This window comes from Fictibacillus phosphorivorans (genome assembly GCF_023715845.1).
GTDB classification, from domain to species: domain Bacteria; phylum Bacillota; class Bacilli; order Bacillales; family Fictibacillaceae; genus Fictibacillus; species Fictibacillus phosphorivorans_D.
The window spans coordinates 173015-230685 of sequence record NZ_JAMBOR010000001.1 but is presented as its reverse complement, the minus strand read 5'-3'; the positions used below and the strand labels follow the sequence as shown (position 1 = coordinate 230685).

The 57671-nt window shown below is 38.3% G+C and carries 62 protein-coding genes, 6 tRNA genes and 1 pseudogene (2 of these 69 running past the window's edge); 10 read left to right on the top strand and 59 right to left on the bottom strand.

Annotation, left to right across the window (positions count from 1 at the left end; translation table 11 throughout):
* Positions 1–2416: the 5' portion of a 1,4-alpha-glucan branching protein domain-containing protein gene (locus M3206_RS01165; protein ID WP_251310663.1), read on the bottom strand. The gene continues 383 nt to the left of window position 1, outside the view; 2416 of the gene's 2799 nt are visible here — the first part of the coding sequence; its start codon is at positions 2414–2416; its stop codon lies beyond the left edge, outside the window.
* A gap of 15 nt (positions 2417–2431) precedes the next feature.
* The gene (locus tag M3206_RS01160; protein ID WP_251310662.1) at positions 2432–3091 is read right to left on the bottom strand and encodes a DUF4912 domain-containing protein; all 660 of its coding nucleotides are present in this window, start codon (positions 3089–3091) and stop codon (positions 2432–2434) included.
* A 376-nt stretch (positions 3092–3467) separates the two neighbouring features.
* Here M3206_RS01160 and M3206_RS01155 point away from each other — a divergent pair, with 376 nt between their 5' ends.
* Positions 3468–3659, top strand: coding sequence for a hypothetical protein (locus tag M3206_RS01155; RefSeq protein WP_251310661.1), 192 nt, complete (start codon positions 3468–3470; stop codon positions 3657–3659).
* A 20-nt stretch (positions 3660–3679) separates the two neighbouring features.
* Positions 3680–4150: a hypothetical protein gene (locus M3206_RS01150; RefSeq protein WP_251310660.1), complete on the top strand. Its 471-nt coding sequence runs from the start codon at positions 3680–3682 to the stop codon at positions 4148–4150.
* Between the two features lie 45 nt (positions 4151–4195).
* Here the strand turns inward: M3206_RS01150 and phoU are convergent, their stop codons facing one another.
* From phoU to M3206_RS01115, 7 genes are all read right to left on the bottom strand, one after another.
* The gene (gene phoU / locus M3206_RS01145; protein ID WP_251310659.1) at positions 4196–4855 is read right to left on the bottom strand and encodes a phosphate signaling complex protein PhoU; all 660 of its coding nucleotides are present in this window, start codon (positions 4853–4855) and stop codon (positions 4196–4198) included.
* Between the two features lie 24 nt (positions 4856–4879).
* A complete protein-coding gene (gene pstB, locus M3206_RS01140; RefSeq protein WP_251310761.1) occupies positions 4880–5665 on the bottom strand; it encodes a phosphate ABC transporter ATP-binding protein PstB in 786 nt (261 codons plus the stop codon).
* 50 nt (positions 5666–5715) lie between these two features.
* Entirely contained in the window at positions 5716–6594 is an 879-nt protein-coding gene (gene pstA, locus M3206_RS01135; RefSeq protein WP_251310658.1) for a phosphate ABC transporter permease PstA, read from the bottom strand.
* Positions 6594–7508 (bottom strand): phosphate ABC transporter permease subunit PstC, encoded by a 915-nt coding sequence (gene pstC, locus M3206_RS01130; RefSeq protein ID WP_251310760.1) that lies wholly within the window; start codon positions 7506–7508, stop codon positions 6594–6596. Before pstC ends, pstA begins: the two co-directional genes overlap by 1 nt.
* A gap of 142 nt (positions 7509–7650) precedes the next feature.
* Entirely contained in the window at positions 7651–8607 is a 957-nt protein-coding gene (locus M3206_RS01125; RefSeq protein WP_425590690.1) for a PstS family phosphate ABC transporter substrate-binding protein, read from the bottom strand.
* Between the two features lie 209 nt (positions 8608–8816).
* Positions 8817–10871: a penicillin-binding transpeptidase domain-containing protein gene (locus M3206_RS01120; protein WP_251310657.1), complete on the bottom strand. Its 2055-nt coding sequence runs from the start codon at positions 10869–10871 to the stop codon at positions 8817–8819.
* A 121-nt stretch (positions 10872–10992) separates the two neighbouring features.
* Positions 10993–12270, bottom strand: a complete 1278-nt coding sequence (locus tag M3206_RS01115; RefSeq protein ID WP_251310656.1) for an MFS transporter — start codon at positions 12268–12270, stop codon at positions 10993–10995.
* A gap of 100 nt (positions 12271–12370) precedes the next feature.
* Between M3206_RS01115 and M3206_RS01110 the strand changes: the two genes are divergently transcribed.
* Positions 12371–12616, top strand: a complete 246-nt coding sequence (locus M3206_RS01110; protein ID WP_251310655.1) for a hypothetical protein — start codon at positions 12371–12373, stop codon at positions 12614–12616.
* A 17-nt stretch (positions 12617–12633) separates the two neighbouring features.
* On the opposite strand, the gene M3206_RS01105 is transcribed toward M3206_RS01110, so the two are convergent.
* The 9 genes and pseudogenes from M3206_RS01105 to M3206_RS01065 all read right to left on the bottom strand — a co-directional run bounded on the left by M3206_RS01105 (position 12634) and on the right by M3206_RS01065 (position 16384).
* The gene (locus tag M3206_RS01105) at positions 12634–13245 is read right to left on the bottom strand and encodes a superoxide dismutase (protein ID WP_251310654.1); all 612 of its coding nucleotides are present in this window, start codon (positions 13243–13245) and stop codon (positions 12634–12636) included.
* A 213-nt stretch (positions 13246–13458) separates the two neighbouring features.
* Positions 13459–13534: transfer RNA gene (locus tag M3206_RS01100), tRNA-Phe, on the bottom strand.
* 9 nt (positions 13535–13543) lie between these two features.
* Positions 13544–13636, bottom strand: a tRNA-Ser gene (locus tag M3206_RS01095).
* A gap of 8 nt (positions 13637–13644) precedes the next feature.
* Positions 13645–13721, bottom strand: a tRNA-Ile gene (locus tag M3206_RS01090).
* Between the two features lie 32 nt (positions 13722–13753).
* Positions 13754–13829: transfer RNA gene (locus tag M3206_RS01085), tRNA-His, on the bottom strand.
* Between the two features lie 23 nt (positions 13830–13852).
* A tRNA-Met gene (locus M3206_RS01080) sits at positions 13853–13929 on the bottom strand.
* A gap of 4 nt (positions 13930–13933) precedes the next feature.
* A tRNA-Asn gene (locus M3206_RS01075) sits at positions 13934–14008 on the bottom strand.
* Positions 14009–14159: 151 nt separating this feature from the next.
* Positions 14160–14643 (bottom strand): annotated as a pseudogene (locus tag M3206_RS01070) (DUF456 domain-containing protein).
* Positions 14644–14779: 136 nt separating this feature from the next.
* Entirely contained in the window at positions 14780–16384 is a 1605-nt protein-coding gene (locus M3206_RS01065; RefSeq protein WP_251310758.1) for a Na/Pi cotransporter family protein, read from the bottom strand.
* 190 nt (positions 16385–16574) lie between these two features.
* Between M3206_RS01065 and M3206_RS01060 the strand changes: the two genes are divergently transcribed.
* Positions 16575–17129, top strand: a complete 555-nt coding sequence (locus tag M3206_RS01060; RefSeq protein WP_251310653.1) for a DUF1189 family protein — start codon at positions 16575–16577, stop codon at positions 17127–17129.
* Positions 17130–17148: 19 nt separating this feature from the next.
* Here the strand turns inward: M3206_RS01060 and M3206_RS01055 are convergent, their stop codons facing one another.
* Positions 17149–18024 (bottom strand): DUF1002 domain-containing protein, encoded by an 876-nt coding sequence (locus M3206_RS01055; protein WP_251310652.1) that lies wholly within the window; start codon positions 18022–18024, stop codon positions 17149–17151.
* A gap of 168 nt (positions 18025–18192) precedes the next feature.
* Here M3206_RS01055 and M3206_RS01050 point away from each other — a divergent pair, with 168 nt between their 5' ends.
* Together M3206_RS01050 and ispG are read left to right on the top strand one after the other, a co-directional pair.
* Positions 18193–18513: a hypothetical protein gene (locus tag M3206_RS01050; RefSeq protein WP_251310651.1), complete on the top strand. Its 321-nt coding sequence runs from the start codon at positions 18193–18195 to the stop codon at positions 18511–18513.
* Between the two features lie 96 nt (positions 18514–18609).
* Positions 18610–19710: a flavodoxin-dependent (E)-4-hydroxy-3-methylbut-2-enyl-diphosphate synthase gene (ispG, locus tag M3206_RS01045; RefSeq protein ID WP_251310650.1), complete on the top strand. Its 1101-nt coding sequence runs from the start codon at positions 18610–18612 to the stop codon at positions 19708–19710.
* A gap of 128 nt (positions 19711–19838) precedes the next feature.
* Here the strand turns inward: ispG and M3206_RS01040 are convergent, their stop codons facing one another.
* The 9 genes from M3206_RS01040 to M3206_RS01000 all read right to left on the bottom strand — a co-directional run bounded on the left by M3206_RS01040 (position 19839) and on the right by M3206_RS01000 (position 26132).
* Positions 19839–20201, bottom strand: coding sequence for a DUF308 domain-containing protein (locus tag M3206_RS01040; RefSeq protein WP_251310649.1), 363 nt, complete (start codon positions 20199–20201; stop codon positions 19839–19841).
* 122 nt (positions 20202–20323) lie between these two features.
* Complete coding sequence (locus tag M3206_RS01035; protein ID WP_251310648.1) at positions 20324–20536, bottom strand: DUF1540 domain-containing protein; 213 nt, start codon at positions 20534–20536, stop codon at positions 20324–20326.
* 60 nt (positions 20537–20596) lie between these two features.
* Positions 20597–20998 carry a Fur family transcriptional regulator gene (locus M3206_RS01030; protein WP_285876648.1) on the bottom strand — a complete coding sequence of 134 codons (402 nt, stop codon included), beginning with the start codon at positions 20996–20998 and terminating at the stop codon, positions 20597–20599.
* 32 nt (positions 20999–21030) lie between these two features.
* Complete coding sequence (locus M3206_RS01025; RefSeq protein WP_251310647.1) at positions 21031–21873, bottom strand: metal ABC transporter permease; 843 nt, start codon at positions 21871–21873, stop codon at positions 21031–21033.
* Between the two features lie 12 nt (positions 21874–21885).
* On the bottom strand, positions 21886–22662 hold the full coding sequence (locus M3206_RS01020; RefSeq protein WP_251310646.1) for a metal ABC transporter ATP-binding protein: 777 nt from the start codon (positions 22660–22662) through the stop codon (positions 21886–21888).
* A 132-nt stretch (positions 22663–22794) separates the two neighbouring features.
* Entirely contained in the window at positions 22795–23439 is a 645-nt protein-coding gene (locus M3206_RS01015) for an HAD family hydrolase (RefSeq protein WP_251310645.1), read from the bottom strand.
* Between the two features lie 131 nt (positions 23440–23570).
* Positions 23571–24491: a metal ABC transporter substrate-binding protein gene (locus M3206_RS01010; RefSeq protein WP_251310644.1), complete on the bottom strand. Its 921-nt coding sequence runs from the start codon at positions 24489–24491 to the stop codon at positions 23571–23573.
* 19 nt (positions 24492–24510) lie between these two features.
* The gene (locus M3206_RS01005; RefSeq protein WP_251310756.1) at positions 24511–25380 is read right to left on the bottom strand and encodes a metal ABC transporter permease; all 870 of its coding nucleotides are present in this window, start codon (positions 25378–25380) and stop codon (positions 24511–24513) included.
* A 2-nt stretch (positions 25381–25382) separates the two neighbouring features.
* A complete protein-coding gene (locus M3206_RS01000; RefSeq protein ID WP_251310643.1) occupies positions 25383–26132 on the bottom strand; it encodes a metal ABC transporter ATP-binding protein in 750 nt (249 codons plus the stop codon).
* A gap of 290 nt (positions 26133–26422) precedes the next feature.
* On the opposite strand from M3206_RS01000, the gene M3206_RS00995 reads away from it, so the two are divergent.
* Together M3206_RS00995 and M3206_RS00990 are read left to right on the top strand one after the other, a co-directional pair.
* On the top strand, positions 26423–27682 hold the full coding sequence (locus M3206_RS00995; RefSeq protein ID WP_251310642.1) for an NCS2 family permease: 1260 nt from the start codon (positions 26423–26425) through the stop codon (positions 27680–27682).
* A 96-nt stretch (positions 27683–27778) separates the two neighbouring features.
* Positions 27779–28039 carry a DUF2624 family protein gene (locus M3206_RS00990; protein WP_251310641.1) on the top strand — a complete coding sequence of 87 codons (261 nt, stop codon included), beginning with the start codon at positions 27779–27781 and terminating at the stop codon, positions 28037–28039.
* Positions 28040–28092: 53 nt separating this feature from the next.
* Here M3206_RS00990 and M3206_RS00985 read toward each other — a convergent pair whose 3' ends face one another.
* The gene (locus M3206_RS00985) at positions 28093–28986 is read right to left on the bottom strand and encodes a deoxyribonuclease IV (RefSeq protein ID WP_251310640.1); all 894 of its coding nucleotides are present in this window, start codon (positions 28984–28986) and stop codon (positions 28093–28095) included.
* A 33-nt stretch (positions 28987–29019) separates the two neighbouring features.
* Positions 29020–30303: a DEAD/DEAH box helicase gene (locus tag M3206_RS00980; protein WP_251310639.1), complete on the bottom strand. Its 1284-nt coding sequence runs from the start codon at positions 30301–30303 to the stop codon at positions 29020–29022.
* Positions 30304–30447: 144 nt separating this feature from the next.
* On the opposite strand from M3206_RS00980, the gene vrrA reads away from it, so the two are divergent.
* Both vrrA and M3206_RS00970 read left to right on the top strand, forming a co-directional pair.
* On the top strand, positions 30448–31146 hold the full coding sequence (gene vrrA, locus M3206_RS00975; RefSeq protein ID WP_349773985.1) for a VrrA/YqfQ family protein: 699 nt from the start codon (positions 30448–30450) through the stop codon (positions 31144–31146).
* Between the two features lie 116 nt (positions 31147–31262).
* Entirely contained in the window at positions 31263–32207 is a 945-nt protein-coding gene (locus tag M3206_RS00970; protein WP_251310637.1) for a 4-hydroxy-3-methylbut-2-enyl diphosphate reductase, read from the top strand.
* 65 nt (positions 32208–32272) lie between these two features.
* On the opposite strand, the gene M3206_RS00965 is transcribed toward M3206_RS00970, so the two are convergent.
* The 29 genes from M3206_RS00965 to prmA all read right to left on the bottom strand — a co-directional run.
* A complete protein-coding gene (locus M3206_RS00965) occupies positions 32273–33394 on the bottom strand; it encodes a Nif3-like dinuclear metal center hexameric protein (RefSeq protein ID WP_251310636.1) in 1122 nt (373 codons plus the stop codon).
* Positions 33391–34092 (bottom strand): tRNA (adenine(22)-N(1))-methyltransferase, encoded by a 702-nt coding sequence (locus M3206_RS00960; RefSeq protein ID WP_251310635.1) that lies wholly within the window; start codon positions 34090–34092, stop codon positions 33391–33393. The genes M3206_RS00965 and M3206_RS00960 overlap by 4 nt, the downstream gene beginning before the upstream one ends.
* A gap of 111 nt (positions 34093–34203) precedes the next feature.
* Positions 34204–34548 carry a cytochrome c550 gene (gene cccA / locus M3206_RS00955; protein ID WP_251310634.1) on the bottom strand — a complete coding sequence of 115 codons (345 nt, stop codon included), beginning with the start codon at positions 34546–34548 and terminating at the stop codon, positions 34204–34206.
* A 235-nt stretch (positions 34549–34783) separates the two neighbouring features.
* Positions 34784–36400, bottom strand: coding sequence for an AMP-binding protein (locus M3206_RS00950; RefSeq protein ID WP_251310633.1), 1617 nt, complete (start codon positions 36398–36400; stop codon positions 34784–34786).
* A gap of 32 nt (positions 36401–36432) precedes the next feature.
* On the bottom strand, positions 36433–37572 hold the full coding sequence (locus tag M3206_RS00945) for an acyl-CoA dehydrogenase family protein (protein ID WP_251310632.1): 1140 nt from the start codon (positions 37570–37572) through the stop codon (positions 36433–36435).
* Positions 37573–37825: 253 nt separating this feature from the next.
* Positions 37826–38956, bottom strand: a complete 1131-nt coding sequence (gene rpoD / locus M3206_RS00940; protein WP_251310631.1) for an RNA polymerase sigma factor RpoD — start codon at positions 38954–38956, stop codon at positions 37826–37828.
* A 42-nt stretch (positions 38957–38998) separates the two neighbouring features.
* The gene (gene dnaG / locus M3206_RS00935) at positions 38999–40807 is read right to left on the bottom strand and encodes a DNA primase (RefSeq protein WP_251310630.1); all 1809 of its coding nucleotides are present in this window, start codon (positions 40805–40807) and stop codon (positions 38999–39001) included.
* A gap of 57 nt (positions 40808–40864) precedes the next feature.
* A complete protein-coding gene (locus M3206_RS00930) occupies positions 40865–41332 on the bottom strand; it encodes a YaiI/YqxD family protein (protein WP_251310629.1) in 468 nt (155 codons plus the stop codon).
* Positions 41333–41517: 185 nt separating this feature from the next.
* Entirely contained in the window at positions 41518–42333 is an 816-nt protein-coding gene (locus M3206_RS00925) for a pyruvate, water dikinase regulatory protein (RefSeq protein WP_251310628.1), read from the bottom strand.
* A 17-nt stretch (positions 42334–42350) separates the two neighbouring features.
* Positions 42351–43034 carry a helix-turn-helix transcriptional regulator gene (locus M3206_RS00920; RefSeq protein WP_285876625.1) on the bottom strand — a complete coding sequence of 228 codons (684 nt, stop codon included), beginning with the start codon at positions 43032–43034 and terminating at the stop codon, positions 42351–42353.
* Between the two features lie 61 nt (positions 43035–43095).
* Positions 43096–43839 (bottom strand): DNA repair protein RecO, encoded by a 744-nt coding sequence (recO, locus tag M3206_RS00915; protein WP_251310627.1) that lies wholly within the window; start codon positions 43837–43839, stop codon positions 43096–43098.
* A 40-nt stretch (positions 43840–43879) separates the two neighbouring features.
* Positions 43880–44023 carry a YqzL family protein gene (locus M3206_RS00910; protein ID WP_251310626.1) on the bottom strand — a complete coding sequence of 48 codons (144 nt, stop codon included), beginning with the start codon at positions 44021–44023 and terminating at the stop codon, positions 43880–43882.
* Between the two features lie 98 nt (positions 44024–44121).
* Positions 44122–45030, bottom strand: coding sequence for a GTPase Era (gene era / locus M3206_RS00905; protein WP_251310625.1), 909 nt, complete (start codon positions 45028–45030; stop codon positions 44122–44124).
* The gene (locus M3206_RS00900; protein WP_251310624.1) at positions 45023–45421 is read right to left on the bottom strand and encodes a cytidine deaminase; all 399 of its coding nucleotides are present in this window, start codon (positions 45419–45421) and stop codon (positions 45023–45025) included. The genes era and M3206_RS00900 overlap by 8 nt, the downstream gene beginning before the upstream one ends.
* Before the next feature lie 18 nt (positions 45422–45439).
* Positions 45440–45811: a diacylglycerol kinase family protein gene (locus M3206_RS00895; RefSeq protein WP_285876624.1), complete on the bottom strand. Its 372-nt coding sequence runs from the start codon at positions 45809–45811 to the stop codon at positions 45440–45442.
* On the bottom strand, positions 45808–46275 hold the full coding sequence (ybeY, locus tag M3206_RS00890; RefSeq protein WP_251310623.1) for an rRNA maturation RNase YbeY: 468 nt from the start codon (positions 46273–46275) through the stop codon (positions 45808–45810). The genes M3206_RS00895 and ybeY overlap by 4 nt, the downstream gene beginning before the upstream one ends.
* Before the next feature lie 2 nt (positions 46276–46277).
* Positions 46278–48392 (bottom strand): HD family phosphohydrolase, encoded by a 2115-nt coding sequence (locus M3206_RS00885; protein ID WP_251310622.1) that lies wholly within the window; start codon positions 48390–48392, stop codon positions 46278–46280.
* A gap of 104 nt (positions 48393–48496) precedes the next feature.
* The gene (locus M3206_RS00880; protein ID WP_251310621.1) at positions 48497–49459 is read right to left on the bottom strand and encodes a PhoH family protein; all 963 of its coding nucleotides are present in this window, start codon (positions 49457–49459) and stop codon (positions 48497–48499) included.
* Between the two features lie 5 nt (positions 49460–49464).
* Positions 49465–50658, bottom strand: a complete 1194-nt coding sequence (yqfD, locus tag M3206_RS00875; RefSeq protein ID WP_251310620.1) for a sporulation protein YqfD — start codon at positions 50656–50658, stop codon at positions 49465–49467.
* A gap of 26 nt (positions 50659–50684) precedes the next feature.
* Positions 50685–50966 carry a sporulation protein YqfC gene (yqfC, locus tag M3206_RS00870; RefSeq protein WP_251310619.1) on the bottom strand — a complete coding sequence of 94 codons (282 nt, stop codon included), beginning with the start codon at positions 50964–50966 and terminating at the stop codon, positions 50685–50687.
* 76 nt (positions 50967–51042) lie between these two features.
* Complete coding sequence (locus tag M3206_RS00865; protein ID WP_251310618.1) at positions 51043–51459, bottom strand: hypothetical protein; 417 nt, start codon at positions 51457–51459, stop codon at positions 51043–51045.
* A 2-nt stretch (positions 51460–51461) separates the two neighbouring features.
* Positions 51462–52469 carry a flotillin-like protein FloA gene (gene floA / locus M3206_RS00860; protein WP_251310617.1) on the bottom strand — a complete coding sequence of 336 codons (1008 nt, stop codon included), beginning with the start codon at positions 52467–52469 and terminating at the stop codon, positions 51462–51464.
* Between the two features lie 14 nt (positions 52470–52483).
* Positions 52484–53806, bottom strand: coding sequence for an NfeD family protein (locus M3206_RS00855; RefSeq protein ID WP_251310616.1), 1323 nt, complete (start codon positions 53804–53806; stop codon positions 52484–52486).
* Positions 53807–53937: 131 nt separating this feature from the next.
* Positions 53938–54381, bottom strand: coding sequence for a GatB/YqeY domain-containing protein (locus M3206_RS00850; protein WP_251310615.1), 444 nt, complete (start codon positions 54379–54381; stop codon positions 53938–53940).
* A 14-nt stretch (positions 54382–54395) separates the two neighbouring features.
* Positions 54396–54569, bottom strand: coding sequence for a 30S ribosomal protein S21 (gene rpsU, locus M3206_RS00845; RefSeq protein ID WP_007202240.1), 174 nt, complete (start codon positions 54567–54569; stop codon positions 54396–54398).
* 150 nt (positions 54570–54719) lie between these two features.
* On the bottom strand, positions 54720–55394 hold the full coding sequence (deoC, locus tag M3206_RS00840) for a deoxyribose-phosphate aldolase (RefSeq protein WP_251310614.1): 675 nt from the start codon (positions 55392–55394) through the stop codon (positions 54720–54722).
* Positions 55395–55518: 124 nt separating this feature from the next.
* Complete coding sequence (gene mtaB, locus M3206_RS00835; protein ID WP_251310613.1) at positions 55519–56871, bottom strand: tRNA (N(6)-L-threonylcarbamoyladenosine(37)-C(2))-methylthiotransferase MtaB; 1353 nt, start codon at positions 56869–56871, stop codon at positions 55519–55521.
* Between the two features lie 5 nt (positions 56872–56876).
* Positions 56877–57629 carry a 16S rRNA (uracil(1498)-N(3))-methyltransferase gene (locus M3206_RS00830; protein WP_251310612.1) on the bottom strand — a complete coding sequence of 251 codons (753 nt, stop codon included), beginning with the start codon at positions 57627–57629 and terminating at the stop codon, positions 56877–56879.
* Between the two features lie 17 nt (positions 57630–57646).
* A protein-coding gene (gene prmA / locus M3206_RS00825) for a 50S ribosomal protein L11 methyltransferase (protein WP_251310611.1) crosses the window boundary here: on the bottom strand, positions 57647–57671 show its final stretch. 917 nt of this gene lie beyond the right edge of the window; the window shows 25 of its 942 coding nt (coding positions 918–942); its start codon lies off the right edge, out of view; the stop codon is at positions 57647–57649.

The window sequence follows — 57671 nt, the reverse complement described above, 5'->3', positions numbered from 1 at the left end:
CTAAGTGAACAAAGTTTTCTAATTGTTTTTGCCTTATCATTGCATTTAGTTCTTCAAATAACGGTCCCTTTCCAGCAATTACAAACCTTACTTTAAGGCTTTTATGTCTAATAATATCTGCAGCTTCTACAATCGTTTGGAAGCCTTTTTCTTTAACGAGCCTCCCTACAGAAAATAGCAACAGTTCATCATCCGGACGATTGATTTCATCACCTTTTTCATTTGGTTCAGCTAATATTTGCTGTGGATCTATCCCATTAGGTAAGATCGATATTTTATTCTCAGGAATTCGAAAAACATCCGTAAGTTCTTTTTTCATGTAAGTGCTGCAGACAATGAGACGATCCGAACCATCCATCAGCTCCCATTCTTTTTGATTGATTTCATACTGAAGAGGTGAAGTAATTCCATTGTTTCTGCCATGTTCGGTAGCATGGATGGTCGTAAGTAAAGGAAGTTTCAATTCTTTTTTTATAGCTAGTGCTGAAACAGATACGAGCCAATCGTGAGCATGAATACAATCAAACTTAATTTTCTTGGAAAGTTCAACAGCATAATCAGCCATTGCTATATTCAAGCTGCCAGTCCAATGAAAGAAAGATTCAAAAGATGGCTGGTTACCTTTAATTCTGTACACATGAACTCCATTGTTTATCTCATAGTCTGGATAACCTTCTACTGCCGAAGTAAGCACGTACACTTCATGTCCGAGCTCAGTTAGTTTTCTTGATAGATCAAAAACATGTCTCGACAGCCCACCGACTACCATAGGCGGAAATTCCCATGAAAGCATCAGTATTTTTTTGCCTTTATGATTTTTCTTCTCATACTGCGTGTTCACATATAAGTCATGCTGATTTTTGAAGTAATGCCATAAATCCAGCATGATAAACGGATACTCATTTTCATATTCTGATATTTCGTTAACGTTATAGCTTTCATCTTGAACCGCTTCGTACAATGTATGGAACCTTTCAATATGCTCTTGAAATCTTTCTTTTGCATATTGAACAGCGCTGTTTCCTTCAACGATAAAAGCCCAATCAGAACTTGCAGCAAGCATCCATTCTCTTACCATTTGATTCGCATATCGATCGATCACGATATTCACTTTTTCTTTTGAGAGTTTAGCTGCGAGTTCAACTAATTTCCTCTCACAATGATGAAGATGACGATACATCCATGCATTTTCTTGATTCAGCCAAACTTCACCAGTCCCATTTCTTCCCCATGTTGAAAAACTAGGTCTGACCGTTTCAAGGTCTCGATAATGTCTGTGCAAGAATTCCTGTGGTGTGATCCATTCCGTATTTTGTTCATTTGAAACATTCATAGATTCTAATAAAAATTCTGGTCCTTCAAACCACCAATGTCCAAAAAGTTCTGCGTCAAATGGTGCCGTGATAAGTGTAGGAGGAAATGTTTGTTTGTTGTTATGTAGGTAGTCCTTGATACGATTGTTAAAATCAGTAGAGTGCTGCTTTACTTTTTCATTAGCATAAGACCTGTTGTACCAGTCCTTATGCTCAGTTTCACCTGTAATTCGCCAATATTTAAGAGAAGTATCTACTCTGATGCCATCAGGATGAATAAATCCTTTTATATAATCAAAGTCGCGTTCATAAGCGACGTCGCGATAAAACTCCCTGTAATCAAAATCTCCTGGATACCCTACAGAAGAATTCCAAATCGTTTCAGAAATAAACTGATTTCTAGGGAATAAGGCTACTCCATGAGGAGAATAAACCGGCGCTTCAATTCCTTTACTTGGAACGGGCTTACTCTTAAGAAGGGTTTGTTCATCAACAAATGTGTAACGAATACCCGCATCAGCTAACAGTTTATCGACTCCGGGTGAATAAGCACATTCCGGTAGCCAAAACCCTGTTGGTTTACTTCCGAAGTATTTCTCGAACGTACGTATACCAGCAGCAATTTGTGCATGAACTCCTTGCTCTGTCTGCACATACGGCAAGAAGGCATGAGTGGCAGCGGATGTAATGCATGAGATTTTTCCTTCATCCATATAAGTTTTAAACGCTTGAATAATCTTACAGTCATGAGATTGATACGTATCCATAATCTTTTTAAAGCGTTTTTCGTAAAAGCTAATGATTTCTTTTTCTTGTTTGTCTTTTGAGAAGTTCTTTTCTTTTTTAATGAGTTTTAATGTGGAATCGATATGTTCTAGGTATCGTTTTTGAATAACTGGATCATTCAATAGTTCTAGTAAAGGAGGGGAAAACGATAAGGTCCAAGAGATAGATTCAGGCTGCTCTTCTAGAACCCATAATAACGGGATATAAGACTCAGTAAGTGCCTCAAATACCCATCTTTCCTCTAATCTATTTGCTTCTTTATGTCTCACGTAAGGAAGGTGAGCGTGCAAAATTAATGCGAAATACCCGTTAGACATTATATACTCTCTCTCCTATCTGATTTTTTGATAGTATGAATAAGTAGAAAAATTCTCAAGCCATTCAGGCTGTGTGATATCCTGATGCTTCCATCGTTCTATCTTTTCATCGTAAGAACTGTTTGTTTCTGCTGAACCCGTTTCAGCTGGATTCGAGCGCAATAATGTAAAGAAGCTGCCATCAAATGTACGGGTGCCAATATCTACAATGTATGTGCGGTCAGGTTCTAACGAGTTCAGGAACCAGTTGTTCGTCATAGGAGGAAGATCGATTTCGAATGTTCGATGTGCGTTATGTCCGTAAAAGATAATATCCGTGACATCATAAACTTTTAATACGCCTGGCAGGTCCTCCCACTTAGTGCGGAAATGATGTTCAGCCATATTCTTGATCGATTCTGAAAAGCTCCAATAGACATATAAACTCTCAGGAGTATGCGGCATAAGACATGCACTTGCCTCTTTATACTCAAACGGCATCGACCATTTTTCCTTTTTTGTTTCTTTTGGCTGAGCAGGAATCTCTTTTGTAGCAGAAACCTCTTTTGATGTTACTTGTTGCTGGCGGTACTTGTTCCAGCGATATTGAACCTTTCCTAAAGACATATTCATCTTTTCTGCGATCTCTTGCAAAGTAAGTCCTCTTTTCTTTAGTTTTACAATATCTTCGATCAAGTTCATCACCTCATCTTATTCAATTATTCTAGTAAACTTATATTTATTCTTAAGATTTTAAATAATCGTATCATTAGATATTTTTATGTACAATGTGTCAAAAAAGTCGAAAAATGGCGGTTCTTTATCCCGCGTGAGGTTACAGTTTATGTAAAGATTTTGTAACCGGTTGCTTGATCAGATTATTCTGACATTAAGACAAATATGTACAAAAACATGGTATTAATTATAATTTATGGGATTATTGACGGTGGAATAACTCGAAAATAGTCGAAAGGTAGTATTTTGTGTAAACTTTTGTGAAAAAAACTATACCGTAAATAGATACTATGTTATAAAAGTAAAGGGTATAGCTTTATAATTAGGGAGGATATTTATGGAGTTTGCAATTTTTGGATTATTGCTAGTCGGTATTATTCTTTTGATTCTTTCCTTTCGGAAAAATCGTGAAAATTCAGTAGAAACACAGCTTGAAAATTTCACGATTCAATTAATGAAAGAAATTTATCAAATTAAAAAGAAGTTAAAAGTTCTTGAAGATGAAATGATGGTAGACGATAAGAACTAAGTTTGTGAGGGGAAATTAGGATGACGAGCAAAAACCTTCGGGGATTTTCAGCTGGTATTATAATTTCTACTGGAATATTAGCTGGTGTATACTACACAGCGGATACAGAAAACCGTGCTGAATTAACGGATGCTGCAGTGGAACAATATCTTTCTGAAAAAGGTGAGTTGGCAATTACAAAAGAAGAGTATACTTCTTTAACAGAAACTGAGAGTGTAGCCGCTGCTCCTTCTACTTCAAATGAAGAAGCCAAGACTGAGCCAGAAAAGGAAGAAGAGAAAGTCTATCAAATGACTTTAACGATCACGCAGGGAATGAGTACTGGCGAGGTTTGTGACCTTCTTCAAAAAGGAAACATCATTAAGGATAGTAAAGAGTTCTTAAAATATTTAAGGTCCAATAACTTAGAAGGTGCTGTTAGAGCTGAATCTCATCAGGTAAACAGCAAAATGAGCTTTGATGAACTGGCTAAAGAAATTACAAGTTCATAATTGACTACATAGAGAGAGCAGGTGCATCACACCTGCTCTCTTTTTTTAATCATTTAACCCATGCCTCTTCCCGTTAACTAAGAAAATAATATGTTCGGCAATGTTCGTGGCATGGTCTGCCGTACGTTCTATATATCTGCACACAAAAAGCAGTTGGTTGATCTGTGATAGATGGTCCGGATTTTTGGCCATTAGTTCTAAAAGTTCTTTAATTATTTTTCCGTATGTCTCATCCACATCATCATCCATATCAGCTAATTCTTTTGCTCGTCCTACCTCTTCTTCCTCATATGCTTTCGTAGCAGCTGTCAGCATCTCAATGGCGAGATAGGCCATTTTAGGAAGTTCTTCTAGAGGTTTTACAAATTCCTGTTTACCGATTCGAATCGTAGACTTTGCGATGTTTACTGCAAAGTCAGCCATTCTTTCCATATCAGATGAGATCTTAATCGCTGCGATTACTCGTCTCAAATCCGATGCTACAGGAGCTTGTTTTGCGATTAAGAGGATAGCCATATCATTGATCTCATCTTCTAATGCATTGATCCTGCTATCATTTTCAATGACTTCTAATGCTTTATCAAGATCTTGGTTCTTTAGAGCTTCTACCGATTGTAGCAAAGCTTCTTCCGTTAACTTTGAAATTCCAATAACAGCTTTCTTCATTTCTTCAAGTTGAAGCTGAAAACTTTCACGAACAACCATTAATCTCACTCCAATTCTTGTTGATTATCCAAAACGTCCAGTAATATAATCTTCTGTCCGTTTATCAGAAGGATGAGAGAACAATTTGCTAGTATTTGTGTATTCTATAACTTCTCCATTTAGAAAGAATGCTGTACAGTCAGAAATCCGTGCTGCTTGCTGCATGTTATGTGTAACAATAACAATGCTATACTCTTTTTTCAACTCTTGAATAAGCTCTTCCACTTTTAATGTAGATACAGGATCCAGAGCAGATGTTGGTTCATCCATCAATATGACGTCTGGTTCGATAGCAAGGCAGCGTGCAATACATAGACGTTGCTGCTGGCCGCCTGAGAGGCCGTAAGCATTTTCATTTAATCTGTCTTTCACTTCGTCCCAGATTGCAGCACCCCTTAAACTTTTTTCCACAACTTGATCTAAAACCTTTTTATTTTTTATGCCATGGATTCGAGGGCCATAAGCGATATTCTCATAGATTGATTTAGGAAACGGATTTGGCTTTTGAAATACCATGCCAACTAGTGTACGAAGTTCTTCTACTCTGTACTTCGGATCGAAGATATTTTTTTCTCGATATTTAATCTCACCTGATATCCGAACACCTTGGACCATTTCTACCATTCTGTTCAGAGTTTTGATAAAAGTAGATTTACCGCATCCTGATGGCCCAATGATTGCAGTCACTTGTTTTTCAGGTATATCAAATTTTAAATCTTTTAAAGCATGATCTTGTCCATACCAGAGATTTAAATGATTTACCGTGAAAACCGGTTTAAGCTGTTCTGATGGGGTTTGATACTTCTCCACTACTTGTCTATTAATCGTAAGCTCCACAGATTTTGTCCTCCTTTTTCCTTTTAAGAACGTTTGTGAAATTTATTTCTTATGAAAACAGCGATTGAATTCATAATAAGCAAGATGACCATCAAGATGATAATGCCACTTGCAGCAAGCATATGGAATTCTTCTTGCGGTCTGCTCGTCCAGTTATAAAGCTGAATCGGCAGCACGGTAAACTGCGAAAATAAATTTTCGGGCACAAACGCTACATAAGCCAATGCCCCCAGTACCAATAATGGAGCTGTCTCCCCAACAGCTCGTGATAATGCCAAGATGGTACCTGTAAGGATTCCAGGGAGTGCAGCGGGAAATACAATTCTTCTAATGGTTTGCCATTTAGTTGCTCCCATTCCGAATGAAGCTTCCCTGATTTCTCTTGGTACCGTTCGGATTGCCTCTTGTGATGCAACCACGATGACTGGAAGGATTAATAAACTCATGGTCAATCCACCTGCAAGTACACTTGAACCCAAACCTGCTAACCTGACGAAAATGGTTAGTCCCAACAGTCCAAAAACAATGGATGGCACGCCTGCTAAGTTTGCTATATTAATCTGGATAAATTTTGTAAACGCATTTTTTTTGGCATATTCTTCGAGATATATAGCCGTACCGACTCCGAGAATAAAAGAAACAGGTGCCGTAACAGCCATGATCCATAACGTACCTAATAGAGCCGCCCATATACCAGCCCTTTCAGGTATTCTTGAAGCAAAATTAGTAATGAATTCGAAACTTAAATAGTGTAAACCTTCTACTAATATCCTATAGATCAATACACCTAAAACCATTAAAGAAAAACTTGTTGCTAGTATAAAACCGAACTTGGCAAACCTGTTAGCAGTCATTCTCTTAATCAATCTTTTATGAACAATCTCTTTATTTATTAAACTCATTAATATTCCTCCCTAAACTTTCGGGAAATAAACTGAGCAAGTAAATTCATCATTAAAGTGAACAAAAACAATGTCATCCCTACCGCATAAATACTGTAATAAATCGTCGTACCATACCCTGTATCACCTTGACTAACTTGGACAATATATGCGGTCATGGTTTGAATAGATTCCGTAACATTAATATCTGTTGTAGGTCTAGATCCTCCGGCAATCGTAACAATCATTGTTTCACCAATGGCGCGGGAAATCCCTAATACGAATGATGCGATTACACCAGAAAGTGCAGCTGGCAGTACGACTGTCACAGCAACTTCGAAACGTGTTGCCCCTAGTGCTAGAGCAGCTTCTCGCATTGAATTCGGAACAGCATTCATTGCATCTTCTGATAAAGAAGCAATCATAGGGATAATCATGATCCCTACAACGATTCCAGGACTTAAGGCATTAAAAGTAGATATACCACCTGGAATGATTTTGTCTAACAATGGTGTGACAAACGTGAGAGCAAAGAATCCGTAAACGATGGTAGGAACCCCAGCTAAGACTTCTAAAATAGGTTTAATAAACTTTCTTGTCTTCGCTGATGCATATTCACTTAAATATATGGCTGCAGCAAGACCAACAGGAATCGCAACTACCATAGCGATGGCAGTTATCGTCAGGGTACCCATCACCAATGCAAGGATTCCGTAGTCTGCATTTTTATCAGATGTAAACGGAAACCATCGCGTATTAGTAAGAAATTCAACGATAGAAACTCTATTAAAAAAAGTGAATGTTTCTGTTAATAAAGTAAAAATAATACCTAATGTAGTAAAAATAGAAATTACTGCACAGATTAAAAATATCTTTGGAGCTAATTTTTCCATAACCGCCGATTGACTTCTTGCATATTTCTTCTCTTGAATCATAGAGCGGATCGATTTATCGTTGATAGGATCTTTTGACACCAACAGCCCTCCTATAATTCGACTTTCACTAAACAGGTAAAGGTGAGGAGCAGTATTTCTCCTCACCTTTTATCATTTTGTTAAGTTATTCCATATTCAATTCTTATTTACCTGCAAGCTCATCGAGCTTTTTCATCTGCTCTTCATATTTTTCTTTTGGAAGAGAGACATATCCGATCATATCAGATGACGCAAGTTCACCTGCGTTTTCTAAAGTAAATTTCATGTATTCATAAACCGCTTCGTTCTCTTTTAACGATTTATTATTTACATATGTGAATAAGGGGCGAGAGAGTGGAGCGTATTCCCCTGATTCAATGGTTTTAGGATTCGGCTCAACCGGCCCATTGCCTCCATCAATCGGAACAGCTTTTAATTTATCTTTGTTGGCTTGATAATAAGCATACCCGAAGAATCCAATGGCATGTTTCGAACCAGATACACCTTGTACCAGAACGTTATCATCTTCAGAAAGCTGAGCATCACGACGCATGGGCTTTTTCTCTAGGATGACCTCATCAAAATAATCAAACGTTCCAGAATCTGTTCCTGGAGAGAACACATCAATTTTTTTCTTAGGCCATCCTTCACGAACATCATCCCACCTTTTTGCTGTATCTTTTTCTAAGTAAATCTTTTTGAGTTCTTCAACTGTTAAGTGATCGATAAAATCGTTTTCTTTACTTACTACGATAGATATTCCGTCTTTTGCAAGTTCAAATTCTGTATAATCAATTCCTTTTGCTTTTGCGGCTGTTTTCTCTTCTTCCTTAATGGGTCGTGATGCATTTGCAAGATCTAATTCACCGCGTGTAAATTTTTCAAACCCACCGCCAGAACCCGATACTCCAACGGGAGCTTGTACATTTGGATTAGAAGCTTGGAACTCTTCAGAGACAGCTTCCATGATCGGAAATACGGTGGAAGATCCATCAATTTTAATCTTTCCACTCAGATGGCCACCGCCAGGTACTCCTTCTCCACTCTTTCCACAGGCTGCTGCGAAAATTAAAATCAGTGATAACATAAGGAATAGGTACACAGACTTCATTTTTTTCACTTCGTTTGCCCCCTAAATGTCATTTTAAAGACGTTTCATGTTTGAGCATCACTCCGGTCATGAACCCGTAATCCCTTACTTACACGTCTAACAATAAACTTGGATTATTAATGACGTATTAACGAATCGTAAAAGGATTGTAAAAGCTTACTACTTTTCTTATTGTCTTACTCATTCATTAAAAACATACAAAAAAAGAACCGCACTCCTTAGCGCGATTCTTTCTTCTCATTCTTTTGTTGCGACTCAGCTTCAGTTGGAATTCCTTCTTTTTTCATTGAAAAATATGCGTCGAGCACACCTTCAGCAATTTCATTGTTCGTAGACCCTTCTCGAATATCCGGCACTACTACTGCAAACGCAACTTCCGGATTTTCATAAGGAGCATAGCCGATCAGTGTTTTATTCACTAAACCTGTTTCTTTATCGACTTCTGCCGTTCCGGTCTTTCCTGCAGGATTATAATCTTTGTTCTTAAAGATCCAAGCAGCTGTCCCTTGGGATCCATGCATAACTTCATAAAATCCTTTTTGAACAACTTCAATATCACGTGGACTCATTTCAATCTTATTCATAACGTTCGGTTCAAAGCGATAAAGAAGTTTGCCAAGTTTATTTGGATCTGCGGATGGTTCTCTGATCTCTTTTAGTAAATGAGGTTGCATTCTTAAACCACCATTGGCGATTGTTGAAACATATTGTGCCAGCTGCATTGGTGTATAGGTGTCAAATTGCCCAATCGCAAAAAACATAGCTTGGAACAATTCATTACTCATTCCTGTATTATAGCCTGTAGCCTCAGAAGGCAAGTCGATACCAGTAGGCACGCCAAGACCAAATTCACTGTATGAATTCCTTAGAATTTCAAATGCTTCTTTCACCTTATGATCATTAAATCGTTTGTTAGCATAATCATAGCCAGCAAGACGCATCGCAATGTGCCACATATAAACATTCGAAGAACCTTCAAGTGCATCTACTGCATCAACAGGTCCCATATTGGAATGTGACTTCAATTTTCTGCCGTCACCAAATGTTAGAGGAGCATCAAGAATGAGTGTATTTCGGTCGATTACCCCTTCATGTAATCCAGTTAAAACCGTTGCTCCTTTTACCGTTGATCCCATCGCATACGAATGATAAATGTTACCAAATGGCATATCCTTAAATTTGCCTGTTTGGCGATTGTATTCTTTTCCAGCCATGGATATGACCTCACCTGTATTCGGATCCATCATGACCACATAAGCCTTGCTTAATTCTTTATTATCATAGGCATTTTTACCTCTGATGGCGTCTGTTAATTTTTCTTCAATAACCTTTTCTACTTTTTGCTGCAATTCCATGTCTACAGTTAGTACAAGGTCACTACCTCTAGAACCATCTTCTTCAACAGGATCACCCACCGGATTTCCTACTTTATCAGTAACATATTTAATTTTTGTTTTCTTTCCACGAAGAACCGCTTCGTATTGTTCTTCTAAGAAGCTTGTTCCGACCAAATCATTTCGATCATTACCTCTCGATGTGTAATAATCCATTCTTGATTTCGGTATTTGTTTTACTTGACCGAATATGTCTCTAAAAGATTCTTTAAAAGGATATGATCGCTCAGCATCAGGCTTTATATCGATTCCCTCTAGCTCAGGAAGGTGCTCACTGATTAAAGCCATTTCTTCCTTGGTTGCCCCAATCTTAATTCTCTGCGGGGAAAGTGTATACCCTCGATCCATCTCACTCTTAATCGCCAGCACTTCAAGCTGCTGTTCCGTTAATGATTCAATGTCTTTTTGAGTCACTTTTTCGAGCATTACATCATAGAGCTCTTCTGGAGGAGTGTTTTTCTTTTCAGCTGCGGATAATCTGCTTTTCACTTCTTTTTCATTTAGAAATATAAAATAATCCTTTTTATCCCGTTCTGCCAGTTCTTCTGTGTCCTTATCGATTAGTTCAGCCAACTTAATAGCGATGTTGTGTCTTTTTTCAGCATCCGCTTCCCGTGTTCTTGTGTAAGTAATTGAAAACACTGGCTCATTATCTACCACTACTCGATAATTTGAATCAAACATCTTCCCTCTTGGTGCATCTAGTTTAGTCGTAACATTTTCCGTCAGATAAGCAGTCCGTTTGTACTCTTCACCCTTAACAATTTGTATGTAACCTAATCTTAAGACAAGCACTGAAAAGAGAAAAAATACCGATAAAAACAAAGCATTCATTCGAATCGGTACATGGTTTCTCTTTTTATTTGATTTTGTTTTCATAATATTGTAAATCTCCCTTAAAAAACAGCAGAGACACCTTTGTTAAGGTGTCTTTAGCGCCAACCGGTATTATCTTCACATAACAATAGTATCCTTACTCTAGGAGTATGTCAAAAGTTTATTATTGTTTATTTGGATTATTGCCATCATGCTGAGTTTCAACAAGTTCGATCGTTGGATCAATCGTATTAGATGGTACTACTACATTTCTTAAGCAAAAATAGATAATGAAATGTCCCGCACCCAATATTGGCAATAAAAGCGGTATCCCCTTATCTTCTGGAAGAACATGGATCACCAGCAGAAAGATAAGGATTGAAACGATTCTTCCTATATTAAGGAAAAATTCGCGAACAATGATATATTCAATTCTTTTTTCGTAAATTCCTCGACACTTACCAATAATGTCATACGTTAATGACACGAAAGGAACAAGAAGAAGCGGATACGCTATAGATACAGATATTCCATATATAATCAACAATGTGAATGTCACAGGTATAAGAAGAATAAATGGAGAGATAAACAATAATAAACCTCCAGCAAAGATTCCTTTTTTCCTATGCCACGGCTTTAGATAATGAGAAACAACGTAGTAACCAATAAAAGATACAAGGGATTGAACAAATCCGAACGTACCAAGAGCAAATTCACTTTGTGAAGTTGTATAAACCCAGATAACAATTAAGAAAACAAAGGTCCCTTCCCTCAAACCTTGAAAGAAATGCGCGTTTAATAATTGAAACCAAGCTTTGTTTTCCCTTCTTTCTTGAAAAACTTCTTTTAAACCAAAATACCCGTCTGCTTTTCTTCTTTTTAAAAAGAAGCTGATCACGACAGCAACCACGAATAAAACCATCGAAATCGTAAAAATGGTTTCATATCCTAAATGTTTGTCCATCCTTGTAATAATAAATCCGGCACTTAAAGGACCGATCATACCAGATAACGAATTCAATACACCTAGGTAGCCATTAAAAAAATCTCTCGTCTCAGGTTCCGTTACTTCCAACGTCAGAACATTAAAGGCTAGCCAATAAAATCCCAGACCGAGTCCTAACATTGCCCCTAACGCAAACAAAAAATGACTCGCAAGGGAACCCATTAATAAAACACCTATATAAAACAACGCTAAGATGACAACACCAATCCTTAACACAATAACCCGGTCTACTTTTTTAGCCAACCAGCCTGCTAAATAAAAGGCAACTGGCTGCATGACGACAATCGAAAGATTATAATAAGCGATATCTGTCAGTTCACCTGATTGCTTCCACAAAAAAATGTTAACAAATGTGTTTGATAATGCTGTGCTTAAGGTAAATAAACCGCCTACAAAAAGAAGTAAAAAAAGATCTCTAGGGTATTGGTCGTCCTCCATGAATTTTTTCCATATCATGTTATTCGCCCCTTTACATATCGTGGTTAGTGTCTTTCAGAAGTAAAAGGGCTATTCATCATTTACTTAATTGGATTTTATTGTATAAGGAGACAGAAATATGTTTGAATATTGGATTTTCCATGATCAAAACTTAGAAATACATGAGGATCATGATTTGAGGGAAATGGCAGAATCTACAAAGGAAAATGGAGATCGAATATGGCTTTTCCATGCAAAAAACCTATTGGTGATTCAATCAAATGCTCCTTTTGGGGATGGAAACTTAATCCTTGATGATTTGCTAATAAAATTAGCAAAGAGGTTTGAAATACATGATAAAGGCATAATAAAAAGCTGCTGGTAACCAGCAGCTTTCATCACTTATTTTGCTTCGTTATAACGCTTTTCAACTTCATCCCAGTTTACTACGTTCCAGAACGCAGCAATGTAATCAGGACGTTTGTTTTGATACTTCAAATAATAAGCATGCTCCCAAACATCTAGACCAAGGATAGGTGTCTTACCTTCCATAACCGGGTTATCTTGGTTTGGAGTGCTTGTTACTTCAAGCTCGCCATTGTTTACAACTAACCAAGCCCAGCCAGAACCAAATCTTGTTTTACCAGCGTTTGCAAACTCTTCTTTAAACGCTTCGAAGCTTCCGAACTTACTGTTGATTTTGTCAGCAAGCTCTCCAGATGGTGCGTTCGCTCCGCCTGGAGCGATAACTTCCCAGAAAAGGCTGTGGTTTGCATGTCCACCACCATTGTTTCTTACGGCAGTTTGAATGTTTTGTGGAAGAGCATCAAGATTTGAAAGAAGATCATTAAGAGACTTACTTTCAAATTCAGTTTGACCTTCAAGAGCAGCGTTTAAGTTATCAACATATGTTTTGTGGTGGCGACCGTGGTGGATCTCCATTGTTTCTTTGTCAATATGTGGTTCAAGTGCGCTTGTTTCATAAGGTAATGCAGGCAGTTCAAATTTAGCCATGTTCATTTCCTCCTTATAATATGTAGTGTTTTTTATTTTCATTTTCAAGGATAATCTTGAAAAGTGAAACCATTTACTCAACTTACTTGTTTAAAAAGTGATTTAACAATTTTACCTTAACAAATTTAATCTAAACTTTCAATTCTTAAACACTGTACCTTTTATAAAATAAAAAAACCTCACGATATCGTAAGGTTTTAGTATGTATGTATATGGTGGCTCGAGACGGAATCGAACCGCCGACACGAGGATTTTCAGTCCTCTGCTCTACCGACTGAGCTATCGAGCCACAATTTTATGGAGGAGGTAGAGGGATTCGAACCCCCGCGGGCTGTTACACCCCTGTCGGTTTTCAAGACCGATCCCTTCAGCCGGACTTGGGTATACCTCCTCGACTTTTGGTGGACCCTGTAGGACTCGAACCTACGACCAATCGGTTATGAGCCGACCGCTCTGACCAACTGAGCTAAGGGTCCATGTGATAAATATAGGTTATGTAAATGAGAAATGGGGCGGACGAGGGGAATCGAACCCCCGAATGTCGGAACCACAATCCGATGCGTTAACCACTTCGCCACGACCGCCATCGTGAATAAAGAAAACATTTTGGTAGCGGCGGAGGGAGTCGAACCCACGACCTCACGGGTATGAACCGTACGCTCTAGCCAGCTGAGCTACACCGCCAAAATGGCTCCACAGGTAGGACTCGAACCTACGACCGATCGGTTAACAGCCGATAGCTCTACCACTGAGCTACTGTGGAATAATGAATTAACATTAATTAAGGACAAGAACTACTATAGCATGCCGCAGTTACTAATGTCAATAACATTTTAAAAGTATTTGAAACGAACAAATGTACTTTTTAGAACAAAAATAATATAGCATGCGATTGAGGATTAAGCAAGGAAGATTTATAGCACTTGGTAATAAAAATAACCAATCATCAACGCTTGAGTGACTATTTTAATGATCGTTGTTCCTACGAAAGCAAGAACTGTCCCTATGCCAACGGAAACAGCAGATTTAAAATTTGTTTTACGGAAAAGCAGCTCAGCTAGAACAGCACCTAAAAATGGTCCTATAAGTATTCCAGCTACAGGTATAACGAATGGACCAACTAAAAGCCCTATTGTACTTCCCCATAATGCTGCTTTAGATCCGCCCTTCTTTTTTACTGCATATGCATTACCTACATAATCAACTACAAATAAGCTGATAAACAGTAAGACTTGGATCGTGATAAAAACAAGTGAAAAAGGCTCAAATGAAAAAGCAAATCCATAAATCAGAAATCCTGCAGCTAAAAATAATACCCCCGGCAGGATAGGATAGATCAATGAAAAAAAAACTGATAGCAAATACAACAGCAATTAATACCCAATAAATAGTTTCCATATCGTACTCCTTTCTGGTGTTTTTGTTTTTCTTCTAATGAATGTTGATTGGAGCGTAAGTGCGAGACTCCTCGAAAATAAACGAATACATACAATACATACAAAAAAACCAGGAAAAAACTTTCCTGGTTTATATTTTACTTCTCTAATACAGCTTCCGCAATATTCACTGCATGATCACCTATCCGCTCTAGATTACTGATAATATCAACGAATACGATACCAGCATCTCCATCGCAGGTTCTTTCATTCATTCGGATTATATGCTGTTTTCGTAGCGTACGCTCCATTTTATCTATCTTATCTTCTTGATTTAACACTTCTTTTGCAAGTTCTATATCACTTTTTTCCAAAGCTTTTACCGCTTTATCAACGGTAGATACCGTTAGTGTAAACATTTCATTTAAATCTTCTTTAGCCGTATCTGTAAGGCGCACATTATTACGAAGCTGATAATCCACCAGCTCGATAATGTTTTCCATATGATCTCCAATACGTTCAATATCACGTGACGTGTCAAGAAGCATGGAATGTTCATTTGATTCTTGTGGTGTTAAAGGATGCGCTGAGAGTTTTACTAGATACGAAGTGATCTGACGGTCTAAGTTGTTTATAGCCTCTTCATATTGAAGAGCTAAATCAGAATTCTTTTTATCTTTATCATTTAGATAAGTAATCGCTTCTTTTAAACCAGCTTGAGAATAGTTAGCCATTCTGATGATTTCTTGTTTCGCCTGGCTGATCGCCATACCTGGTGAGGTTTCTAGAACGATCTCATCAAGATGTTTGGCCTTATACTCTATAAGAGTGTCTTCGCCTTTAATGAGTTTGGTAACAATCAATGCAAGTAATCCGATAAACCAGAACTGTATCAACACGTTTGCTACGTTAAAAGTTCCATGTGCAAAAGCGATCTGCATGGCTGGTTCTAAATCTAGTTTTCCTGATAGGAACTCAACATAATTACCGAACGGAACAAGAAGGATTAAGAATACGACCGTTCCCAACAAGTTAAAGATAACATGCATTAATGCAGCACGTCTTGCAGCAACAGTTGTTCCGATAGCGGCAAGAATAGCTGTGATCGTCGTACCTATATTATCACCGAACAAAACAGGTAAAGCTGCTTTTAAGTCAATCATATTTTGAGCATAAAGTTCTTGCAAGATACCAATCGTTGCACTTGAAGATTGAACAATAACTGTAAATAAAGTACCAATCACTACTCCGAGAATCGGATTATCACTCATTGAAACAGTTAAATCATGAAATGCTTGAAGACCTCGAAGTGGCTTCATTCCGTCTCCCATGAGTTCAAGACCTAGGAATAGTGCTCCAAAACCAAATGTGATCTGTCCGAAATAATTAAACTTAGGATTTTTAAAGAAGAAAATTAATATTGATCCAATTGCGATAATCGGCAACGCGTAAGCACCAACATCAAAACCAATTATGAATGAAGTCACCGTTGTACCGATATTCGCCCCCATAATGATCCCAATGGCTTGACGCAATGTTAAAAACCCAGCATTTACTAGTCCAACAGTTAGCACTGTTGTACCAGAACTGCTCTGAATCAATACGGTTACAAATATTCCCGCTAAAACTCCCATAAAAGGATTTGTCGTTAGTTTATCAAGTATATCCCTTAAACGGTCCCCAGCAGAGTTTTGAAGGCCTTCTCCCATATACTTAATCCCGAATAAGAAAATCCCCAGTCCTCCGATAAATTGAAACAGCATGTCCTGATAATTCAATGTTTACAGCTCCTTATATTCAATCTTTATCGACCTTCGTCATTATCTCGATTCGAGTACTTTATGTAAACCAAAACTCGCATTTTGTAACATTTACTTTACAATTAATTAGTTATTGTCGGAATTTCATACATCATGTACACTAAAAATGCGAAACTGCAAAGGAGCTTTTTTAATGAAACTACATATCAGATTCTACCGAAGTTTATTTTCAGCAAAAGCGATTTCAAACTTCCGATTATTTGGTGTTGGCAGCACCATTATATATGTTTTGTCCCTAACATTCTTATGTATACTTCCTGTCCTTTTGGTTTTTTTGTTTAATCCATCTTCACCGGAAGATAAACCACTTCAAAATTCCCAAAAATACGGCTTAGAACCGAGTCAGATGCAGGAGTTTGCTTCTTCTGTAGATGCTGTTTTACCTTTTATCATTATTGTCATTTATATAGCGATGTATATTCTATTTTCTGGAATCTTGTTTTCTGGCACATCCATATTGTCAGGTTTAGGTCTTTTTCTTTCAAAGGCTTTAAACAAAAAATTGTCTTACCGGCATTTATGGGTGATGTCTTGCTATTCCATTACACTCCCTGTCGTTTTATTAACCATCGTCTTTGTTTTGAACGTTCATGTCTCTCATTCTTTTTTCTTATTCTGGATTCTCACCTTTATCATCTTTGCTACGGCGATCTATAAGTCTCCACCAAAAAATAAAAAGCGGCTCTAGGGCCGCTTTTTTGATGTCATTATTTAAATAGAGATTTAATCGCTTCGATTATAGCACTTAAGAATTCAAGAATCTTTTGAATAAAAGATTGAGTCTCTTCCTTATTTAAAAAATCTCCTAAGTTTTCACTAATGTTCTTTAAGTCGCTTTGAAGTTGATCCCAATCAATATTCAGGTCTTTCATTTTGTTAAATAGAGCGATCAGTCCGTTTAACTCTTCTTGGGTAAGTTTAATTCCCATATCCTTCGCAACTTTTTCAATTAGAGCTCTGAGATCTTCCTCAGATTGTACCGGGTTTTTTGCAATTTCTTCTTTAACTCGTGTCATAAGTTCAGTTGCTTCTTTTGTCCCAATTCTTTCCCCAAGCTCTGCCGTTTTAACCATTTCTTCATTGGCTACCTGTTTTTGAGCTTCAGGAATTTCAATCTGGGCAGTTGTTTCGTAGGCTTTAAGGATTCCCGTTAATGCCGCTGTCCCTGAAACCTCAAAAGGAGCTGTTACATAGATTTCAGCATCTGTAACTCCTGCTGTAGTCAATGCATTCATATACATTTCTTCAGTTACCCAGTTGATATTGTTTGTTTCAACTGAAAGTCCCTGATCTTTTTCACCTATTGTAATTTTAGAAGACGATATCGCTTTCGAGCCAATTTGAGCTTTCGATATATAATCACCTAAATACTTATGCTCTTCTTCATTTGTTACCGTTACCGTTTGGACATCAGCAGGTACGTCCATCTCTTTTAAGACAGTATTCTTCTGTTCTTCTGTAAGGTTTTGCCCTAGTGTAACAATGATATCTCCTGGCGCTGCATCTGCAAACATCTTCAATGGTGCAATAAATAGTGCTGCAGCCATGATTGACAGCAATGCAAATATCTTTGCCTTTTTCATACAATTTCACCTCTCCCCTCGGTACAACTACATTGATACGTTACAATTTTTATTTTCTGTCCATGGGACCTTTCCATTTTACACCAATACATGTGCGGAAGTCACTTTTATCTTGTCATAAAAAGATGGGACAAGCATATAGTTCAATATGAGAAAGGAGAGGGAACCATGAAGCGTTTTTTAACAGGCTGTACAATTCTTTTAATTCTATATGTGGTTGCTTACGATCTAAAAATTGGAACACTCCCTCAGGCACAACCTGTGAATGCTGAAATACAAAAAAGTAAAAAGAATAATACTTATAAAAGATATGAAGCTGGTCCTGGAGATACTTTAATTTCCGTTGTTGAAAAAATCAATCCTGAAGGTGGTTATACGATTTCATCGATGATTAAAGACTTTACAGAACTGAACCCAGGTGTCAATCCTGAAAACATTCAATCCGGAAAAACATATAAATTTCCTTTATACAAAAAAGCAGAAAGGTAACAATACTTGTCAAAACAAAATAATCCCTGCTAAAATGAACTGATGATAGGACAGAATAATAATACTGTCAATTTGATAAAAGGAGCGATTCACCAAATGAGTGAAATCACCCACCGTTCTAAAACAAGACCTGTAAAAGTCGGGCCATTGACGATTGGAGGCACTGATCAGGTCATCGTCCAAAGTATGACGACTACAAAAACACATGATGTTGAAGCTACAGTGGCTGAGATAAAACGTTTAGAAGAAGCTGGATGTCAGATCGTCCGCGTTGCCTGTCCAGATATGCGTGCGGCTGAGGCGATCGCAGATATTAAAAAACAAATCAGCATACCTTTGGTAGTTGATATACATTTTGATTACAAGCTTGCCTTAAAAGCAATCGAAGGCGGAGCAGATAAAATCAGAATCAATCCAGGGAATATCGGAAGACGCGAGAAAGTTGAAGCCGTTGTTAAAGCTGCAAAAGAAAAAGGCATTCCAATTCGTATTGGTGTAAATGCGGGTTCATTAGAAAAGAAATATCTCGAAAAATACAGCTATCCAACCGCAGATGGTATGGTGGAAAGTGCTCTTGAACACATTCGTATCTTAGAGGAACTAGACTTTCACGATATAATCGTTTCCATGAAGGCATCTGATGTTAATTTAGCGATAGAAGCATATGAAAAGGCTTCTAAAGCTTTCAATTACCCATTGCATCTTGGCATTACTGAATCAGGGACTCTTTTCGCAGGAACTGTAAAAAGTGCAGCCGGTCTTGGTGTAATCCTTCATAAAGGCATCGGAAACACACTTCGTATTTCACTGAGTGCTGATCCTGTGGAAGAGGTAAAAGTAGCCCGGGAATTATTAAAATCCTTTGGTTTACTTTCAGATGCTGCCACTTTAATTTCGTGTCCCACATGCGGACGTATTGAAATCGATCTTATTTCAATCGCTAATGAGGTTGAAGAATATATTTCAAAAGTCCGTGCACCTATAAAAGTAGCTGTTTTAGGTTGCGCTGTTAACGGACCAGGAGAAGCAAGAGAAGCGGATATCGGTATTGCCGGTGCTCGCGGAGAAGGTTTGCTTTTCAGACATGGGGAGATCGTTCGGAAGATACCTGAAGATCAGCTTTTGGATGAATTAAAGAAAGAAGTCGATCTTTTGGCCAAAGCTCATGAAGAAAAATTAAAAGCACAGCAAGTGTAAATAAAAGCTCCCATTCATGGGGGCTTTTTTTTAGATGCTTTTGAATGTTTTTTATTTGGTGCGTGGTCACCACATGTAATTCCACTTAAAAAGAAGAAGCCTCAGCTTCTTCTTTGCTCCTCGTTGCGTTAAAAGAATGGTGCGAAAAACAAGGAAATAATTATGGAAACGATACCGAGTCCAATTGCCCAGTTCCCAAGCGTTTCTGATCCTTGTCTTCTGGCCACAAATCCAACGATAATACCTGCTGCCCCGAATAAAACTGGAGCAATAAACAAAGAAAGAACAGAGAGAATTAAAGCGATGACCCCTGCTGCTTTTCCACCTTCTCTTTCTCTTCCTTCTTTATGCTCGTGTCTATGGTCCCTGTCCACTGAACGCGGCCGTTCGCTTTCAGGATAAACCATGCCGTTCTTTACTGGTACAGCTTCAGCTGCCATCTCTTCAAAATAGTCAGCCTCATTGTTATTACGTTTGATGTCATCTGCCATCATGTTTCCCCCTCTTTTAGTCTTAAGGAGCGTTCTTATTATGGCATTAATTGAGACATTTCATAGATGTTAAGTTATGGGGATTGTTTTTATAAGAAAAAGGCCTATTACAGGCCTCTTCCTTAATGCTTTGATTTAAAAGTATGACAGCACGTTTCTGCTGGATCATGTGCATGATCTTTATGGGCAGCATCACCTATAAGGTTGCCATCAGCACTCATCCCATACGAATTATTTGCGTGCTTGTCAATCTCAACAAGGATGGCATCCGCTACGCAGTTGTTCCCTTCACCCCAATAGGTGCAATTTGATACATTACATTTAACATCAGGCATAATAAAATCCTCCTTTATTTATAGCTTGGCTCATATAAAGGAGGAGCATACTTAAATAAATTAATTTAATTTTTTGCAGTCCGTGCAGTATCCATAAACTTCAAACTTATGCCCAGTGACATTAAAGCCATTTAATTCACTGTTCAACACTTCCATTGGACAGGTATGAATGGATTTCGTGCTTCCGCATGATAAACAAATCAAATGATGATGGTGCTCATTGCGGGAACATGTGAACCGGAATTTTCGTTCACCCTCCCATTCTGTCTCCTCTAACAGTCCAATTTCCGCGAAAGTGGTTAAGTTTCTGTATATGGTATCGAAACTTAGACCAGGGTATTTATGCTTTAAGGATTCTTGTACATCTTTTGCAGAAAGATACCTTTTTTCATGTGCAAAGAGGGAAAGAAGGTCTTTTCGTTTGTCTGTATATTTGTAGCCTTTTTCTTTTAACAAATCCATTGCCTCTTCAATCGTTATAGAAAATTTCACAGTTATCCCGCCTTCCGTGAACTCATAAGCTTCTTATACAGTATAGAAAAGCTCAAAATAATAATCAGGCAAACAACAATTGTACCTCCAGAAGCAAGGTCCAAATAATAGGATAGAAACATACCCGCAATGACTGCTGTTTCCCCAAAAAGCACGGAAAGCCATATGGTCTGTTTAAATCCTGTAGCTATTCTAATACTTGCTGCTACGGGCAGAGTCATAAGCGAAGAAACTAAAAGGATTCCAACAATTTTCATTGAAGCAGCAATGACTAAAGCTGTAATCGCCATAAATGCAATCAATATCCAATTGCTTCTGATTCCTGAAAGCTTTCCTTGTTCTTCATCGAAAGAAAGAACAAACAATTCTTTATACATAAAGAAAACAAATAACAATACAACCACTAATATAGCCAGTACAGTCCAAACATCGGATTGTTTTACAGCTATAATACTGCCGAATAAATAATTAAATAGATCCGTATTAAATCCATCTGCCATTGAAATAAAGATCACACTTAACCCGATTCCAGCTGACATAATAATCGGAATGGCTAATTCTTCATAATGCTTATAGACTTTACGAAGCTGTTCGATAAAGACGGCTCCACCGACTGAGAAAGCCATACCCATATAGATCGGATTCGCTCCAGCAAATAACGCAAACCATTTTGCAAGCAACAGATTCGCCGCAATACCTGCAAGGGTTATATGAGAAAGCGCATCTGCAATAAGTGCTTGACGTCTAACAACAATAAATACGCCTAATATAGGTGCTAACAGGCCGACCATAATTCCTGTTAAAAAAGCATTTTGCAAAAATTCATATTTTAAAAATGGCAACATCCGCTCATCCCCTTACTTGTGATCATGGTCATGATGAATGACATGAACATGATGCCCATAAAAAGCAGACATGTTTTCTGAAGAACTTTCTTCAAATTCTTTTGTATTCCCATGAAAATGTATTTGCTTATTTAAACACGCTACATCAGTAACATAGTTCGTCATTACCCCTACATCATGTGTAACCAATACGAGTGTCATCTTTTTCTCGCGATGCAGATCTTTCAGCATCTTGTAGAATGACTCCGAAGATTCAACGTCAACCCCTACCGTTGGCTCATCTAGGATCAAAAGCTCCGGTTCACTGACTAAAGCTCGTGCGATAAAGATCCGCTGCTGCTGCCCACCTGAGAGTTCCCCTATATTACGGGAAGCGAAATCTTTCATATTAACTGCTTTTAATGCAGACCATACTTTCTCCTTATCAGATGATTTTAAGAATCGGAACAATCCAACCTTCCCGAACAACCCCATCGAAACCACTTCGAATGCAGTTGCTGGAAAAGCAGTATTAAAGCTATTTGCCTTTTGAGAGACATAACCTACTTTATCCCACTGATGAAATTTTTGTACCTTTTCTCCAAAAAGAGACACACTTCCTTGCTGGGGTTTTAATAATCCTAAAATACACTTTATGAGGGTTGATTTTCCTGATCCGTTGGGACCTACTAGCCCTAAAAAAGAACCTTGTTTAACTTCCATTGTTACATGTTCAAGAACGTTTTTCTCACCATAATGGAAGGATAAATCATCCACAAAAATAGCTGGATTATTTAACTTTTTCTCCACAATAATCCTCCCCAATAAAAAATATAAGTAGTAATGAGTACGATTTAAAACTGTATCATAGTATACACGAAAAAAATAGAAAGTAAAACAACATGCCTATGCTGTATCACTTTCTTTTAGGTAACGCTTATTTCACTTAAAATAACTTTTTACTGTCTGTTCTAATTGTGACGGTGGCACTATCTCATCTGCACTTGCTAAATATTCTTTTTCAAGTGTAGTTTCAACAGCCAGACAAAACGCGCCGGCTTGTTTAGCTGACTCTATGCCAAGCGGAGCATTTTCAATGACAAGCCATTCTGAAGGGCTATACGAATGATTACTTATGGCTTTCAAATAGGGTTCTGGTAAAGGCTTCCCTTCTTTTACATCATCACCTGTTATCACTGAATCAAATGAAACAGGTAGCTTTTCAAGTACTTCATCAACAAATTCTTTCCTGCTTCCTGTTACTAACGAAAGCGGTATTCCTTCGGTGTAAAGGTATTTTAAAACACATAAGGTCTCTTTAATAAATGTATAATTAGCATTTTCCTTAAAATACTTTCTTTTTTGTATATATATATCTTCAATGTCTTCCTCAGATACAGTCAGTTGAGATGAATTGAAAACATCCATGATCGTCTTCCGGCCAGGCATCCCTTCTCTTAAGTAAAACTCCAGATCGTTACGATCATATCCTTTTTGATTAAACGCATAACGCCATGCTTCTACGTGATGATGCATCGTATCAACGACAACCCCATCCATATCAAAACAAACTGCTTTAAATTTCATGATTGTAAACCTGCCTTTTATGTAAAAAATCCTTCATTTTATAACACATGTTTCATTATTATAGAACAAATTGAATGGATAATAAAAAAACAGAAGCAGATACCTATATTCAGCTTCTGTTTTTTTATTATTTATTTTAATCCTTCAATAACCGTTTTCGTGTTCCATTCCATCATTTTTTTGTATGAATCTCCGTCTTCACCTGGTTTGCCTATTGAATCTGTAAAGACTTTTCCTTTTATCGGTACACCAGTTTCTTTTGATACGGTTTCCATACTTCTTGGATCCACACTTGTTTCAACAAATAAAGCAGGAATATCTCTTTGCTTAATAAAATCAACTAGCGTCTTGATTTGTTGCGGAGTACCTTGGTTTTCAGAGTTTATCTCCCAAACATAGGCTGTATCCATGTTATAGGCTTCTCCAAAATACTTAAAAGCACCCTCGCTTGTAATGAGTACTCGCTTTTCTTCTGGAATGTTAGCAATTTCTTTAACCGTATCATCGTGTAGTTTCTTTAATTCTGATATATACTTTTCTGCATTTTGTTCATAATACGTCTTGTTATCTGGATCTTCTTTAATAAGTGCATCTCTTATATTTTCAACATAGATGATCCCATTATTGATATCCATCCATGCATGAGGATCAGGCTCTTTCTCTAATCCTTTTGATTCAAGGTGTATTGCTTTTACACCCTCACTCACTCGATAGACAGGTGCATCTTTACCGTCTTTGTCTGCAGTCTTTAAAAGCTTCTTAAACCACGAGTTACCTTCTTCAAGGTTCAGCCCGTTATAGAACACAACATCTGCATCAGTGGTTTTTAAAACATCTTCAGGCAGCGGATCATATTCATGCGGATTGGAACCAACTGGTACCATACTGTGTACATCAACTTTATCTCCGCCAATGGTTTTGACTAAATCATAAATAATAGAATAGGTCGTAACTACCTCTACCTTTTCAGAGTCACTTTTTCCTGAACTGCATCCTGCCAATGCCAACATTAAAGCACCAGCTAACATAATACTTGTCATTTTTTTTAACATTTAAATGTATCCCTCCCTTTTACTGCATTAACTCGGCTCTGTTCTTTCTCGCTTTCAATGCTTTCCATAGCAATCCTTGAGAAGGAGAGAAAAAGAATGCCATTGCAAACAAAAAGGCCGAAACCAATACAATCGTAGCACCTGATGCAAGATTATAAATAAAACTAAAGTACAACCCAAACAAAGATGCGATTATCCCGAAAAGAGCAGCTAAATAGATCATGACTGATAATCTATTTGTAAGCAGGTAAGCGGTTGCTGCCGGAGTAATCAACATGGCTACAACCAAAACAATCCCAACTGTTTGAAGTGATGCTACGGTAACCATCGTAAGAACAACCATAAGTGCATAATGAATCCATTTATTCGGAAGTCCGTAGCTTTGAGCCATCGTCGGATCAAATGTAGAAACAAGAAGTTCCTTATAAAATAGCGTAACGAGCCCTATGACCAGAACACCGATTCCAACAGTGATCCACATATCACTCATCCGCACTGCTAGAACGTTCCCAAACAAGATATGATACAAGTCCGCACTACTCTTCATTAAGGTAATGATTACAATTCCTACTGCGAACATACTTGTGAACATGATACCGATTGCCATATCATGCTTTATTCGGCTGTTCTGACTGACATAACCAATTCCAATGGCGGTTAATACGCCTGTAATTACTGCCCCTAGGAAAAAGCTGATACCTAGCATATAACTGATCGCAACTCCTGGTAAAACAGCATGAGAGATAGCGTCTCCCATTAATGACATTCCTCTTAAAATGATAAAACATCCTACGATTCCGCAAATGATACCCACCATTACGGAAGTAAACAACGCTTTTTGAAGGAATTCATATTGAAACAAAGCCTCAAAAAAATCGATCATATTCATTTTCATGATGTAACTTCCACTCCTTTTGGCTGTAGAAATGAAAACTGATTGGCGTAAGCTTTCGTAATCACTTCCGGCTGAAGCACTTCTTCAGATGCACCATAGCGAATCATGTGCTGATTTAATAAAAGAAGATGATCAAAATAAGATTCAGCTTTGCTTAAATCATGGTGAACGACAAGAATCGTTTTCCCTTCCTTTTTTAATTCTCTAAGAATTTGAATAATGGTTTCCTCACTAGCTACATCAATACCAACAAAAGGTTCATCGAGGAAGAACAATTCCGCTTTTTGAGCAAGAGCTCTCGCTAGGAAAACCCTTTGCTGCTGTCCGCCTGAAAGTTCTCCGATCTGCCGGCTGCTGAAATTCTCCATTCCGACCTTCTTTAAACACTCTTCGGCCCACTCTTTATCACTTTTAGAAGGCCGTTTGAAAAGGCCTAGTTTTGGATAAGTACCAAGCAGTACCACATCAATTACAGTAATAGGAAAATCCCAGTCAATATTTGAACGCTGAGGAACATAAGCAATATTCTTTTTCCAATTCTTTAGCGGTTCACCAAATATTTTCACAACGCCTTTATCTTTGGAAATTAAGTTTAAAGCTGCCTTCATTAATGTGGATTTACCTGCCCCGTTTGGCCCGATAATTCCAACAAGACTTCCTTTTTCCACTGAAAACGTAATGTCTTTTACAACTTGATTTCCTAAATATGAGACGAACAATCGCTCGATCTCCAATGCATGTTTCATCGAAAAAAACCTCCTTTTTCGCTTGGCAACTTCTTTTGCCTCCGTGCAACTTTTAATTAAAAAAATAATCCCTTCACAATGTATGTGCTGAAATGAATGAAAGTGACTAGTCTATATAAAGTAAATGTTTCCTTTAGGCAACTTTTTTACTTATGACAAATTATATAGTGTGGACACAAGATTGTAAATGATTTTTTCTAGCCATATTTCTACATTTGCTATATAATCATTTCTGGCAGGCAACTGCTGGGTGGGAGAGGGTTTGTTTTTTAGCTTTAAGAGAGGAATACATGAAACAAGAACAAGTTTCTATTAAAAAAGAGATACTCGCGGGTATAACTTCCTTTTTCACGATCGCCTATATTATCATTGTAAATCCATTAATATTAGCCGATGCAGGAATGCCTTATGAGGGTGTTGTATTAGCGACAATTCTTACTTCTGTAGTTGGGTGTTTAATTATGGGGCTCTATGCAAATGCTCCTATTATTCTGACACCTGGGATGGGTGTAAATGCTTTTTTCACCTATACGATTGTTCAAGCGATGAACTTAAGCTGGCAAGAAGCACTCGCTGCTGTCGTCCTATCTGGAGTTTTCTTTTTAATTGTTGCTTCGACTCCTTTAAAGGACATACTTTCTAAAAGTATTCCTGATTCTTTGAAGCATAGCATCACCGTGGGTATTGGTTTATTCTTGACTTTTATCGGACTTCAAAAAGGCGGAATCATTGAAGCTAGCTCTGATACCTTTGTTAAATTAGGTCATTTAGATCATCCAGATGCCATCCTAACGATGATTGGTCTGGCATTAACACTTGCTTTATTTCTGAAGAACGTTAAAGGCAGCTTCCTGATCGGTATTGCGATCACGACCTTCATTGGTTTTATGATGGGACATACCCAAGAAGTGAAAAGAATGTCTGAAGGATTTTCATTCAAGCCATTTGGAGAAATGCTGTTCGCGTTTGATTTCTCGGGTATCACTGAATTATCTTTCTGGATTGCAACCTTTTCACTGACCATGATCATTACATTTGAAAACATGGGCTTGTTATATGGTTTGCTTCCTGATCAGAAAAAGTTCCCTAAAGCGTTCCAAGCCAATGCTGCTTCTTCTATCGTATCTGGATTATTCGGAACAAGTCCGACTATTTCAACCGTAGAAAGTGCCTCGGGTATCACGGAAGGCGGAAGAACTGGAATAACAAGCATTACTGTTGCAGGCCTATTTATTGGATCTATTTTTGCCGCTCCATACATTGCTTATATTCCTAATGGTGCCATTGCCCCTGTGTTAATCATTATTGGCGGCTTGATGGTTCAGCAGATTCAGCATATTCCTTTATCGGACTTCACTGAGATGTTTCCATCATTCTTAATCATTGCTTTGATTCCTTTAACATACAGTATTGTTGATGGTCTTGCTTTTGGCTTTATTGCTTATCCATTGATTAAATGGATGTCTGGCCAGAAGAAGCAAGTTCCAGCTACAATGTATGTAATTGCGTTCTTATTTTTTATGAATTTTGTGCTTCACACGATTATATAATGATTCATTTTTAAGACTCTGGATTTTCCTAGAGTCTTTTTTAGCACTTTCTCCGATTTTGACTCATACAATAAAAAAGTCAGGAGGGAGTTCCTTATGAATCCAATTATTGTGCATTTCGTCAACCAAAAACTGAATACAATCAGTCCAAACGAATTAATATCTCTTGCAGCACAATATCAACTTCCCATTTCGCAATCAGAAGCCGTTCAAATCGTAAATATATTACGCCGGCAGACCATTGATATCAAAAACTTAAGCCAGCGTAAGCAAATTATTGCAACGATTGCAAAAGAAGTAAGCCCTGAAAAAGCAAATTACATTCAGTACTTAATCCAGACATACATTGACAGATAAAAAAACAAGAGCTTCGCTGGTGAATGCCATGCGAAGCTCTTGTTTGTTGCGATTTATTGAGCTAAAAGTTTGTTTTGAAGTTCTGGATCGAACGCTTTTGCTTTTATCATCTCAATCTCTAGCTGATAAGGTGGTTTCTTATTATTTTTATCTGTCCCTACATATGGTGTTTCAAGAATTTTTGGAATATCCTTAAACGCCTCATGGTGAACAATATAGTTCAATGCCTCAAATCCAATATGGCCAAACCCTATGTTCTCATGTCTGTCTTTAGCTGCCCCACAAATATTTTTGCTGTCGTTAATGTGGAACACTTTAATTCGATCCTTGCCGATAATCTTATCAAATTGTTCCATAACCCCATCAAAGTCGTTCACGATATCGTATCCCGCATCATGCGTGTGACACGTATCAAAACAAACAGAAAGTTTATCGTTAAGAGTAACGCCGTTAATGATTTGTGCTAATTCTTCAAATGATCTTCCGCATTCAGAACCTTTACCTGCCATTGTTTCCAATGCGATTTGTACATTTTGTTCTTTCGTTAACACTTCATTCAGACCTTCAATAATCTTTTTGATACCGATTTCTGGGCCTTCTCCTACGTGTGCACCTGGATGTAGCACAATCTGTCTTGCACCTAGCGCTTCTGTTCGTTCAATCTCTCTTCGTAAGAAGTCTACACCAAGTTCAAAGGTTTCCGGCTTCACCGCATTACCAATATTGATGATATAAGGTGCATGAACGATAATATCAGTAATTCCGTTCTCCTCCATGTGCTTTGTCCCAGCTTCGATATTCAGATCTTCAATCTTTTTTCGTCTCGTGTTTTGAGGTGCTCCTGTATAAACCATAAACGTGTTTGAACCATAAGAAACAGCCTCTTCACTGGCAGCTAAAAGCATTTTCTTGCCGCTCATTGAAACATGCGAACCGATTTTAACCATATTTTCCCCTCTTCTCCACACAGTTATCAAGCTTTATCTTTGATTTCTTCTCTTCTTTTTCATCAGTTTTTTCTTTTGCTCATCCATCTTCTTTTTATAACCTGGTTTAACTTTACGAGGTTTTGGAACATAAACTTCTTCTTTCTCTTTGGAAGCTGGACTCTTTTCTTTTTGTTTCACAGCTACCCATTCCCCATTCTTATATTGTTCATAGGTAAAGGTGATTTTTTTCTCTTTCAGTTTTTGTACAGCATGCTGATCGGTCTGTTCAACCAAAGAAGCACAGATTCCTGACATGCCTGCACGGCCTGTCCGGCCTGCTCTATGGATATAAAAATCCAGATCTTTTGGAAACTCATAGTTAATAATGTGGCTGACTCCTTTTATATCAATGCCTCGTGCAGCCAAGTCCGTTGCGACTAAATATTGAAATTCAGCTTTTTGTACGCGCTTCATGATGTTTTTTCTCGTTCGAGGAGGTATATCTCCATGTAAACGTTCTACGTTCATGCCTTCAGCTGCCATTGCATCTGCAATTTCATCAACTGTTTTTTTGGTGTTTGCAAAGATAATAGCAAAGAACGGATTAAAGTTCTTAGCCGTTTTAATAAGCATAGGAAGCTTATCATTATGTTTTGTCTGAATAAGAACATGTTTTATTGCTTTAGCTGTAATATGTTGGGGTTCAACATGAACATGCTTCGGGTTCTTCATGTATTTTTTTAAGAAAGGTTGAAGTTTCTCTGGAACAGTTGCTGAGAAAACCATCATCTGAAGTTCATTGGCCATGCGGGATGCAATCATGTCCACATCCTCAATAAAGCCCATGTCCAACATCTGATCAGCCTCGTCAACGACTAGCATGCCTGCTGTATAAACAACGAGCTCTTGAGCATTCACTAAGTCTTTAATACGCCCTGGAGTTCCGATAACAAGCTGAGGGACATTCTTTAGTTTTTCAGCCATTCTTTTTCTATCTGTCCCACCGACTATTGCTTTTGCTCGAATTTGTTTATCTTCAGGCATTTTCTCGGAGACTTTCAAGAATTCATTGTAGATCTGCTGTGCTAATTCCCTTGTAGGGGCTGTGATAACGGCTTGAACCTCATCTTTTTGGATATCGATCCGATGCATGAGAGGTAGCAAGAAGGCTAAAGTTTTTCCGGAGCCCGTTTGGGATTGCCCGATCATGTCTTGTCCATTAATGATTCCAGGAATGACACGTTCTTGAATTTCAGTTGGTCTTTCAAATCCAATACTACTTAATGCAGTTTGGAGCGATTCATTTATTTTTAACCGTTCAAACGGAGATTTCATACGCTCACCTTTTCTCTTTCAAATATAATCTTTCACTTTTAGTATTATAGAGTATGTTTTGGATTTAAGCCAATTATCCTTGTCTTTTCTTTAAGAAAGCTGGGATAAATATCACACATATTTTCTTGAATTCATATTCTGTTTATGAGCGTATTATTTTGGAAAGGAGGGGGAATTATGCAGCCATTTTACAGATATCCAACTCAGCCTCAGCATCCAATGCAGCCATTTCAAGTACATCCTCATATGCAGAATATGAATGGCATGCAAGGAATGCCACGTCATGCGGGGTCTGTTGACCGTTTCTTAGGGACTATTGGGAGCGGAGGAAGTGTAACGGGTGGAACTAGTATTTTTACTATGTTAAATAATGTACAAAAGGTTTTAAAAGTTGCTGAAACGATGGGTCCTATGATCAAACAATACGGTCCGGCGATGAAAAACCTGCCATCCATAATGACAGCATTTAAAGAATTTCAAAACGGCGGTTTAGGTTCAGGTACTAAAGCCGAAAACAGCCCTGAGGCAGACACCTCCAAGAAAGTAGAAACGACTGAAGCGAATAAAACGGATGAAACAAATGAAACGAATGAAAACAATTCTGAAAATGCTGAAGTAAAAGAAAATAAAGGTCCAAAAAAGAAGGGAAAAAATAAAAAAGAGGTAGAAGAAAAAGTAAAAGTAACAGGTAAAAAATCGTCCAAAAAGGCAAAAACAAAAACGGCAAAAGAACAGGTTCAACAATTAAAAAAAGCACCTGCAAATACCAAATTAGTACCTGCAGCACCTAAAACGAATATGCCTAAAGGGTATCACCTCTCAGGACCGAAGCTGTACGTATAAGTATAGTGTTTGAGTTCTTATGTTCTCTCCTTTATAATAAAGACATACAGAAGTAAATCTCCCAAGACAGCATAGACATCTGTGCTGTCTTTTATATGAATAAAGGAGAGGTCAATATGGAAGTTATTAAAATATCCCCCCGTGGGTATTGTTATGGTGTCGTAGATGCAATGGTTATGGCACGTCAAGCCGCAAATGATCCAACGCTGCCTAGACCCATTTATATCCTTGGGATGATTGTCCATAACAAACATGTAACAGATGCCTTTGAAGACGAAGGAATCATTACACTTGATGGAAACAATCGATTAGATATCATTCGTAACATAGAATCAGGAACAGTCATTTATACAGCACATGGAGTCTCTCCAGAAGTTAGACGCCTCGCTCATGAAAAAGGGCTGTACGAAATAGACGCAACATGTCCGGATGTTACAAAAACGCATGATCTGATTAGAGAGAAAGAAAAAGAAGGCTATGAGATCATTTATATTGGAAAAAAAGGCCATCCTGAGCCTGAAGGAGCGATTGGAATCGCGCCTCATATCGTTCATCTTGTTGAGAATCAGGAAGACTTGGAGTCATTGGATGTTAAAAGTGATAAGATCCTTATTACCAATCAAACAACAATGAGCCAATGGGATGTAGCTGAACTGATTAAGCAATTGTTGATTCGTTATCCAAAAGCTGAAGTGCATAAAGAAATCTGTTTAGCTACACAAGTACGTCAAGAAGCAGTTGCGAATCAGGCTGGAGACTGTGATTTAGTGCTTGTAGTCGGAGACCCTCGAAGCAATAACTCTAACCGTCTCGCACAAGTATCAGAAGAGATTGCCGGAACTAAAGCATATCGGATTTCTGATGTATCAGAGATTGATCTGGAGTGGTTAAAAGGCGTTAATAAAGTGGGAGTTACCTCCGGTGCCTCTACACCAACTCCGATTACGAAAGAAGTCATCGATTTCCTTAATAATTATGATGAAAACAATCCAGAGACATGGACAAAAAAACGTAAAGTACAAATAAACCGTATTCTTCCTAAAGTAAAAGAGAAAAAATAAAAAAAACAAAAAAGCAAAGCTGGTTCGTCCAGCTTTGCTTTTTATATGGTTGTATGGAGAAGTTACTACATAAACGTAAATGGCTCTGTTCGAATAGTGGATTCGATAACCGTTGTATCATACTTTCTTTCAGAAAGTTCCTTCTCAAGCACATCTTTTAGTTCTGTTTTCATGATTTCCTCAATATGATGCCCTGCGTCAATTATAGTAAGACCCTCTTCTTGTGCGTCATGAGCATTGTGGTAATATATATCCCCCGTTACTAGCACATCAGCTCCTTTTCTGACAGCAGGATAGATGTATTTGTTTCCATCTCCACCTACCACGGCAACTTTTTTAATAAGATGATCGTGCCCTTTGATCACTCGAACACCAGAGATTCCAAAAGCATCTTTAACATGCTGAACAAACTCATCGATCGTCATCTCTTTATCCAATTTTCCGATCTTTCCAATTCCAAGTTCGGTTCCTTTATTGAGTAGCGGATAAAGATCAAAAGCCACTTCTTCGTATGGATGAGCCTTTTTCATCGCAGATAAAACAGAATTCTGGATCGTAGCTGGGAAGATAGATTCAAGCCTTACTTCTTCTGTACGTTCAATTTTCCCTTGCTCACCAATGTATGGATTTGTTCCTTCAAGTGGTTTGAAAGATCCCCATCCGTTTGTCGAAAAGCTGCAATGACTGTAATTTCCGATATGGCCTGCACCCGCATCACCTAACGCTTGTCTTACAGCTTCTTCATGTGAAACCGGTACAAAAACGGATAATTTGATGAGTTGTTCCTCATAGGTAGGAGCTAAAACTTCAGTTTGTTGAAGTTCTAGTCCTTTAGAGAGCCACTCGTTGACTCCTCGTGCCGTTACATCAAGGTTCGTATGTGCGGCATAAACCGTTATTTCGTTCTTGATCAGTTTCTCAATGACTCTTCCTTTTGACGTATTCGTATCAATCTTCTTAAGCGGACGATACAGAAGTGGATGATGAGCAATAATCAAATCCACTTCCTTTTCTATCGCTTCATCTACAACAGGTTCAAGCACATCCAGCGCGATCATTACTTTTTTGACGGGACGGTTCAATGAACCTACCTGTAATCCGATCGGGTCACCTTCGACGGCCATCTTTTTAGGTGCAAAGCTTTCTAAAAGCGAGATAACAAACTGCCCGTTAGCTGCCTTTTTCAATCGATCCACTCCTCTGCAAGATTAATATGTTTTACTAGTTCTTTTCGTTTTTGATCAGCTACGATTCCCTGACTTCGTTCCATTTGAGTCAAGATGGCTTTCCACTGCTTCACTTCCCCTGCCCATTTTTCCTTAAACGCATCATTTTGAGACTTTAATAGGAATGGACCAAATAAAAGTTCCGCTTCTGTATTACTTGTGTAAGGCTGTTCACCCGACTTATCAGCCACTAGTACTTCATAGATTTTTCCGTCTTCTTTTAAAATCTCTTCAGCTGAGAGCACCCAATTCTCGTTTAAAAGCCATTTTCTAACGTTCTGAGCGCCTATGTTTGGTTGAAGCACTAACCTTTTTGCACTTCCAAGTTTCTCTTTTCCACTCTCGAGGATAGACGTAATAAGAGAACCTCCCATGCCGCAGATGGTTATAACTTCAGCTTCATTCTCTTTTAGTACGGAAAGGCCATCCCCTTTTCTTACTTCAATTATTTCCGACAATCCGTCTAACTCTACTTGTTCTTTTGCAGATAGATAGGGACCTTCTGTAATCTCGCCCGCTATCCCTTTTTTTATCTTCCCTTTTAACCCTAAGTGACAAGGTAAATAGGCGTGGTCTGATCCTATATCAGCCAGTACAGACCCTTCTAAAACATAATGTGAAACTTTCTCTAGTCTTTGTGACAGTTTTTCAGAATTCATGTTAATCACCGCTTTATTTTTCAATAGTATAGTATTTGTCTTCTTCTGCATTTATTGCAAGCTGAATGAAAAAAAGCTTCTTGTCCAAAAAACAAGAAGCTCTTTTTTATTTTATTTTTTTTCTGAGAGCCATTTTACTACTATTTTTGCTTCTTCACCTTTTACAACACCTGCAGGCATTCCACCAGGCTTACCATTTTTCACGATATCAGCGATCTCTTTTTCGGAGTATTTTCCGCCGATTTTATCAAGTGCCGGGCCTGTTGCGCCTTCAAGATTTTGTCCGTGACATGAAGCACAGTTCTGTTTGAAAATAGCTTCAGGATCCATAGCAGCCTTTTCTTTATCTTGGCTTGCTTGATGAACCTTGTTGATACCATATCCGCCCATTGTTAGCATAAGAACAATTCCAATAACTCCTATAATGGCAAAAGGAATGAGTGGATTACGTTTCATTCAAATTCCTCCTTCTTCTGTACAGCACATTTGTTGTTTGGTTTTTTAAAACTACTATGTATTGGTTTACAATCCATAACCTATTGTACTTTAAAAGCGTTTACTTGGGAAGGGCAAACTATATTTTTCCCAGTTTTGTCACAAGATATTACAGAATTTACGAGTAAACGAAACGATCATAAATGCACGATCTATTTAAGCAGCCACCAAGTAAAAATAGCCACACAAATGGTGGCTATTCATGGATTACAGATAGAGCCTCTAATGCTTGTTCTCTAAGTTTATACTTTTGTATTTTTCCTGAAGCCGTCATTGGATACTCATCAACAAATAAAAAGTATTCTGGTATCTTAAATTTAGAGATTTTACCTTCGCAATAGTTTTTTAGTTCATCAGACGATAGTGATTCCCCTTCTTTTAACTGTAAAAAGGCAGCTACTCTTTCACCAAACTTCTTATCAGGAACTCCGACGACTTGCACATCTAAAATGGCAGGGTGAGAATAAAGAAATTCTTCTACTTCCCTTGGATAGACATTTTCTCCTCCACGGATAATCATATCTTTTAAGCGGCCAGTTATTCTGTAATAGCCATCTTCATCTACCGTAGCTAAATCGCCTGTATGCAGCCAACCCTCATTGTCTATGGCTTCTTTTGTCGCTTCAGGCATCTTGTAATACCCTTTCATCACATGGTAACCTCTTGTGCAGAGCTCTCCTTGTTCACCTGTTTTAACTTCTTCATTCGTTATCGGATTCACAATTTTTGTTTCTACCATCGCATGTTTTTTCCCTACTGTCTCTACCCTTCTTTCGATAGGGTCATCCGTTCTTGTTTGAGTGATTACAGGGGATGATTCTGTTTGACCATAGGCAATGGTAATCTCACTCATACCCATTTGATTGATTACTTTCTTCATCACTTCAATCGGACAAGGAGACCCCGCCATTATTCCTGTCCTTAGTGTACTCAAATCATAACGATCAAAGTCAGGGAGATTCAGTTCGGCTATGAACATCGTAGGAACACCATGTAGCCCCGTACATTTCTCTTTTTCTACAGTCTCTAAAACTTCTATTGGGTCAAATTGTACGATAGGCACCATCGTAGCTCCAACTGAAACGGCTGCAAGAGTTCCTAGTACACATCCAAAGCAATGGAAGAAAGGAACAGGTATACACAACCTATCAGCATTCGTTAGATTCATGCTCTCAGCAATCTGGCGCGCATTGTTGACAATGTTGTGATGTGTAAGCATTACACCTTTGGGAAATCCTGTTGTACCAGAGGTATATTGCATATTAATAACATCATGATAGTGCAGAGAATCTTCCCTTTTCTGAAGCTCTTCATCAGAGATCACTTCACCTGCTGCTAACATTCCTTGAAAAGTATCATACGTTGTAGAATGATTGTGATCGATTTGAACAAAGTGTTTCAAATGCGGAAACTCATCGATTCTTTGCTTTACGGAATCAATAATTTTTCTGTAAGGAGTTGATCGGAATTCTTCTATGAAAAATAAAGCTTTTGTATCCGACTGCTTAAGCAGATAATCCAGTTCTGCACTTTGATAATTCGTATTCACCGTAACTAAAACGGCACCTGCCCTTGCAGAACCAAATTGCAACAGCAGCCATTCCGGAACATTAGTAGCCCAAACAGCAATGTGATCTCCCTTGTTGATTCCCATCGCCATTAAGCCTTTTGCCACTTTAGTTGTAAGTTCATAAAATTCCTGATAGGTATAGCGAATTCCAAGTTTACTGTAAACAATGGCTTCTTGTGCCATGTTCTTTTGTGCTTGTTCCTTTAAACAATTCCCAACAGTTACTTTCATTAACTCAGCCATAATTCACCCCATCCATATAATAATATGAAAAATCAGCAGCCGATCTCTCTAGCGATTACGATACGTTGAACTTCTGATGTTCCTTCTCCGATCTCAAGAAGCTTCGCATCCCTAAAGTAGCGTTCAACATGGTAATCTCTCATATACCCATTTCCGCCATGAATTTGTACGGATTCGGAACAAATTTGCATACATGCTTCAGAAGCATACAATTTAGCCATGGAGGCTTCTTTTGAAAACTTTTTACCTTGATCTTTCAGCCATGCAGCTTTATACACCATCATTCTTGCCAGTTCAATTTTCATAGCCATATCAGCGAGCTTAAATTGAATCGCCTGAAATTTTGAGATCGATCTACCAAATTGCTTACGTTCCTGAGCATATGCAAGTGCTTTTTCATAGGCTGCTTGAGCGATTCCTACGGCCATAGCACCAATTCCGATTCTTCCTCCATCAAGAGTTACCAAGAACTGTTTAAATCCATCTCCGCGTTTTCCTAACAAGTTTTCTTCAGGAACTCTTACATCCTCCATAAAAAGTTCTGTAGTGTTAGAAGAATGAAGACCCATTTTTTCGTAGTTATCTATCACTTTAAAACCTTTCGCATCAGTAGGAACGATAATAGCAGAAATCTCTTTATCATTTCCGTTTCTATTCGTAACAGCAGTTAATGCCAAATGTTTAGCATAACTGGCGTTCGTTATATAACACTTGCTTCCGTTAATCACCCATTCGCCATTTTCTATGACAGCTGAAGTTTCAGTACCTCCTGCATCAGATCCAGCATTTGGTTCAGTCAGTCCGAATGCACCAAAAGATTCACCTGTACAGATCGGTGTTAAATATTTTTCTTTCTGCTCATGAGTACCAAATAAGTTTAAAGGTGCTCCACCTAATGATACGTGTGCGGAATATGTAATTCCAGTAGAACCACAAGCTCGGCTTAATTCTTCAACGGCAATCGCAAAACTAATCGTATCAGCACCGCCGCCGCCATACTCCTCAGGAAATGGCAGTCCCATCATACCAAGCTTAGAAAGTTTTTGGAAAATCTCGACTGGGAATTCCTTATTTTTATCTCTTGCTTCTGCACCCGGTGCTACCACTTCATCCGCAAATTCCCGCATCATCTTTTGAATCATGGATTGCTCTTCAGTTAATGTAAAATTCATGGTTGTTTCCCACCCTTTTGAATTAATTACTTCTCTAATGTATACGCTTTCATATTTATTATAGATATAAAGGCTGAATTTTTACAAGATTTAAACGATTTTAAATTTAAAAATAAGAAGAATACATTAGAAAATACTAGGAATCGTAAGTAAAACGATGTAGGAATAGAAATTTTGGGAAGTTTGCATTCAAGTGGAATAATCAGTAAAATAAAATCAAATAAAAAAAAGCCTGCCATAAAAGGCAAGCTTTCTATTCTAGAAAATCTTTTAGACGTTTGCTTCTGCTTGGATGACGGAGCTTGCGAAGGGCTTTAGCCTCGATCTGACGGATACGCTCACGCGTAACTCCGAAAACTTTACCTACTTCTTCAAGCGTGCGTGTTCGTCCATCATCTAGACCAAAACGCAGACGAAGAACGTTTTCTTCACGGTCCGTTAAAGTATCTAGAACATCTTCTAGTTGTTCTTTTAATAATTCATACGCTGCAGCTTCAGATGGAGCAAGTGCGTCCTGATCTTCAATAAAATCACCTAAGTGAGAATCGTCTTCTTCACCGATCGGTGTTTCTAATGATACTGGTTCTTGTGCGATTTTTAAGATCTCACGAACTTTTTCTGGTGTAAGTTCCATTTCTGCTCCAATTTCTTCAGGAGTAGGTTCACGGCCTAAGTCTTGGAGAAGTTGGCGCTGGACACGAATAAGTTTGTTGATTGTCTCGACCATGTGAACGGGAATTCGAATGGTACGAGCTTGGTCGGCAATTGCACGAGTAATCGCTTGTCTAATCCACCATGTCGCATACGTACTAAATTTAAACCCTTTGTCGTAATCGAATTTTTCAACGGCTTTGATCAATCCCATGTTTCCTTCTTGGATAAGGTCCAGGAACAGCATTCCTCGTCCGACATAACGTTTAGCAATACTTACAACAAGTCGTAAGTTTGCTTCTGCCAATCGACGTTTTGCTTCTTCATCGCCATTTTCAATTCTTTTTGCGAGTTCAATTTCTTCATCTGCAGAAAGCAGGTCAACCCGTCCGATTTCTTTGAGGTACATACGAACTGGGTCATTAATTTTAACACCAGGAGGAACACTAAGATCATTTAAATCAAACTCTTCCTCGTCTTTTTCCATTTCGAACTTTGGATCATCTTCATCATCGGAATCTTCTGAGGCTTCTGCTACCTCAACACCTTGCTCTTCTAGATAATGATAGAATTCATCCATTTGATCTGAATCTTGTTCAAATGGAGCAAGTTTGCCTGTAATTTCCGTATATGTCAGCCGACCTCGCTTTTTACCGGCTTCTACTAATTGTTCTTTTACTTGATCGATGGTTAATTCGCCTTCCGTCCCTTGACGGTTTGGTTTCTCAGCCATTCGATCCCCTCCTTCCAAAACTTCAACCATCCTGCGTCCCGATTATTTTAGAGATCTTTTCATTCTCATAATTTCTTGGGCAATTTGGGCTGCCAGTTTTATTTCATTCCTTCTTATTGCGTCTTCTTGCTGTTTTTCTTTTTCTTTTATCTCTCGCAATAATGGATAGCTAGAAATAATCCGAATATAATCTGCAAGCTCAACTTCATTCATTTCATCACTTATGGTGAGCATTGCTAACTCTGATGCTAGTTTTCTTAATTTGTCATCGTCGATCCGCTGCATGAATAACCCTACATTGGGTTTATTTCCTTCTTCATAAAAGGCATACAGATAGGCAGCAATCGCATTATGCTCTTCCACATTAAAGCCTGTTACAAGCTTTTCCTGAATAAGAAATGCGGTTTCTTCACTTTTAAGCATGTGAGCTAGAAGTATTCTTTCGGCATTTAAATTTTTTGGCAATAAAGACTTCTGCAAAAGTGTTTGTATTCTAAAATTATTATCCCGCTTTTTTGGGCCGTTATCCTTTGACTTTTGCTGTTGCTTGAAAGTCTGTATTTGCTGTTGTTTTAATGCCTCTAATGACAAATTAAATTCTGAAGCGATCTGCCGGAGATAATGATCTCTTTCAACCGCTTTTGGCAGACGGGCTATTTCGCTGATAATCTCTTCGATATAGATCATCCGTTCTCCTTCATCACGAAGGTTTTTGCCGCGTCTATAGTATTGTATTTTAAATGCCATAACGGTAAGGCTAGCCCCTATTATATCCTTTTGGAAGGTTTCGCCTCCAAATTTAGAAATATAGTCATCAGGGTCCATCCCGTCTGGCATCTGCGAAATTTTTACTGTACAGCCTTGTTTAGTCAGAATTTCAGCGGCACGAAATGCGGCTTCAACACCTGCTCGGTCCGAATCATAACAGATTGTGACAGATTGAACATTTCTCCTCAATATAGAAGCATGATCCTCTGTTAATGACGTTCCCAGTGTTGCAACCCCATTCGTAACATCTGCTCTGTAAGCAGCGATCGTATCGACATAACCTTCAAAAATAACAGCGTGTTGTTTCTGTCTGATATCTGCTCTAGAAAGGTTTAAACCGTAAAGTGTCTTCCCTTTTTGAAAGATCTTTGATTCTGGGCTGTTTAAGTACTTCGGTTCATCATTCCCATCTAAAACTCTTCCTCCAAAAGCAACAACTGAACCCGTTCGATCCCAGATCGGAAACATGATTCTGTTTCGGAAACGATCGTAAGGTTTTCCGTCTGATTGCCGCCTTCCAATCAAACCTGCTTTCTCAGCAAGATTAATATCCAGTTCACGTTTCTGAATGAATTGTGAAGCAGTTTCCCATGAATCAGGAGCGAAGCCGATTTGAAAGCGTTCGATAGACTCTCTTGTAAAACCTCTGTTTTCCAGGTAGTCAAGTGCTGGTCTTCCCTGTTTAGTATGAAGAAGACAATGATGATAAAGCTTAGCCAGCAGCTCATGAATATCAATCATTTTTCTTTTTTCGTCAGTACTTTTTAAGGAATAGTTCTGCTGATGCATTTGAGGCAGTTCGATTGAACTTTTTTTACCGAGTTGTGTTACGGCTTCAATAAATGAATATCCTTCATAATTCATCAAAAATGAAAAAACATTTCCGCCTGCTCCACATCCGAAGCAGTGGTAGATCTGTTTTTCCGGTGATACAGAAAATGAAGGTGATTTCTCGCCATGAAATGGACATAAACCAAAATAATTTCGTCCTTGTTTTTTTAGAGGAACATAATCACTTATCACATCTACAATATCGTTTGATGACCTAACTTTTTCGATTAAATCTTCTGGTATACGTTCCATATTACCACCACAAAACTCTGTTTCTTTTGACACTAGATATATATTCGTCCCGCAATTCTATTTTCCTTCAACATTCGACAGGATTTCGCAAAAAACTGAACTGAATCTTTCTGCATCCTCCTTTGTGAATTTAGCAGGCCCTTTAGAATGTTTTCCAGAACGTCTTGCTTTAGCTGACAAATAGCGTTCATGAAGCACTCTTTCCATTTCATTCTCTTGAAAATGTTTCCCTCTAGGAGTGATAACATAAACCCCTTTTGGAATAAGCAAACTTGCAAGAGCATGATCTTGGGTTACTACAATGTCATTTTTTTTAGAATGATTATGTATGTACATGTCAACTTCCTCTGGACGGGCATCTACAAGAATCCAGCGCCCTGGTTGGTCTGTAAGGCTTGCATGTGCAAAAGAAGTCACAAAAATAGGTTCGAACCGATACACTTTTGAATATTTATTAATCTCTTCTTTTATTACTACAGGGCACGCATCTGCATCAACATATATATCAGCTTTTAAGTTTTCCATATTTTTATGTTCTACTTTTCCAGTGATTCTCCTTTATTTGTTGGCATTTACATAAAAATGCATTCTGAATGTATCACTATTTTAGTCAAAGTTTTTATTTTTAATCACAATGTAATATTATAATAAAAACGGAATGAATTTACCAGTAAAATGCTCGAAATAAAAAAGCGCAAAAATTTGCGCTTTTATTTATAGGATTTCCCTTGAAAAAGATTATAAATAACGTTAGCTGATTCCTCAACAGCCTTGTTCGATACCTCGACAACTCTACAGCCGATTTTGTCTACAACCTTATTAAAATAGATCAGTTCTTGTTTGATTCTTTCCATATTTGCGTAGTTTGCTTCTGAATTCAACCCTAATGCTTTTAATCGTTCTCTGCGAATATCATTTAACTTTTCAGGAGAAATCTTTAGCCCAAAACACTTATTAGGAGAAACTTTAAACAATTCTTCTGGCGGTTCCACTTCAGGGACAATCGGTACGTTAGCCACCTTTAGGCGCTTGTGTGCGAGATATTGAGAAAGTGGTGTCTTCGAAGTTCTTGAAACACCTATGAGCACAACATCCGCTTTTAATATCCCTCTTGGATCTCTCCCATCATCATACTTAACGGCAAATTCTATAGCCTCAACTTTTCTGAAGTATTCATCGTCTAGTTTATGTACCACTCCAGGTTCATATCTAGGTACCTGATTAAGCCTGGATTGAAGCTGATTCATAATAGGTCCCATAATATCCACAGTTGGTATTCCGTTTGCTGCAGCTTGCTTAGCCACGTACTCACTAATCTCGGGAACAACCAAGGTATAGGCAATGATACCATTGTGATCCTTTGCTAAAGAAATCACTTCATCAATCGTTTCTTTATCTTCGACATAAGGAACCCTTTTTATCTCGATCCCATTTGAATTAAATTGGCTAGCAGCCGCTTTTACAACCAGTTCTGCCGTTTCTCCAACTGAATCTGAAACGACATATACGATTGGACGTCCTGTCATATTGACCTCCCCAATTATTAAAGTATTTCGTCGTGAGCTAGTTCTACAAAAGCCTTTGTAACATTTGTTTTCGTAATTCTCCCAACTACCTCTAGCCCGTTCTCGTTTTCAGTACGCTTCACTACTGGAAGTCCGTCTATTTGTTTTTCAATCAAAATATGAGCGATGTCTAATAAGAAATCTTCTTTAAAACAATACGTAATATTAGGCATTCTTGTCATGATAATATTAATCGGAATCCTATTGATCTCTTGTTTCCCCATACTTGCTCTCAATAAATCTTTTCGTGAAGCGACTCCTACAAGATGTCCGTTTTTATTAATAACGAACAAAGTCCCTACATCTTCTAAGAACATGGTACAGATCGCTTCGTATACTGTCGCCGAGTCTTGAACGACAACCGGCATTGAAGTAAACTCAGCTACTTTAATTTTCTTCACTTTTTCTGTCAGTAATTGTGAACCCGTTTTACCCGTGTAAAAATAACCTACTCTTGGTCTAGCATCCAAATAGCCTGCCATCGTTAAAATAGCTAGATCAGGTCGAAGGGTTGCCCGGGTTAAATCAAGCTGGTCAGCAATCTGTTCGCCTGTAATAGGTCCATGATCTTTAACGATCTCAATAATCTTCTGCTGTCTTTTGTTTAGTTCGATTTTGTACACCACCTTTTGCTGCACCCAATGTGTTATACTTATTTTCATTATTATAACTCATTAAAGGAGAAATGCGAACAAAAAAACTGCAAAGATCTCTTTACAGTCGTTACGTTAGGTCATCCAGTTGTTTTAAAAACTTTTTTGACTTTAAGAACACACCCGAATATTCTTCCATGTAGGCATCAAAAAGCATCCTTAATTCTCTTTTAGTTTCCTTTTTTAAGGACACGTTTCCGAGTCTGGCAAGATCAAGATGATAAAACATATTTAAGAGCCTCGCCACTCCTTTCGAGATTTTCAACCTATAAGGATCTTTGTAAGCACATCTTTCACAGAGAAATCCGCCTTCTCGAATCGAAAAAGAAAAATCCCCTTCTTTCCGGTGACAAGAGACACATCTGGAGAGTTCAGGTACGATACCCGCTGTTTTCATCATTTTTATCTCAAATAAAAAGGTGATGACTTCTGGGTCAATTCCATGATTAATATACTCTAATGCTTGCTTCATCCACCCAAATAAGTCAGGCTTCATGTCATCTTCAGATGTAAAACGATCGAGAAGCTCCGACAAGTAAGCTGCATAGGCTGTTTTAACAAGGTCTTCACGAATATGCCGAAAAGAGGACAATGCTTCCCCTTGCTGCAAAGTTCCTAGACCCCTTCCTTTTTGAAACACAAATATTCCATATGTAAAAAGCTGCGTAATGGAAGTAAAGCGGCTTTTAGGCTTTTTCGCTCCTCTTGCCATTACGCCAATTTTTCCAAGTTCCTTCGTGTATAGAGTGATAATCAAATTTGATTCACCATACGGAACGGTTTTAATGACTATTCCTTCCACTTTATAAAGCAAGGTATTTCACCACCCTCTCATGAAGAAGGCACCAAGTTAATTATTGCAACGGAGGTTCTTCTAGAGACTCTTCAGAGGGAATAACTGCTGATAGCGCTGTTATTTCTTGGTCAAGCTCTTTGTATAACAAATAGGTATCAATATTGCCCGTTTCACAGAATACTTTCCAAGTAAATTCTTTCATCGTTGGACACACCTTTCTATTTGTTTTTACTCCTGATATTAACTAGGTTCACCTTAAACATCGTTTTCATGTGAAAGAAAAATTAACAGTTTTTACTATTAATAATCATCCTCATTAAAACCAAACTCAGCCAGCTGTTTCTGACGATTTCTCCAGTCATTCTGCACTTTAACATAAAGTTCTAAGAAGACTTTGGATCCTAATAGGGTTTCGATATCCACTCTCGCTCTTTTTCCGATCTCTTTAAGCATCTTCCCTTGCTTACCAATAACAATCCCTTTTTGAGACGCTCTTTCAACGATGATAGTAGCGTTAACAAAAACAACGTTTTTCTCTTCGCGTACCTTCATTTCCTCAATGACTACAGCAACAGAATGAGGAATTTCTTCTCGTGTTAAATGAAGAACTTTCTCGCGAATTAATTCCGCTGTTATGAATCGCTCAGGATGATCTGTTACTTGATCTTCCGGGTAATACTGTGGTCCCTCTTCCAAATAAGAAACGATCTGGTTCAATAACGTATCCACATTATTTCCTTTTAAAGCAGAAATCGGAACAACTTCAGCAACATCCAGCTTATTTCTATACATATCTATTAATGGCAGCAATTCATCTGGATGGACTTTGTCGATTTTATTTACCACTAAGAAAACAGGATTTTTCACATTCTGCAATCGGTCTATGATAAATTGGTCACCACGGCCATATCCTTCTTCCGCATTGATCACGAACAAAATAAGGTCCACTTCGTTTAATGTCTGCTGCGCCGTTCTTGTCATAAAGTCCCCGAGCTTATGCTTAGGCTTATGGATGCCAGGTGTATCAATAAAAATAACCTGTGATTCATCTGTTGTGTAAACAGCTTGTATCTTATTTCTTGTGGTCTGCGGTTTATCACTCATAATCGCTATTTTTTGCCCGATCACCTGATTTAATAAGGTGGACTTGCCCACATTTGGACGGCCGATTATCGTTACAAATCCCGATTTATACCCAGGTTTAATCATTTAAATCCTCCGCTGAAAAAGCTCCTGGAAGCAACTCTTTTACTACAAGTTCCTGAACATCACCATGAAGGTTTGTTAAGTAAACCGACATATCAGGAGGACACAATTCTGAAATAACCTGACGGCATGCACCACAAGGGGGAACCGGACGTTTTGTATCAGCAACGACAGCCATTGCAGTAAATTTAGTATCGCCTTCTGTATACGCTTTAAATAAAGCTGTTCTTTCAGCACAGCAAGTTAAGCTGTAAGCTGCATTCTCAATATTAGCGCCATGATAAACGTTTCCTTCACTCGAAAGCAATGCCGCGCCTACCTTGAATTTTGAATAAGGGACATACGCTCTTTCTCTGGCTTCTTTAGCTTGTTCCATTAATTGATTTTTGTTCATAAGACGTTTCACCTTTTCTTAACTTTCTATGCTTTTTAATAAAGGTTCTATAAATAGCAGTATACCGATTATAACAGCAAATATGGAAAAAACCAAAACTGCACCTGCTGCAGCATCTTTCGCTTCCTTTGCCAACGGATGGCGTTTTAGCGTGATTAGATCGACTGTTTTTTCAACCGCAGTATTCATGAGTTCTAATGCGAGTACAATGCCGATTACAATCAGTAAAACGGTCATACGTAAGGCAGAGAAATTAAGGATAACAGCTATTATGATTACGGTTACACTTATAAACAAGTGTATTTTAAAATTCTGTTCACTTCTATAGGTTTGTATAATACCTGCATAAGCATATTGAAAGCTTTTTAATAACTTATCCCATACGATCATCTTTTCAATCCATACTGCTCCAATATTTCCTCTTGTCTGCCAAACATCGCCTTCTCATCTGCTTCAGTCATATGGTCATATCCTAAAAGATGAAGGAATCCATGAACGGCAAGGAACCCCATTTCTCTCTCGATCGAATGTCCATATTCTTCCGCTTGTTCTTTTGCAACGTCTAAACAGATAATGATGTCTCCTAAAAACCTTGTTTCTTCACCGCCAATAATCTCTGTTTCATCTTCTCCCATTTCTTCCATGGCAAAAGAGATAACATCAGTAACAGCATCTTTCTGTCTGTATTCGCTGTTAATTTCCTTAATTCTTTCTTTCGTAACGATTGTCACTGAGACTTCTGCTGGCCCCGTTTCTTCCATCTCTGAGGCTTTTTGCAATACATTGGTTAATAACTCTTGGAACTCAACACTATTTTCATCAATTTCATTTAAATACTCAACATGTAATGTCATCATTAATCCACCTTTTTCGTTTCTTCTGGATACTCGATTCGGGAATGAAAGATTCCTTGAAGTGTTTGTGTTAGCGTTTTTGCTACGATATCTAATTCTTTTAATGTAAGGTCACATTCATCAAACTGCCCATCTTCGAGTCTTTCCTTTATAATCTTTCGAATGATCTGATCGATCTTTACTGGTGTAGGCTTTGCTAAAGATCTAACTGCTGCTTCAACTGCATCTGAGATACCTATAATCGCAACTTCCTTCGTTTGAGCTTTCGGTCCAGGATAACGGAAATCGGATTCGGATACTTCTTTTTCCGTTAACTGGGTAGCCTTATGATAGAAATATTTTAACAGGGTAGTCCCATGATGCTGTTCCGCTATATCAATGATCTCTTTCGGTATTTTTTCCGCTCGAAGCATATCCGCTCCATCATATGGATGTGCTGTTATGATCGTTTTGCTTAACTGAGGAGCAATCTTATCATGTGGATTTTCCATGTTCATCTGATTTTCTATGAAAAAATGCGGCCGTTTTGTCTTGCCTACATCATGATAATAAGAACCTACACGTGCTAGAAGTCCATTGGCACCGATCGATTCACATGCAGCTTCAGATAAGTTTGCCACCATAATACTATGATGATAAGTCCCAGGGGCTTCCATGAGGACTTTCCTTAAAATCGGATGATTCGGATTAGAGAGCTCGATCAATTTCGTCACTGATAAAATATTAAAAGATGATTCGATCACCGGTAGCAGTCCTAAAGTAAGTACCGCTGAAATAAATCCGGATAAAGCAGCACAGCCAAGGTCAAGTCCAATCTGCCAAGAGGTGAATTTCCCGTTTTGAAGCAACAGTACACTTGCTACTGTTAGAATCGCTATAAAAGAAACGAAAAATCCGGCTTGAAGTATTTTTGAACGCTGCTGTGTTTTTCCTAAGAACAAGATTCCTGCAAGGGCGTTAAATAAAACATACAAACTCATGATAAAATTAAAGTTCCCTGTGGTCTGTTCATTAAATATTAATGCTGCACTAAGTGCAAAAATGACTGAAGTAACGACAGCGAGCTCTTCGTTAAACAGCATTTTAATCATCATCGCACCAGCAGCTACCGGAACAAGATACATCAAACTGTTCAAACCAATATCAGTACTAAGGCTTAACAGCTTCATCACTACAAGTGTAAGTGTAAAAAGCAGAGCATAAATCGTTACATACTTCCTGAAGTGCTCTTTCTTCCGTTCTTCTTTCATAAAGTAGTAAAGTCCTGCCATTACAAGTATGACAAACAAGAAGAGACCGTAGTATGGATATGTTTTCATTTCTTGGTCAAGGAGGCCAACCTTTTTTAATCTTTCATAGATTTCAGGCGTGATCACTGAACCGCTTTTAACCAAAACTTCCCCTTCTCTAATAAAAACTTCTTCCACTTTTTCACTGGCTTCTTTACGTTTTTGTCTTGTTTTTTCAGTATCGAGTGTGCGGTTCGCGATGATAAACGTTCTTGTTAATTCTTCTGTCGCGTTCCTGAGAGAGTAAGATAAATTTCCATTTTCACGAATTAATCGAACGGCTTCATCTCTTTTACCTTCAACTTCTTCTACCATGATCGGATCTTCGAGCACACTCTCAAGCACTCGGATTGAAAGGCTTTTCACATTTGCCAATTCCACTTCACTCGCTCTAAACAAAGCCTGAAATGTTTCCTTAGAAATCTCAGTGGTATCTATGTAATCCTTAAGCTGCTCAACTTTTTGTTCGTAGGTTAAAGGAGGTTCATCTCCTTTCTTTTTTTCTTCTGTTTCGTTAATTGTAATAATCGTATTAATTAAAGATTCAATACCTTCTGCTTGTGCTAAAGCAATCTCTTTATTAAAGGTATATTCATTCTTTACATTTTCTTCAGCCATTCTTTTCCTAGCTTCCGTCTGCTCTTCTAAAGGAATCGTTATCGGTGACTGAATATCTCTAGGCGCACGGTCATAAACGTTAACATCTACAACATTAGGAATGACATTGCTTACTAAGATCGCAAATAAAATCAATCCCATAAGTATAAAAGATACCGTTGAGACGCTTAAACGTAAGTAATTTGATAGTACGTGCTTCAAGTTGACCAAACGCTACCACTCCCTAAACTTTGAATCCTGTACTAATCTTAGCAAATGTTGGACAAATATGGTACTTATATAAAGTAAAAAAGGGCTCCTTGAGACAGGAGTCCTTATTTATTATATGTTTCGTATGCTTCTATAATCCGTTGAACGAGCGGATGTCTTACAACATCTAGCTGTTTTAAGTATATAAAATCAATTCCATTAACGCCTTCAAGTCTTTTTTCTGTAACTTTTAACCCGGACTCTTTTCCTCTAGGCAGATCAATTTGTGTAAGGTCTCCCGTAATCACCATTTTCGATCCGAATCCAAGACGAGTTAAAAACATTTTCATTTGTTCAGGAGATGTATTTTGTGCTTCATCTAGAATTACGAAGGATTCATCCAAGGTTCGGCCTCTCATGTATGCTAACGGTGCAATTTCAATCGTTCCCCGTTCGATGAGCCTCTCAGTATGTTCGGACCCGAGAAGATCGTGCAGCGCATCATAAAGCGGGCGTAAGTATGGGTCAACTTTCTCTTTTAAATCTCCTGGTAAAAAGCCTAAGCTCTCACCTGCTTCCACTGCAGGACGGGTAAGAACAATCTTTTTAATCCGGCCATCTTTCAATGCATTCACTGCCATAACGACTGCAAGATAAGTCTTGCCCGTCCCTGCTGGTCCAATGCCAAATACAAGGTCACGTTTTCTCATGGATTGAACGTAATGCCTCTGACCTAGGGTTTTAACACGAATCGGTTTTCCTTTTGCAGTCACTGCTATTTCTTCTTCATATAACTCACTTAATTCATCAAGCATGTTCTTTTCTGCGAGCTGAACGGCATAAACAATGTCCCTCTCAGATATTTTTATGCCTTTTCGCACTAATTTTAATAACACGGATAGTGTTTCTTCGACCATCTCAGCTTTGGCAAGCTCTCCTGTTACTAAAATTTCCTCTCCCCGGGTAACAATCCCTACGTTGAGCTTATGTTCAATAACCTTTAAAAAGGCATCGTTCGGCCCAAAAAGTGATGCGGCTTCTGTTGTATTTTCCAGTTGTAATGAATTAAGTCTTTTCGTTTCTGACAAACTACTCATTCTCCTTGTTGGATAGGTATAGGTTGTTCAGATGCAATATTTTCAATAACTTGGTAGAGCATCGTTAATTTTACTTTACCATTGGAAACCTTTTGTTGCCAAACTTTTTCACCTTTAATTTTTGCATCTACAGGCAGTTTTTTCAGCAATTCTTTTTTAGCCATCTTTTTCCCGACTTGTATGGCCTCTTTTTTCGTGTAAGACCGTTTAACCCCGTCGGTTTCTCGGATTTCTTTCTTAATATAAGAAAACGGCATCTTCCACTTCGCCAGGTAAAGAGGACTTTCGTTTAGTGTTTCCGTTTTATCCTGAAATTCTCCATCAGAAAATCCGTAAATCGGAATATTTAATCCAAACAAAGAGACATAATGCCTATTTTTAAACTTTCCTGTGTATGTTTGAAAAGAAGTATTTAAAGGGATTTCGACTTTGGATTCATACCAGACTTCCCCAAACACCTTGCCTTTTGCACTTACTAATTCGGGTTTTTTTTCTTTCCCGATATAGCCAGACACCAACAACGTTCCCTTTTTAACATAATCGTTTGCCGCCACAACTGGTTGTCCTTTTTCTACGAATAAAGAATGGATAACCGCTTGCTTTGTAGCAACAAGATGCCTCGGCCCTGTAACCTTTTTTTCCTTTGGGATCTCTTTTTCAACGACCTCAAAACGATAGGAGGTACCGTGCTGTGTCACACCGATCCAGGTGACGTTACCCATTTTTTCAGTCAGCTGTCTTTGGATCTCTCTTACGTTAGGCAATAAGAAGATAAACTTCCCCTTTTTCACCCCAATTTCGAATGCAGCTTTTCTTAGCTCGTATTCAGTTTTAGGATTTGCGCCGACGACATTTATATTCCAAATCATATTAGATAATAAGAACAGAATGAAAACAAACGAAACCATACCCATTATGAAACCATTTCTTTTCCACATTTTTTTCAATAAAAAGGGTGTCCCCTTTTTATCCTTAATTCTAATTTTGAGCTTGTTTTGTTTTAATAAGGCTTTTGCTCTTTGGACATCAGGAACGGAAATGGATACTTCTACTCGTTTCCCATCGATCGGTTTAATATCCCATATTTGAATTCCCGACTGTAGACAAGTATTGATGAAAGAACTGGACTCTTGTCCAACAATTTCGATCCTCACATACCCTTTTAAGTGATTGTTCCATTTGTTTTTCATTTTCTCCCTCCATATCCTTCAATCTGTTACTCGTTCTCAAATTCAACTGAAGAGATGCTACCTTCTAAAAGAATCTCTTCTGGCAGAATGGTTTTAATGACAAATTCTCTTCCGGAGATGACGAGAGTGCCTTGTTTCAATTTGAGCTTAAGCTGCTCATTGGAAAAAGCTTTAACGCCTCTATGATTCTCTATATAAATGTGTAGTTGTCCAATCATGGTTATCCGGGGTAAATCCATTACTACGTCTGCTGGTAAATCAAGATTCTGCATCATCCATTTGCTTACTTGCTGGCGCAATTTTCCCATAAAAAAACCCCCTCTCTCCATTTTTATGAGAGAGGGGGGGAAACTATCACTTTTCTTTAGTTGCTTTTCGTCAGAATCATTTCTGCAATGCTTTTGGCTTCGAGAGAATTTCTGACCAAATCACTGCTCGTTGAAGTTCTCGCTGATCCGCTTTAAAAGTACCTAGAATAGCTTCTTCTTTATCCTGATAACGAGGGGAGTCGTTTTTTCGCTTCAAATCCTCATATCGCTTACTGATTGCTTCTTTACTGTCGCGTTTCTTTTCCGGCGTAATCGTTATCGCTCTTTTAGACTGATCAACCGGTGCATTCGGAACTCCAAATGGGGATGCTTGTTGTTTTGGACGCTTAGTATCCCCACGAGCCGGTGCAGGTTTGTTTGTTTGATTAGAATCGGCCAATCTTTTAAAGAAGCTGTATAATCCCCCAGCGATAATAATAACAAAAGCGATATTAGCTAACAGAACATCAATAATCGCTTCTATGATATTCATACTTACATTTTCCGTCCTTTATCATCGTTCTCTTTATCTGGATTAGAAGACTTACTGATCGATTCTCTCATGGTCGTATCTGCCATGATGTTTTTCATGTTCATGTAATCCATAAAGCCCATATTCCCCGAACGAAGCGCTTCTGCTAAAGCCATCGGTACCTCAGCTTCCGCTTCCACAACTTTTGCTCTCATTTCCTGTACTCTTGCTTTCATCTCTTGTTCATTAGCTACTGCCATCGCACGTCTTTCTTCAGCTTTCGCTTGTGCAATATTCTTATCAGCCATCGCTTGATCCGTCTGCAATTCTGCACCGATATTCTTACCGATGTCAATATCCGCGATATCAATCGAAAGGATCTCAAATGCTGTACCTGCATCCAATCCTTTTGCAAGGACAGTTTGAGAAATCATATCCGGATTCTCAAGAACTTTTTTATGTGTATCAGATGAACCGATTGTACTTACAATCCCTTCACCGACACGTGCGATAATAGTTTCTTCACCGGCACCACCCACGAGGCGGTCGATATTAGCTCTTACTGTGATTCTTGCTTTCGCTTTCACTTCAATACCATCCAGGGCTACACCGGCGATAAATGGTGTTTCAATAACTTTAGGGTTTACACTCATCTGTACCGCTTCAAGCACATCACGTCCAGCCAAATCGATCGCGGCTGCTCTTTCAAAGCTAAGCTCGATGTTGGCACGGTGTGCAGCAATCAAAGCATTAACTACACGGTCAACGTTTCCGCCTGCAAGGTAATGACTCTCAAGTTGATTCGTACTTAAGTTTAATCCCGCTTTTACAGCTTTGATCAACGGATTAATTACGCGGTTTGGAATAACCCTTCTCAATCTCATCCCTACTAATGTAAAGATCCCTACTCTTACTCCTGCAGCTAAGGCCGAAATCCAAAGCATAACCGGAACAAACGTAAACAATATGGCTAAAGCAATAACGATTAGACCAATAATGGCAATCGTTGCAATCGAACTAAGTTCTAACATAAACAACACTCCATTCATTCATTATTTTCGGCCAGTCTTACTACAACACGACCGCCACTTACTTTTACAATTTTAACTTTTTCACCTTTTCCAATAAAAGACCCTTCAGATACGACATCTATATACTCGTCGTCAATCTTCACACTGCCAGCTGGCCTTAATGGTGTAGCAGAAATGCCTGTTTTTCCAGTAAGGTCTATACGCTCACTGTGCGAAAGGTACCCTTTTTCAGAACTAGTTGAATCGAAGAGCACTAACCGTTTTAGCGGACCATTATAGCCAAACGAACGGATGAAGAAGTAAGAGCCTATGATTGTTATAATAATGGCTATAGCAATCGCGAGCAGAATTCCTGAACCTCCTGCAAGTATTAAACCAGTTAACATGGCTATCACCCCAATTATGCCTATGATACCACCGGGCAAAAATAGTTCCAAAATAATCAATATAAAACCTATGACGAATAAGATGATGGCTTCCCATCCTGCTAATCCCGCAATCATATGACCGTAGAAAAATAAAAATAAAGACAGTGCACCGATAGATCCTGCAATACCGAACCCTGGTGTATATAATTCGAGTACAAGGCCTAAACTGCCAAGAGATAACAATATCGGCACGATCACGGGATTGGTAACAAATCGCGCAATCTTATCGGCAAAAGTTGGTTCAGATTCTACCACCTTAGCCTCTTCTAGATTTAAATAGGCTAATAGTTCTTGCCGGTCTTCTACAATTTTTTCTGCATACCCCACTTTTACAGCTTCGCTTGCCGTTAATGTCAGGAGTTTTTCTTTTTTCAAACCAAGTGCTGGTATTTCAACATCAGGATCGACCATTGCCTCTGCATATAATGGATCACGATCATTGAGCTCTGCCGCAGCCAGCATCTCAGCTTTCCAGGCTGATTCTGCTTTTTGACCCGCCGTATTTCCCTGACTGTCTATAACAGCTGCTGAACCAATCGTAGTTGAAGGCTTCATAACGATTTCATCTGCATTCAGTGCAATATAGGCACCTGCAGAAAACGCGTTCTTTACAATGTAAGCAGTAATAGGTATGTCTGTTTCCCTCATCAATTTTGCTATATGTATCGCTGCATCTACACGGCCGCCGGGAGTATAAATTTCTAGTACGATATGGTCAGTGCCATCTGTTTCAGCTTTTTTGATATTTCTTTCTAAAAAAGCCTCAAGACCTCTTTCTACTTCATGCTCTACAGGGATAAAGGTTACCGTTTTTCCTTTACCTGCTGAAAAAACTTCCTGGTTAGCTAACAAACCGTAAATTCCCCATATAAAACACAAGGCGTAGATCAGCAATCGGGTCCTCTTCATATTCATCCCCCCTCTCCTTCTATTTTACGTTAAATTGTGGGAAAAGTTTCAATAAAAAGTTGGATAGGGAATTTAATAGCCGTAAATTTAGAAAACGCTCTGTATAAATACAGAGCGTTTGTCAATTTCAATTATGATAATTGTTGTTGCACTATGCGATTAACGAGACCGCCATCGGCTTTCCCTTTAACTTTAGGCATAAGCGCACCCATTACTTTACCCATGTCTGCTTTAGAAGTTGCTCCAATCTCTGAAATGGTTTGAGCAACAATTTCATGAAGTTCATCTTCAGTCAGCTGTTTAGGAAGATAGGGCGTAAGAACAGCAATTTCATCTTGAAGACCAGCGACTAAATCTTCGCGGCCAGCTTTTTCGAATTCTTGGAGGGAGTCTTTTCTTTGTTTCATCTCGCGTGCAAGCACAGTGAGCTCTTCTTCCTCATTTAATTCGCGTCCATGTTTGATGGCCTCATTTTGAAGAGATGCCTTCAACATACGAATTACAGAAAGCTTTTGCTTATCTTTGTTCTTCATCGCTTGCTTCATGTCTTGATTTAATGTATCAAGAAGACTCATTTCTTACACCTCTCTTAGAACTTACGCTTTCTTGCTGCCTCAGCCTTCTTCTTTCGCTTTACGCTTGGCTTTTCATAATGCTTGCGCTTTTTAACTTCAGCCAATGTTCCATCTTTGGAAACGGATCTTTTAAAACGACGAAGAGCATCATCAATGGATTCGTTCTTGCGAACACGTGTTTCTGCCATTTGTATTTCCCTCCCTCCAGACCACTCTTACAAAAATCGTAAGAATGCGTCACATATCTTTTGCCATTATAATATATCCATGTCATGCGGTCAACTTAATTTGAACAGGCTGTTTTAGGAGAGTCAAATTAACAAATTTTTCGTCTCGGCTTAATAATCTGAAGTAGAAGTTCCGCCTTCAACAATCGCAATTCCTGCACTTGCTCCAATACGTGTAGCACCTGCTTCGATCATTGCCAAGGCTGTTTCACGATCACGAACAGCACCTGAAGCTTTTACACCAATATTAGGACCGACAGTCTCACGCATTAGTTTAATATCTTCTACTGTAGCTCCTCCAGTTGAGAATCCTGTTGAAGTTTTTACAAAGTCAATTCCGGCTTTAACAGCGATTTCACATGCTTTCACTTTTTCTTCGTCCGTTAATAGAGCCGTTTCGATGATTGCTTTTGTAAGTGCCTTGCCTTTTGCAGCTTCTACAACAGCACGAACGTCTTGTTCAACAAGCTCATAGTTGCCGTCTTTTAAAGCACCGATATTAATAACCATATCTACTTCAGTTGCGCCATTTTCAATTGCATTTTTAGTTTCAAACGCTTTGACTTCAGGAGTGTTTGCACCTAATGGGAACCCAATAACCGTACAAACAGCTACATCAGAACCTTTTAATTGTTCGAAAGCTGTATAAACCCAAGTAGGGTTAACACATACAGAAAAGAAATTATATTTTTTAGCTTCTTCACAAAGAGTTAAAATCTCCTTCTTTGTAGTTTCAGCTTTTAATGCTGTGTGATCAATCATTCTTGCAACGTTTAAATTGCTCATAAAAACAATCCTTTCTGAACTAAAAATATTAAATTACCGTAGTAATCATACCAAAACCTTTGAAATAAATCGAGCAGGATTTAAATCTCCCGCTAAAAAACATCCTGAAAAAAATTCCAGGATGTTAGCTTGATACAGCTTGTTTTAAAACTTCTTCCATTTCTTGTTTTACAAATATACCTTTGTTATAAGGATATCCAGCTTCGGTGATTTTCACTTTTACTAATTTGCCAATCATATCTTCATTTCCTTTGAAGACAACTTTTAGATAATTTGGCGTGTATCCTACAAATAAATTTTTACCTGGTTCATCCTTAAACTCTTCTTCCGGAATCACTTCAACGACTGTATCTTCATAAAGAGAAGCATACTCTTTAGCTAATTGATCGGATAACGAAATTAATTTATGAACACGTTCGTTCTTAATGTCCTCTGGAACCTGATTTTCCATTTTAGCAGCAGGTGTACCTGTGCGTTTTGAATAAGGAAACACATGCAGTTCCATAAATTTATGTTTTTCTATAAAATTATACGTTTCCATAAATTCTTCTTCAGTTTCTCCAGGAAAGCCTACAATCACATCAGATGTAATAGCTAGTCCCGGTAGAGCCTCTTTTAACCGGTCAAGACGTTCACCGAACATTTCCATAGTATACTTTCTTCTCATACGCTGAAGAACAGTATTGGACCCTGATTGTAATGGAATATGCAAGTGAGGGACAATCTTATCTGATTTTCCCATAACCTGGATCACTTCATCTGTAATTTGGCTTGCTTCTATGGAAGAAATACGAATTCTTTTAAGTCCTGTAACTTTTTCATCGAGATCGCGGAGTAATTTAGCGAAAGAGTAATCTTTCATATCTTCGCCATATCCTGCAGTGTGAATACCTGTCAGAACAATCTCCTTATAGCCTGAATCCACCAATTGCTGAGCTTGAGTCAGGACATCTTCTGGTTTTCTTGAACGCAGCAAACCTCTCGCCCATGGAATGATACAGAACGTACAGAAGTTATTGCAGCCTTCTTGAATCTTTAAAGATGCTCTCGTTCTATCTGTAAATGCAGGAACGTCTAATTCTTCATAAACTCTAGCCTTCATGATGTTGGATACACCATTAATAGGCATTCTTTCCTCTTGATATTGTTTAATGTACGTCAGCATCTTGGATCGATCTTGTGTGCCGACGACAACATCTACTCCAGGTATCGCCATGATCTCAGCTGGTGAAGTTTGGGCATAACACCCTGTAACACAAATAACAGCATCAGGATTCTTTCGAATGGCACGGCGAATAACTTGACGGCTCTTCTTATCCCCCGTATTCGTAACGGTACATGTATTTATAACATAAACATCTGCAGTACTGTCAAAGTCAGTTCGTTCGTAGCCTTCTGACTGAAACAGCTGCCAGATTGCTTCTGTTTCGTAATGATTAACTTTACAACCTAAAGTATGAAAAGCAACAGATGGCATTTTCGTCACCCCTTTAATTCAAAATGATAAGAAATAGCAGATAAAATATATAATGGAGCTGTTTCGGTCCTTAATATCCTAGGACCCAGTCCGCATAATTCAAATCCATGTTCCTTTAGGATCCTAGCTTCATTTTCGCTTAAACCGCCTTCTGGACCTATAACGCAAAGAAGGTTGTCTCCGATTGCAAGCTTTTTCAAAGCAGAAGAAAAACGGCTATACTCATGCTGTTTCGCTTCCTCTTCATATGCAACGATTTTTATATTATACTGATTTGCGACATTTAGCAAATCAGAAAAAGACCCAGGATTTAAAATCTCTGGAATCTTGCTTCTTTGCGATTGTTCAGCTGCTTCTTTCGCGATTTTTTCTAAACGTTCTTTCTTTTTTGCTGCTTTTTTTTCATCCCATTTTACAACGGATCGATCAGCAGAAAAAGGGAAGAAAGTTGATGCGCCAAGTTCTGTTCCTTTTTGAACAATGTATTCAAGTTTATCTGCTTTAGGAAGGCCTTGTGCAATGGTAACAGAGACGGGCATCTCAGAATCTGATTCTAGGTCATTCAAAACATGGGCTTCAACAACGTTTCCGCTAAGGTCATGAATTTCACAAACAGCTGACCTGCCATTGTTGTCACAGCATATAATGTTGTCTCCTGGCTGCATTCTCATGACTTTTGAAATATGTTTCGCATCATCATCTTTTAAGAAAACCCGGTTATCCTCCCAGCTTCCAGCAGGAACAAAATACCTTTGCATGTAAAGCACTTCCTATTCTATTTCTGATTTTGAGCAACAATC

Coding starts and splice junctions, on each gene's coding strand:
- M3206_RS01155 (WP_251310661.1), top strand. CDS start 3,468: ATGGAGTTTGCAATTTTTGGATTATTGCTAGTCGGTATTATTCTTTTG.
- M3206_RS01150 (WP_251310660.1), top strand. CDS start 3,680: ATGACGAGCAAAAACCTTCGGGGATTTTCAGCTGGTATTATAATTTCT.
- phoU (WP_251310659.1), bottom strand. CDS start 4,855: ATGGTTGTTCGTGAAAGTTTTCAGCTTCAACTTGAAGAAATGAAGAAA.
- pstA (WP_251310658.1), bottom strand. CDS start 6,594: ATGAGTTTAATAAATAAAGAGATTGTTCATAAAAGATTGATTAAGAGA.
- pstC (WP_251310760.1), bottom strand. CDS start 7,508: ATGATTCAAGAGAAGAAATATGCAAGAAGTCAATCGGCGGTTATGGAA.
- M3206_RS01120 (WP_251310657.1), bottom strand. CDS start 10,871: ATGAAAACAAAATCAAATAAAAAGAGAAACCATGTACCGATTCGAATG.
- M3206_RS01115 (WP_251310656.1), bottom strand. CDS start 12,270: ATGATATGGAAAAAATTCATGGAGGACGACCAATACCCTAGAGATCTT.
- M3206_RS01110 (WP_251310655.1), top strand. CDS start 12,371: ATGTTTGAATATTGGATTTTCCATGATCAAAACTTAGAAATACATGAG.
- M3206_RS01105 (WP_251310654.1), bottom strand. CDS start 13,245: ATGGCTAAATTTGAACTGCCTGCATTACCTTATGAAACAAGCGCACTT.
- M3206_RS01065 (WP_251310758.1), bottom strand. CDS start 16,384: ATGCTGTTTCAATTTATCGGAGGACTGGGGATTTTCTTATTCGGGATT.
- M3206_RS01060 (WP_251310653.1), top strand. CDS start 16,575: ATGAAACTACATATCAGATTCTACCGAAGTTTATTTTCAGCAAAAGCG.
- M3206_RS01055 (WP_251310652.1), bottom strand. CDS start 18,024: ATGAAAAAGGCAAAGATATTTGCATTGCTGTCAATCATGGCTGCAGCA.
- M3206_RS01050 (WP_251310651.1), top strand. CDS start 18,193: ATGAAGCGTTTTTTAACAGGCTGTACAATTCTTTTAATTCTATATGTG.
- ispG (WP_251310650.1), top strand. CDS start 18,610: ATGAGTGAAATCACCCACCGTTCTAAAACAAGACCTGTAAAAGTCGGG.
- M3206_RS01040 (WP_251310649.1), bottom strand. CDS start 20,201: ATGGCAGATGACATCAAACGTAATAACAATGAGGCTGACTATTTTGAA.
- M3206_RS01035 (WP_251310648.1), bottom strand. CDS start 20,536: ATGCCTGATGTTAAATGTAATGTATCAAATTGCACCTATTGGGGTGAA.
- M3206_RS01030 (WP_285876648.1), bottom strand. CDS start 20,998: ATGGATTTGTTAAAAGAAAAAGGCTACAAATATACAGACAAACGAAAA.
- M3206_RS01025 (WP_251310647.1), bottom strand. CDS start 21,873: ATGTTGCCATTTTTAAAATATGAATTTTTGCAAAATGCTTTTTTAACA.
- M3206_RS01015 (WP_251310645.1), bottom strand. CDS start 23,439: ATGAAATTTAAAGCAGTTTGTTTTGATATGGATGGGGTTGTCGTTGAT.
- M3206_RS01010 (WP_251310644.1), bottom strand. CDS start 24,491: ATGTTAAAAAAAATGACAAGTATTATGTTAGCTGGTGCTTTAATGTTG.
- M3206_RS01005 (WP_251310756.1), bottom strand. CDS start 25,380: ATGAATATGATCGATTTTTTTGAGGCTTTGTTTCAATATGAATTCCTT.
- M3206_RS01000 (WP_251310643.1), bottom strand. CDS start 26,132: ATGAAACATGCATTGGAGATCGAGCGATTGTTCGTCTCATATTTAGGA.
- M3206_RS00995 (WP_251310642.1), top strand. CDS start 26,423: ATGAAACAAGAACAAGTTTCTATTAAAAAAGAGATACTCGCGGGTATA.
- M3206_RS00990 (WP_251310641.1), top strand. CDS start 27,779: ATGAATCCAATTATTGTGCATTTCGTCAACCAAAAACTGAATACAATC.
- M3206_RS00985 (WP_251310640.1), bottom strand. CDS start 28,986: ATGGTTAAAATCGGTTCGCATGTTTCAATGAGCGGCAAGAAAATGCTT.
- M3206_RS00980 (WP_251310639.1), bottom strand. CDS start 30,303: ATGAAATCTCCGTTTGAACGGTTAAAAATAAATGAATCGCTCCAAACT.
- vrrA (WP_349773985.1), top strand. CDS start 30,448: ATGAGCGTATTATTTTGGAAAGGAGGGGGAATTATGCAGCCATTTTAC.
- M3206_RS00970 (WP_251310637.1), top strand. CDS start 31,263: ATGGAAGTTATTAAAATATCCCCCCGTGGGTATTGTTATGGTGTCGTA.
- M3206_RS00960 (WP_251310635.1), bottom strand. CDS start 34,092: ATGAATTCTGAAAAACTGTCACAAAGACTAGAGAAAGTTTCACATTAT.
- cccA (WP_251310634.1), bottom strand. CDS start 34,548: ATGAAACGTAATCCACTCATTCCTTTTGCCATTATAGGAGTTATTGGA.
- M3206_RS00950 (WP_251310633.1), bottom strand. CDS start 36,400: ATGGCTGAGTTAATGAAAGTAACTGTTGGGAATTGTTTAAAGGAACAA.
- M3206_RS00945 (WP_251310632.1), bottom strand. CDS start 37,572: ATGAATTTTACATTAACTGAAGAGCAATCCATGATTCAAAAGATGATG.
- rpoD (WP_251310631.1), bottom strand. CDS start 38,956: ATGGCTGAGAAACCAAACCGTCAAGGGACGGAAGGCGAATTAACCATC.
- dnaG (WP_251310630.1), bottom strand. CDS start 40,807: ATGGAACGTATACCAGAAGATTTAATCGAAAAAGTTAGGTCATCAAAC.
- M3206_RS00930 (WP_251310629.1), bottom strand. CDS start 41,332: ATGGAAAACTTAAAAGCTGATATATATGTTGATGCAGATGCGTGCCCT.
- M3206_RS00925 (WP_251310628.1), bottom strand. CDS start 42,333: ATGACAGGACGTCCAATCGTATATGTCGTTTCAGATTCAGTTGGAGAA.
- M3206_RS00920 (WP_285876625.1), bottom strand. CDS start 43,034: ATGAAAATAAGTATAACACATTGGGTGCAGCAAAAGGTGGTGTACAAA.
- M3206_RS00910 (WP_251310626.1), bottom strand. CDS start 44,023: ATGAAAGAATTTACTTGGAAAGTATTCTGTGAAACGGGCAATATTGAT.
- era (WP_251310625.1), bottom strand. CDS start 45,030: ATGATTAAACCTGGGTATAAATCGGGATTTGTAACGATAATCGGCCGT.
- M3206_RS00900 (WP_251310624.1), bottom strand. CDS start 45,421: ATGAACAAAAATCAATTAATGGAACAAGCTAAAGAAGCCAGAGAAAGA.
- M3206_RS00895 (WP_285876624.1), bottom strand. CDS start 45,811: ATGATCGTATGGGATAAGTTATTAAAAAGCTTTCAATATGCTTATGCA.
- ybeY (WP_251310623.1), bottom strand. CDS start 46,275: ATGACATTACATGTTGAGTATTTAAATGAAATTGATGAAAATAGTGTT.
- yqfD (WP_251310620.1), bottom strand. CDS start 50,658: ATGAAAAACAAATGGAACAATCACTTAAAAGGGTATGTGAGGATCGAA.
- yqfC (WP_251310619.1), bottom strand. CDS start 50,966: ATGGGAAAATTGCGCCAGCAAGTAAGCAAATGGATGATGCAGAATCTT.
- M3206_RS00865 (WP_251310618.1), bottom strand. CDS start 51,459: ATGAATATCATAGAAGCGATTATTGATGTTCTGTTAGCTAATATCGCT.
- floA (WP_251310617.1), bottom strand. CDS start 52,469: ATGTTAGAACTTAGTTCGATTGCAACGATTGCCATTATTGGTCTAATC.
- M3206_RS00855 (WP_251310616.1), bottom strand. CDS start 53,806: ATGAAGAGGACCCGATTGCTGATCTACGCCTTGTGTTTTATATGGGGA.
- M3206_RS00850 (WP_251310615.1), bottom strand. CDS start 54,381: ATGAGTCTTCTTGATACATTAAATCAAGACATGAAGCAAGCGATGAAG.
- rpsU (WP_007202240.1), bottom strand. CDS start 54,569: ATGGCAGAAACACGTGTTCGCAAGAACGAATCCATTGATGATGCTCTT.
- deoC (WP_251310614.1), bottom strand. CDS start 55,394: ATGAGCAATTTAAACGTTGCAAGAATGATTGATCACACAGCATTAAAA.
- mtaB (WP_251310613.1), bottom strand. CDS start 56,871: ATGCCATCTGTTGCTTTTCATACTTTAGGTTGTAAAGTTAATCATTAC.
- M3206_RS00830 (WP_251310612.1), bottom strand. CDS start 57,629: ATGCAAAGGTATTTTGTTCCTGCTGGAAGCTGGGAGGATAACCGGGTT.